The sequence below is a fragment of the Arthrobacter hankyongi genome, from assembly GCF_022012395.1.
Taxonomy (GTDB): domain Bacteria; phylum Actinomycetota; class Actinomycetes; order Actinomycetales; family Micrococcaceae; genus Crystallibacter; species Crystallibacter hankyongi.
In genome coordinates this window covers 1-55,401 of sequence record NZ_JAKLTQ010000020.1, presented here as the reverse complement: position 1 = coordinate 55,401, position 55,401 = coordinate 1, and the positions used below count along the sequence as shown (strand labels likewise).

At 68.4% G+C, this 55,401-nt stretch carries 55 protein-coding genes, 8 tRNA genes and 2 riboswitches (1 of these 65 only partly in view); of the genes, 28 read left to right on the top strand and 35 right to left on the bottom strand.

The window, feature by feature from the left end; genetic code table 11:
- The 5 genes from LVY72_RS19620 to LVY72_RS19600 form a co-directional block, all read left to right on the top strand.
- Window positions 1–1,268: the 3' portion of a GMC family oxidoreductase gene (locus LVY72_RS19620; protein WP_237825524.1), read on the top strand. The gene continues 364 nt to the left of window position 1, outside the view; 1,268 of the gene's 1,632 nt are visible here — the last part of the coding sequence; the start codon falls outside the window, past its left edge; its stop codon occupies window positions 1,266–1,268.
- Window positions 1,269–1,361: 93 nt separating this feature from the next.
- Entirely contained in the window at window positions 1,362–2,657 is a 1,296-nt protein-coding gene (locus LVY72_RS19615; RefSeq protein ID WP_237825515.1) for a cytochrome P450, read from the top strand.
- 76 nt (window positions 2,658–2,733) lie between these two features.
- Window positions 2,734–3,132, top strand: coding sequence for an EthD domain-containing protein (locus LVY72_RS19610; protein WP_237825507.1), 399 nt, complete (start codon window positions 2,734–2,736; stop codon window positions 3,130–3,132).
- A 361-nt stretch (window positions 3,133–3,493) separates the two neighbouring features.
- Window positions 3,494–3,658 (top strand): hypothetical protein, encoded by a 165-nt coding sequence (locus LVY72_RS19605; RefSeq protein ID WP_237825504.1) that lies wholly within the window; start codon window positions 3,494–3,496, stop codon window positions 3,656–3,658.
- 294 nt (window positions 3,659–3,952) lie between these two features.
- A complete protein-coding gene (locus LVY72_RS19600; RefSeq protein WP_237825502.1) occupies window positions 3,953–4,912 on the top strand; it encodes an SDR family NAD(P)-dependent oxidoreductase in 960 nt (319 codons plus the stop codon).
- Window positions 4,913–5,425: 513 nt separating this feature from the next.
- Here the strand turns inward: LVY72_RS19600 and LVY72_RS19595 are convergent.
- On the bottom strand, window positions 5,426–5,656 hold the full coding sequence (locus LVY72_RS19595; RefSeq protein WP_237825494.1) for a zinc ribbon domain-containing protein: 231 nt from the start codon (window positions 5,654–5,656) through the stop codon (window positions 5,426–5,428).
- Between the two features lie 28 nt (window positions 5,657–5,684).
- Entirely contained in the window at window positions 5,685–6,398 is a 714-nt protein-coding gene (locus tag LVY72_RS19590) for a TetR/AcrR family transcriptional regulator C-terminal domain-containing protein (protein WP_237825492.1), read from the bottom strand.
- Window positions 6,399–6,576: 178 nt separating this feature from the next.
- Here LVY72_RS19590 and LVY72_RS19585 point away from each other — a divergent pair, with 178 nt between their 5' ends.
- Entirely contained in the window at window positions 6,577–6,852 is a 276-nt protein-coding gene (locus tag LVY72_RS19585) for a hypothetical protein (protein ID WP_237825485.1), read from the top strand.
- Between the two features lie 131 nt (window positions 6,853–6,983).
- Entirely contained in the window at window positions 6,984–7,298 is a 315-nt protein-coding gene (locus LVY72_RS19580; RefSeq protein ID WP_237825483.1) for a hypothetical protein, read from the top strand.
- A 508-nt stretch (window positions 7,299–7,806) separates the two neighbouring features.
- Here LVY72_RS19580 and LVY72_RS19575 read toward each other — a convergent pair.
- Window positions 7,807–8,352, bottom strand: coding sequence for an AI-2E family transporter (locus LVY72_RS19575; protein WP_237825480.1), 546 nt, complete (start codon window positions 8,350–8,352; stop codon window positions 7,807–7,809).
- A 457-nt stretch (window positions 8,353–8,809) separates the two neighbouring features.
- On the opposite strand from LVY72_RS19575, the gene LVY72_RS19570 reads away from it, so the two are divergent.
- Window positions 8,810–9,808, top strand: coding sequence for a fatty acid desaturase family protein (locus LVY72_RS19570; protein ID WP_237825472.1), 999 nt, complete (start codon window positions 8,810–8,812; stop codon window positions 9,806–9,808).
- Between the two features lie 499 nt (window positions 9,809–10,307).
- On the opposite strand, the gene LVY72_RS19565 is transcribed toward LVY72_RS19570, so the two are convergent.
- Window positions 10,308–11,207 carry a diacylglycerol/lipid kinase family protein gene (locus LVY72_RS19565; RefSeq protein ID WP_237825464.1) on the bottom strand — a complete coding sequence of 300 codons (900 nt, stop codon included), beginning with the start codon at window positions 11,205–11,207 and terminating at the stop codon, window positions 10,308–10,310.
- A 777-nt stretch (window positions 11,208–11,984) separates the two neighbouring features.
- Here LVY72_RS19565 and LVY72_RS19560 point away from each other — a divergent pair.
- Window positions 11,985–12,728, top strand: coding sequence for a TetR/AcrR family transcriptional regulator C-terminal domain-containing protein (locus LVY72_RS19560; protein ID WP_237825462.1), 744 nt, complete (start codon window positions 11,985–11,987; stop codon window positions 12,726–12,728).
- A 477-nt stretch (window positions 12,729–13,205) separates the two neighbouring features.
- Here LVY72_RS19560 and LVY72_RS19555 read toward each other — a convergent pair.
- A tRNA-Leu gene (locus LVY72_RS19555) sits at window positions 13,206–13,287 on the bottom strand.
- A 127-nt stretch (window positions 13,288–13,414) separates the two neighbouring features.
- Here LVY72_RS19555 and LVY72_RS19550 point away from each other — a divergent pair.
- A complete protein-coding gene (locus tag LVY72_RS19550; protein ID WP_237825454.1) occupies window positions 13,415–14,008 on the top strand; it encodes an ANTAR domain-containing response regulator in 594 nt (197 codons plus the stop codon).
- 60 nt (window positions 14,009–14,068) lie between these two features.
- On the opposite strand, the gene pyk is transcribed toward LVY72_RS19550, so the two are convergent.
- The 11 genes from pyk to hisI form a co-directional block, all read right to left on the bottom strand.
- The gene (pyk, locus tag LVY72_RS19545; RefSeq protein WP_237825447.1) at window positions 14,069–15,562 is read right to left on the bottom strand and encodes a pyruvate kinase; all 1,494 of its coding nucleotides are present in this window, start codon (window positions 15,560–15,562) and stop codon (window positions 14,069–14,071) included.
- Window positions 15,563–15,637: 75 nt separating this feature from the next.
- The gene (locus tag LVY72_RS19540; RefSeq protein ID WP_237825439.1) at window positions 15,638–17,101 is read right to left on the bottom strand and encodes a glutamate synthase subunit beta; all 1,464 of its coding nucleotides are present in this window, start codon (window positions 17,099–17,101) and stop codon (window positions 15,638–15,640) included.
- On the bottom strand, window positions 17,094–21,725 hold the full coding sequence (gene gltB, locus LVY72_RS19535) for a glutamate synthase large subunit (protein ID WP_237825437.1): 4,632 nt from the start codon (window positions 21,723–21,725) through the stop codon (window positions 17,094–17,096). Before gltB ends, LVY72_RS19540 begins: the two co-directional genes overlap by 8 nt.
- A 260-nt stretch (window positions 21,726–21,985) precedes the next feature.
- The gene (gene lgt, locus LVY72_RS19530) at window positions 21,986–23,167 is read right to left on the bottom strand and encodes a prolipoprotein diacylglyceryl transferase (protein WP_237825430.1); all 1,182 of its coding nucleotides are present in this window, start codon (window positions 23,165–23,167) and stop codon (window positions 21,986–21,988) included.
- Window positions 23,168–23,205: 38 nt separating this feature from the next.
- Entirely contained in the window at window positions 23,206–24,030 is an 825-nt protein-coding gene (gene trpA, locus LVY72_RS19525) for a tryptophan synthase subunit alpha (protein WP_237825422.1), read from the bottom strand.
- Window positions 24,027–25,352 carry a tryptophan synthase subunit beta gene (gene trpB, locus LVY72_RS19520; RefSeq protein WP_237825414.1) on the bottom strand — a complete coding sequence of 442 codons (1,326 nt, stop codon included), beginning with the start codon at window positions 25,350–25,352 and terminating at the stop codon, window positions 24,027–24,029. The genes trpA and trpB overlap by 4 nt, the downstream gene beginning before the upstream one ends.
- A gap of 119 nt (window positions 25,353–25,471) precedes the next feature.
- Window positions 25,472–26,290: an indole-3-glycerol phosphate synthase TrpC gene (trpC, locus tag LVY72_RS19515; protein ID WP_237825412.1), complete on the bottom strand. Its 819-nt coding sequence runs from the start codon at window positions 26,288–26,290 to the stop codon at window positions 25,472–25,474.
- A gap of 2 nt (window positions 26,291–26,292) precedes the next feature.
- A complete protein-coding gene (locus tag LVY72_RS19510; protein WP_237825410.1) occupies window positions 26,293–26,568 on the bottom strand; it encodes an HGxxPAAW family protein in 276 nt (91 codons plus the stop codon).
- A gap of 117 nt (window positions 26,569–26,685) precedes the next feature.
- Window positions 26,686–27,309 carry a Trp biosynthesis-associated membrane protein gene (locus LVY72_RS19505; protein WP_237825408.1) on the bottom strand — a complete coding sequence of 208 codons (624 nt, stop codon included), beginning with the start codon at window positions 27,307–27,309 and terminating at the stop codon, window positions 26,686–26,688.
- On the bottom strand, window positions 27,306–28,880 hold the full coding sequence (locus LVY72_RS19500) for an anthranilate synthase component I (RefSeq protein ID WP_237825667.1): 1,575 nt from the start codon (window positions 28,878–28,880) through the stop codon (window positions 27,306–27,308). Before LVY72_RS19500 ends, LVY72_RS19505 begins: the two co-directional genes overlap by 4 nt.
- A complete protein-coding gene (hisI, locus tag LVY72_RS19495) occupies window positions 28,880–29,290 on the bottom strand; it encodes a phosphoribosyl-AMP cyclohydrolase (protein WP_237825406.1) in 411 nt (136 codons plus the stop codon). The genes LVY72_RS19500 and hisI overlap by 1 nt, the downstream gene beginning before the upstream one ends.
- A 72-nt stretch (window positions 29,291–29,362) precedes the next feature.
- Here hisI and LVY72_RS19490 point away from each other — a divergent pair, with 72 nt between their 5' ends.
- The 3 genes from LVY72_RS19490 to LVY72_RS19480 all read left to right on the top strand — a co-directional run bounded on the left by LVY72_RS19490 (window position 29,363) and on the right by LVY72_RS19480 (window position 31,967).
- On the top strand, window positions 29,363–30,007 hold the full coding sequence (locus LVY72_RS19490) for a TIGR03085 family metal-binding protein (protein ID WP_237825399.1): 645 nt from the start codon (window positions 29,363–29,365) through the stop codon (window positions 30,005–30,007).
- A gap of 88 nt (window positions 30,008–30,095) precedes the next feature.
- Window positions 30,096–31,253 carry an AI-2E family transporter gene (locus LVY72_RS19485; protein ID WP_237825397.1) on the top strand — a complete coding sequence of 386 codons (1,158 nt, stop codon included), beginning with the start codon at window positions 30,096–30,098 and terminating at the stop codon, window positions 31,251–31,253.
- A 45-nt stretch (window positions 31,254–31,298) separates the two neighbouring features.
- Window positions 31,299–31,967 (top strand): GAP family protein, encoded by a 669-nt coding sequence (locus tag LVY72_RS19480; protein WP_237825395.1) that lies wholly within the window; start codon window positions 31,299–31,301, stop codon window positions 31,965–31,967.
- Here LVY72_RS19480 and LVY72_RS19475 read toward each other — a convergent pair.
- Window positions 31,964–34,168 carry an MMPL family transporter gene (locus tag LVY72_RS19475; RefSeq protein WP_237825388.1) on the bottom strand — a complete coding sequence of 735 codons (2,205 nt, stop codon included), beginning with the start codon at window positions 34,166–34,168 and terminating at the stop codon, window positions 31,964–31,966. The two genes, LVY72_RS19480 and LVY72_RS19475, sit on opposite strands and share 4 nt — an antisense overlap.
- A gap of 91 nt (window positions 34,169–34,259) precedes the next feature.
- On the opposite strand from LVY72_RS19475, the gene LVY72_RS19470 reads away from it, so the two are divergent.
- Window positions 34,260–34,817, top strand: coding sequence for a MarR family winged helix-turn-helix transcriptional regulator (locus LVY72_RS19470; RefSeq protein WP_237825380.1), 558 nt, complete (start codon window positions 34,260–34,262; stop codon window positions 34,815–34,817).
- Here LVY72_RS19470 and LVY72_RS19465 read toward each other — a convergent pair.
- The 16 genes from LVY72_RS19465 to LVY72_RS19390 all read right to left on the bottom strand — a co-directional run bounded on the left by LVY72_RS19465 (window position 34,814) and on the right by LVY72_RS19390 (window position 46,964).
- Entirely contained in the window at window positions 34,814–35,251 is a 438-nt protein-coding gene (locus tag LVY72_RS19465; protein ID WP_237825372.1) for a pyrimidine dimer DNA glycosylase/endonuclease V, read from the bottom strand. The genes LVY72_RS19470 and LVY72_RS19465 overlap by 4 nt on opposite strands.
- 20 nt (window positions 35,252–35,271) lie before the next feature.
- Entirely contained in the window at window positions 35,272–36,042 is a 771-nt protein-coding gene (gene hisF / locus LVY72_RS19460; RefSeq protein ID WP_237825371.1) for an imidazole glycerol phosphate synthase subunit HisF, read from the bottom strand.
- Window positions 36,043–36,055: 13 nt separating this feature from the next.
- Entirely contained in the window at window positions 36,056–36,898 is an 843-nt protein-coding gene (hisG, locus tag LVY72_RS19455) for an ATP phosphoribosyltransferase (RefSeq protein ID WP_237825356.1), read from the bottom strand.
- Window positions 36,899–37,013: 115 nt separating this feature from the next.
- Complete coding sequence (locus LVY72_RS19450) at window positions 37,014–37,277, bottom strand: phosphoribosyl-ATP diphosphatase (RefSeq protein ID WP_237825349.1); 264 nt, start codon at window positions 37,275–37,277, stop codon at window positions 37,014–37,016.
- A 142-nt stretch (window positions 37,278–37,419) separates the two neighbouring features.
- A complete protein-coding gene (gene ribH / locus LVY72_RS19445; RefSeq protein ID WP_237825347.1) occupies window positions 37,420–37,905 on the bottom strand; it encodes a 6,7-dimethyl-8-ribityllumazine synthase in 486 nt (161 codons plus the stop codon).
- A 48-nt stretch (window positions 37,906–37,953) separates the two neighbouring features.
- Entirely contained in the window at window positions 37,954–38,604 is a 651-nt protein-coding gene (gene ribA, locus LVY72_RS19440; protein WP_237825664.1) for a GTP cyclohydrolase II, read from the bottom strand.
- A 29-nt stretch (window positions 38,605–38,633) separates the two neighbouring features.
- Window positions 38,634–39,278 carry a 3,4-dihydroxy-2-butanone-4-phosphate synthase gene (ribB, locus tag LVY72_RS19435; RefSeq protein WP_237825339.1) on the bottom strand — a complete coding sequence of 215 codons (645 nt, stop codon included), beginning with the start codon at window positions 39,276–39,278 and terminating at the stop codon, window positions 38,634–38,636.
- On the bottom strand, window positions 39,275–39,919 hold the full coding sequence (locus LVY72_RS19430; protein WP_237825332.1) for a riboflavin synthase: 645 nt from the start codon (window positions 39,917–39,919) through the stop codon (window positions 39,275–39,277). The genes ribB and LVY72_RS19430 overlap by 4 nt, the downstream gene beginning before the upstream one ends.
- 2 nt (window positions 39,920–39,921) lie before the next feature.
- On the bottom strand, window positions 39,922–41,016 hold the full coding sequence (ribD, locus tag LVY72_RS19425) for a bifunctional diaminohydroxyphosphoribosylaminopyrimidine deaminase/5-amino-6-(5-phosphoribosylamino)uracil reductase RibD (RefSeq protein WP_237825330.1): 1,095 nt from the start codon (window positions 41,014–41,016) through the stop codon (window positions 39,922–39,924).
- Complete coding sequence (pnuC, locus tag LVY72_RS19420) at window positions 41,013–41,702, bottom strand: nicotinamide riboside transporter PnuC (protein ID WP_237825328.1); 690 nt, start codon at window positions 41,700–41,702, stop codon at window positions 41,013–41,015. Before pnuC ends, ribD begins: the two co-directional genes overlap by 4 nt.
- A gap of 108 nt (window positions 41,703–41,810) precedes the next feature.
- Window positions 41,811–41,959: riboswitch (FMN riboswitch) on the bottom strand.
- Window positions 41,960–42,106: 147 nt separating this feature from the next.
- On the bottom strand, window positions 42,107–42,763 hold the full coding sequence (rpe, locus tag LVY72_RS19415) for a ribulose-phosphate 3-epimerase (protein WP_237825321.1): 657 nt from the start codon (window positions 42,761–42,763) through the stop codon (window positions 42,107–42,109).
- Window positions 42,764–42,774: 11 nt separating this feature from the next.
- Entirely contained in the window at window positions 42,775–44,316 is a 1,542-nt protein-coding gene (locus LVY72_RS19410) for an RsmB/NOP family class I SAM-dependent RNA methyltransferase (RefSeq protein ID WP_237825304.1), read from the bottom strand.
- Window positions 44,313–45,233 carry a methionyl-tRNA formyltransferase gene (gene fmt, locus LVY72_RS19405; RefSeq protein ID WP_237825662.1) on the bottom strand — a complete coding sequence of 307 codons (921 nt, stop codon included), beginning with the start codon at window positions 45,231–45,233 and terminating at the stop codon, window positions 44,313–44,315. Before fmt ends, LVY72_RS19410 begins: the two co-directional genes overlap by 4 nt.
- Window positions 45,234–45,247: 14 nt before the next feature.
- Window positions 45,248–45,823: a peptide deformylase gene (def, locus tag LVY72_RS19400; protein ID WP_237825302.1), complete on the bottom strand. Its 576-nt coding sequence runs from the start codon at window positions 45,821–45,823 to the stop codon at window positions 45,248–45,250.
- Between the two features lie 36 nt (window positions 45,824–45,859).
- Window positions 45,860–46,735, bottom strand: coding sequence for a cytochrome (locus tag LVY72_RS19395; RefSeq protein WP_237825294.1), 876 nt, complete (start codon window positions 46,733–46,735; stop codon window positions 45,860–45,862).
- A 157-nt stretch (window positions 46,736–46,892) separates the two neighbouring features.
- A tRNA-Val gene (locus LVY72_RS19390) sits at window positions 46,893–46,964 on the bottom strand.
- 273 nt (window positions 46,965–47,237) lie between these two features.
- Here LVY72_RS19390 and LVY72_RS19385 point away from each other — a divergent pair.
- From LVY72_RS19385 to LVY72_RS19350, 8 genes are all read left to right on the top strand, one after another.
- Window positions 47,238–47,311: transfer RNA gene (locus LVY72_RS19385), tRNA-Gly, on the top strand.
- A 55-nt stretch (window positions 47,312–47,366) separates the two neighbouring features.
- Window positions 47,367–47,437: transfer RNA gene (locus LVY72_RS19380), tRNA-Cys, on the top strand.
- 72 nt (window positions 47,438–47,509) lie between these two features.
- Window positions 47,510–47,581, top strand: a tRNA-Val gene (locus LVY72_RS19375).
- 25 nt (window positions 47,582–47,606) lie between these two features.
- Window positions 47,607–47,683 (top strand) — tRNA-Gly (locus tag LVY72_RS19370).
- Window positions 47,684–47,745: 62 nt separating this feature from the next.
- Window positions 47,746–47,817, top strand: a tRNA-Val gene (locus LVY72_RS19365).
- Window positions 47,818–47,842: 25 nt separating this feature from the next.
- Window positions 47,843–47,919 (top strand) — tRNA-Gly (locus LVY72_RS19360).
- Between the two features lie 119 nt (window positions 47,920–48,038).
- Window positions 48,039–48,620 carry a DinB family protein gene (locus LVY72_RS19355; protein WP_237825291.1) on the top strand — a complete coding sequence of 194 codons (582 nt, stop codon included), beginning with the start codon at window positions 48,039–48,041 and terminating at the stop codon, window positions 48,618–48,620.
- An 88-nt stretch (window positions 48,621–48,708) separates the two neighbouring features.
- Complete coding sequence (locus LVY72_RS19350) at window positions 48,709–48,960, top strand: antitoxin (protein ID WP_237825290.1); 252 nt, start codon at window positions 48,709–48,711, stop codon at window positions 48,958–48,960.
- Between the two features lie 95 nt (window positions 48,961–49,055).
- Here LVY72_RS19350 and zapE read toward each other — a convergent pair whose 3' ends face one another.
- Window positions 49,056–50,099, bottom strand: a complete 1,044-nt coding sequence (gene zapE / locus LVY72_RS19345; RefSeq protein WP_237825660.1) for a cell division protein ZapE — start codon at window positions 50,097–50,099, stop codon at window positions 49,056–49,058.
- A gap of 203 nt (window positions 50,100–50,302) precedes the next feature.
- On the opposite strand from zapE, the gene LVY72_RS19340 reads away from it, so the two are divergent.
- Genes LVY72_RS19340 through ybaK form a run of 3 tightly spaced genes read left to right on the top strand, consistent with a single transcriptional unit; the run spans window position 50,303 to window position 52,186 of the window.
- The gene (locus tag LVY72_RS19340) at window positions 50,303–51,223 is read left to right on the top strand and encodes a sulfurtransferase (RefSeq protein ID WP_237825288.1); all 921 of its coding nucleotides are present in this window, start codon (window positions 50,303–50,305) and stop codon (window positions 51,221–51,223) included.
- Window positions 51,224–51,249: 26 nt separating this feature from the next.
- Window positions 51,250–51,681 carry a SufE family protein gene (locus LVY72_RS19335; RefSeq protein WP_269092712.1) on the top strand — a complete coding sequence of 144 codons (432 nt, stop codon included), beginning with the start codon at window positions 51,250–51,252 and terminating at the stop codon, window positions 51,679–51,681.
- Between the two features lie 10 nt (window positions 51,682–51,691).
- Complete coding sequence (gene ybaK / locus LVY72_RS19330; RefSeq protein ID WP_237825283.1) at window positions 51,692–52,186, top strand: Cys-tRNA(Pro) deacylase; 495 nt, start codon at window positions 51,692–51,694, stop codon at window positions 52,184–52,186.
- 27 nt (window positions 52,187–52,213) lie between these two features.
- Here ybaK and thiE read toward each other — a convergent pair whose 3' ends face one another.
- On the bottom strand, window positions 52,214–52,855 hold the full coding sequence (thiE, locus tag LVY72_RS19325) for a thiamine phosphate synthase (RefSeq protein ID WP_237825275.1): 642 nt from the start codon (window positions 52,853–52,855) through the stop codon (window positions 52,214–52,216).
- A 112-nt stretch (window positions 52,856–52,967) separates the two neighbouring features.
- Window positions 52,968–53,070, top strand: a riboswitch (TPP riboswitch).
- Here thiE and thiO point away from each other — a divergent pair.
- The 3 genes from thiO to LVY72_RS19310 all read left to right on the top strand — a co-directional run bounded on the left by thiO (window position 53,066) and on the right by LVY72_RS19310 (window position 55,296).
- Entirely contained in the window at window positions 53,066–54,283 is a 1,218-nt protein-coding gene (thiO, locus tag LVY72_RS19320; protein ID WP_237825267.1) for a glycine oxidase ThiO, read from the top strand. (Overlaps the previous riboswitch by 5 nt.)
- Entirely contained in the window at window positions 54,280–54,519 is a 240-nt protein-coding gene (gene thiS / locus LVY72_RS19315) for a sulfur carrier protein ThiS (protein ID WP_237825259.1), read from the top strand. Before thiO ends, thiS begins: the two co-directional genes overlap by 4 nt.
- A gap of 3 nt (window positions 54,520–54,522) precedes the next feature.
- Window positions 54,523–55,296 (top strand): thiazole synthase, encoded by a 774-nt coding sequence (locus LVY72_RS19310; RefSeq protein WP_237825252.1) that lies wholly within the window; start codon window positions 54,523–54,525, stop codon window positions 55,294–55,296.
- The last annotated feature ends 105 nt before the right edge of the window (window positions 55,297–55,401 follow it).

The window sequence follows — 55,401 nt, the reverse complement described above, 5'->3', positions numbered from 1 at the left end:
TCAAGCGGTCCGAGGCGAACACGGACATTACCGACGAGTTCCACGGCACGGACGGGCCGATGGGCGTCACGACCCAGCGCTGGTTCTCGGGCTACGAACAGAACTACATCGAAGCCGCGACCCAGCTCGGCATCGAGCGGAATGACGACATCAACGGGGCCCGGCAGGCCGGTGTAGGTCTGCTGCAGGTCACCGGCCGCGACGGACGGCGCTGCTCGTCAGCGGATGCGTTCCTGCGTCCCGCGCTTGCCCGGCAGAATTTCGAACTCGTGACGAACGCCTACGTCCAGCGGATCGTCATTGAGTCCGGGCGCGCGGTCGGCGTCGAGTTCGAGCACGGGGGCGAGCTCGTCACAGCGCGTGCCGGACGCGAGATCGTACTCTCGGCAGGCGCCTACAACACCCCGAAGCTCCTCATGCTCTCCGGCATCGGCCCCGCAGACGAGCTGAGTGCCCTCGGACTGGACGTCGTGCTCGACTCGCCCCAGGTAGGCCGCAACCTCCAGGACCACCCCTTCACCCTCACCCACTACGCGACGGATGCCGACAATACCCTCGCCGTAGCCGGCGATCCCACCGCGGCCGAACAGTGGCGCACATCGGGAACCGGCGTGCTCACCTCCAACGCCGGCGAGGCCGCGATCATGTGGCGCTCTGACCCCTCCCTCGCGAGCCCGGACTTCCAGATGATCTTCGTCCCGGGATGGTTCTGGGACCACGGATTCCGCTCCCCGAACACGCTCGGCATGTCCATCGGCCTGTCCTACAACGGTCCCAGCTCCCGCGGAACCGTCAAACTCCACTCGCCCGACCCGTCCGCTCCCCCTCGCATCGTCAGCAATCTGCTGAGCCAGCAGCACGAGGTACACGCCGTCCTCCGCGCACTGGACTTCGTCACCGAACTCACCCGGCAGGCACCACTCCGTTCGATCCTGCAGGAGCAGGTGAACCCCGGTGCCACCGTCACCGGAGCCCTGCGGGAGCAATGGGTACGCGCCGATACGCAGCACATGTATCACGCCGCCGGTACCTGTCGAATCGGCACCCCGGAAACGGGCGTCGTGGATGCAGAGCTACGAGTCCACGGCATCGCCGGCCTGCGCATCGCCGACGCGTCGATCATGCCGCAGATCACCAGCGGCAACACCAACGCGCCGTCGATCATGATCGGCGAGAAGGCCGCGGACCTGCTGCGCGGCATCACCTCGCCGCGCGAAGAGGCCTCGGCCCTGGGCTGCCCGTTCCTCTCGGCCGCCGCGAACGGCTAACGGCAAACCTTCTCCTGCGCGGTGCGGGCAGACAGCCCGCCCGCACCGCGCGGCCCGGTACACCTACGAATCCGATTACCGGAAGGCCAAACCATGACCGAGACCACAACCGACACTGCAAAAATCCCAAAGGACATCGCGGAAGCGGTGATGCTGCCCGCTTCCTACTCCGAGGAACAGAAGCGCACGTACCCCGCACTCGCGTGGCTGCGGGCCAACAACCCCTTCGGCCTCGCCGAGATCGAAGGCTACGACCCTACCTGGCTTGCAACGAAACACGCCGACATCCTCGAAATCGAACGCAACCCTAAGATCTTCTCCAGCGGCAACGCCGATCCGTTCCTCGTAGACAAGGCCGGGCGCGAATACCTCAAGACCGCGAACAACGGCGCACGCACGCAGGACACGCTCGCCTACATGGACGCGCCGGAGCACACGAAGATCAAGAACGTAACAAGCGGTTGGTTCATGCCGGCCAACGTCCGCAAGCGCGAGGAAGCGATCCGCCAGCTCGCCCGCACGTCCGTCGACAAACTCCTGGCCGGGGAGCGAGAGGTCGACATCGTCAAGGACTTCTCGCTGTACTACCCGCTGCGCGTCATCATGACGCTCTTCGGCGTTCCACCGGAAGACGAGCCGATGATGCTCAACCTCACCCAGACGCTCTTCGGCACCACCGACGAGGACTCCAAACGCGACGACGTCGAGGACGGCGAGGGCGCAAGCATGAAGGCGTGGAAGGCAACCCTGCAGGACTTCTTCCGCTACTTCAACGAACTCTCGGCCGACCGCCGCAAGAACCCCACCGACGATCTCGCCTCGATCATCGCGAACGCGAAAGTCGACGGTGAGCACCTCCCGGAATCCTTCGTCAACGGGTACTACGTCGCCATCGCCACGGCAGGACACGACACGACCTCGTCGACGATTTCCGGTGCCATCGAGCAGTTTGCCCGGCATCCGGAGCAGCTCGACGCGGTGCGCGCCGATCCAAGCCTCATCCCCGGAGTCGTCGACGAGGCCCTCCGCTGGGTCTCGCCCGTCAAGCACTTCTTCCGAATCGTGACAGAAGATACCGAGTTCCGCGGACGCAAGCTGTCGGCCGGCGACGGGGTGATGCTGCTGTACCCCTCCGCTAACCGCGACGAGGAGGTCTTCGAGCGCCCGAACGAGTTCGACATCACGCGCAAGCCGAACAAGCACCTCGCCTTCGGCTTCGGCCCCCACCAATGCATCGGCCAGCACGTGGCCAAGCTCGAAATGCGGATCCTGCTCGAGGAGCTCCTGCCGCGCCTGGCCAAGGTCGAGCTCCTCGGGGAACCGCAGTTCGTGGCCGCCAACTTCCTCTCCGGGCCCAAGTCCCTGCCGGTCCGGATCATGCCAGTCTAGGCCGGCCCGGCCAGCGAGCAGGACACCGCAACAGTACAGTCGACCCCTGCAACATGAGGAACCAACGAAAGGAACCATGACCATGGCAAACAACGGACCCGTCCTCGCCTTCGAGGTATACCGCTGGGCTGGCACCAGCGCGGAAGAGTTCCGCACCCATTACAGCGACGTACACGCGAAAATCGGCATGCGCATCCCCGGCCTGGTTTGGTACGAATCGTTTATGAACAAGGACGCACAGGAGGGCTGGCCGGTAATCGGAGGAGCCGCGAAGCCGGACGCGATCGTCGTGATGATGTTCGACTCCGAGGAGTCGAAGGCCAAGATCGCCGAGTCGGAAGCATGGACGGAAGCAGCCGCGGACGACATCGGATTCTGCAGCCACTTCGAAATCTTCGAAATGGACCGCTTCACCTGGATCCCCGAATCCACGCTGCGCGAGCCCTACCACTCCCAGACCGTGGCGTCTTCCTAGCCGGCGGAGCCACGCAAAGCCGGGCCGGGACCGCACCGATGGGTGCGGCCCCGGCCCAGCGCCGTCCAGCGATCCGCCGTGGATGGCAGGGGTGCCACGTTGGGTCTTCGGCTGGTGGGAATCGACCCGTTCTCGACGGGATCCGACTCAAGAAGGGACGGTTCATGCCTGATCGCCTCCATGGGACTGTTTGCCTCATCACGGGTGCATCAAAGCGGGATCGGTCTGGCCACTGCCTGGAAACTGGCTGGGAAGGTGCAGCCGTTACCCTCGCCGCCCGCCGCGAGGACCGACACGACGCGCTCACTTCGGAGATCCGTGGCGCTGGGACCAGATGGTCGGCCCGGGCCACAAGACGCTGATGTACGTAACCAAGGCCGCCCTGCCGCATCTGGTAGACGCCGCCGCAACGAGCCCCCGCCAGGTGGCTGGCGTGGTCAACCTCAGTTCGTTTTCCAACGCCCGCGTCGTGATCTACAACGCCACGACGTTCGGCGTCGCCGCGGCGACCGAGTCATGGCGCTAGGAAATCGTCTGCAAGGACGTGCGGTTCCCAATGATCGAACCCGGCGTCGTGGACACAGAACTCTTCAGCCACCCAGCGGGAGTCGATGCAAGAGCGCTGCAAACAGCTTTTGGGCGGCATCGAAAAACTTCACCGCGAAGACGCAGCCGACACGATTGCCTATATCGTGGCCAAGACCCGGCGCGTCGCTGACGTGGAGCTCCACGCTGTCCAACATCCGGCAACTTCGTGCCGTCCTATGTGAGCTGAGGAACCCGGTTTCGTCTTATCGGAATCACAGGAATATGCTTAAGCATGAGCCCTCGGGCTTATGACAAGGAGATGATTGATTTGTTGAACTTTGAAAGCCGCGTCGCGATTGTTACCGGTGCCGGCCAGGGAATGGGTAAGGCCCACGCAACCACCCTCGCATCCCGCGGGGCCCGTGTCGTGGTGAACGACGTCTCCCGTGAGCATGCCGAACAGGTCGTCAAGGAGATCACTGACGCCGGCGGAACCGCCGTCGCCGACCTGCACGATGTTGCCAACGAGGCCCCCGCCATCGTGCAGACCGCCCTCGACGCGTTCGGCCGGCTCGACATCGTTGTCAACAACGCCGGCATCATCCGCGTCGGCCTGTTCGGCGAGCAGTCGTCGGAGGAATTCTGGAAGGTCTTCGACGTGTCCTTCAAGGGCACAGCGGAACTCTCCCGCGCCGCCTGGCCGCACCTGATGCAGTCCGGCTCGGGCCGCCTGATCCTGGTCTCCTCCAGCGGCGTCCTGGCCAACCCCGGCGCCTCCGCCTACGGCGCCGCCAAGGGTGCGATCTGGGCGCTGGGCAACACCCTGGCCATGGAAGGCGATCGGGTCGGCGTGCAGGTCTCCACGCTCATGCCCACCGCGTGGACCCCGATGACCGAGAGCGCCTACAGCGATCCGAACATCATCAGCACCCTCCGCGACGGCCTCGGACCCGAGCACGTCGCAAACTTCGTCGCCTACCTCTCACACCAAGACACCGCCGTGCACGGCGACATGTTCCAGGTCAGCGGCGGCCGCGCCGGCCGCATGGTCCTCGCCGGCCTGCCCCGCCTCCAGTCCACCGAGAACACCCCCGAGGGATGGACCGGCGTCGCCGACCAGCTCAAGGCAGACTCCGACCAACTGACCCAGTACCGGGTGACCGGCGAACAGTTCGCCGACGAAATGATCGCAGCGAACCCCTCGGTTGCGGAGGCCTTCAAAAACATGAACCCCGCTGACCTCGGCACCTAAACGTCCACCGGAACCGTCGACGGACCGCCGATGCTGCTTTGCAGGGTGATCGGCCGAGGAGCGGCGGCAGCCGGTGGCGCCGGTCATGTCCTAGAACCCCGCCGGGCGCATGGATAGGTGTCGGCAGGAAAACCGCCGGCACCGGCAAAACAGAAAGGGAACCACACCGCCAACGGCCCCGCCGCAACCGGTGCCGTCACGGGGCAGGCCAGCAACTCCCCGGCCCAACAACTCCATAGCCCGCCGGGACCCCGCATCTCCCGGAACCGAAGCCAGAGGGATCCGTGCACAAAATGCACGGCTCAAAAGAGGAAAAACCCCTCTGACTAGGGGAAACTCTGTGCCCGAGGTGGGACTCGAACCGGCTTCCCGCCCCTGCAAACACAGGGTACCCGCGGAAACCTGCCGGATCCGCCCCGGTCCGGCCGATGTACGGCCCGGTACGGCGGCAAAAGTGTGCACATTGTGCACACCCCAATTCTGGACCCTGGGGCTGACCGTCAAGAATCCTTCTTAGCTGAGCAGGGCATTCTTCTGCCGGGATTTGATGGTTGAGCCCTGGCCGCAGTTGGTGCAGGTGATGTTGAAGGCCTTGGAGGTGGTAAAGACCGGGATGAAGAACAGGGTGAGCTTGGTGGCCCGTTCCTGTAGATGGTGCTGGACGAATTGGCCGCAGTACTGGAACGTCGCCATCCGTCCGGGCAGATCCCGAAGGGTGGTCTTAAGACCGAAGAGAAGAAACAAGGTGTGTGCCTTTCAAGGTTGTTCCCGGTCAGTCCCGGGTTTGGGCGTCCGGTGGGGACAGGCGGGCCGCGAGGCCTGAGAGCAGGATGCTGATTCCCTGGTCGAGTTCGGCTGCGCCGTCGTAGTTGGCGAGGACCGGGGCGAGGGAGCGCAGGCGGGGGAAGTCCTTTGGCGGCAGACGGTGCAGGCCCAGACGGAGAAGGGCTTCGTTTTCATCCGGGTCTACGATGAGCTCCTGCAGCTCGTTGAGGATGTGTCCGTACAGGTACCCGTAGTAGGCGCGGTAGACATGGAGTGCGTCTGCGGGGGCGAATCCGGCGTCGATCAGCAGGGACAAAATTTGTTCCAGTGGCCGCAGCGTCCCCAGCGGCCGGAGGCCCAGGGGCGTGGACAGGGGGCGGGTCACGAGGAGGGGAACGACGTTGGGGTGCCGGAGCGCCAGGAGGCGCAGATCGTGGGCGATGTGGCGGAGCTGTGCCTGCCAGTCCGGGTCATCGGGGAAAATGGCAAGTTCGTTCAGGACGAGTTCGGAGACGCCGTCCAGCAGCGCTGCGCGGTTTGCGGCGTAGCGGTAGAGGCCCATGGGATCCCGCCCGAGTTCCTGTCCGAGCCGGCGCATGGTGAGCGCATCGAGTCCCTCTGCGTCAACGAGCGCCAGGGCAGCGGACAGAACAATCTCCCGGCTGAGCCGTTTCTTCCTGCCTGGGGCCGCGCGGGGCACCGGTTTATCTTCGGGCGACATGGTCTTCTGTTCTCCTGGCTGCGGGCAAGCCGTTCCTTTAACGAAAGTAAGCAGGCTTGCTTATTATGTAGTCTACGTTTAGAGTCTACATTGTAGAGAAGTTGTTATCACCGGTTTCGGAAGCGGGACCCTGGTTGCACGGCCATTCTGGCCCCTCACATCAACCCAGGAGATACCCATGACTGTGAACAACACCCAAAACACCCGCACTGACACGGCCCGGAACGCGAACGACCTCAAGATCTCCACGAGGACGCTTGAGTTCGCCGTATACGTCGCCGCCGTGCTCGCAACAATCATCACCTCCGCCGTCGTCGGGGACAACGCCAGCGAAAACGGTGTGGATGTCTTCAATGCCCATGACGCCATGCAGCTCATCACCTGGCTGACCGTCGGTCTTATGGTGGCCCGCGGCCTGGCCAAGGCCGGCAACCGGAACCACAACCAGGGATAACGGTTGCAGAGCGTTCGGCTGCGAGTGCTGCCGAACAACGGTGGATCCTGGTGCGGCCCCCGGAAAGGGCGGCGGCACCAGGATTTGCAGCCCAAAACTTTTTATCCCCGGATCCGCTGCTGCACCCATCCGTGAGCCTGCTTCAGCGGCCAGGTACACGGTTTCGGCCGCGTTTTCCCGGCCGTGTCCTTCCAGCCGAAGCGAGGCTGATTAAGGGACCGGCGACCCATGAGCGGCTCAGTGAGCAGGGCTACGGGCACATCAGCCTGGTCATCGACGAGGCGCGGCTGGAGATCGTGAACACCAGCCTGGAAGAGCTTAAAGCCGGCCTGGCCTCCGTCATTGGTTCCGTGATCCGGGAAATCAGCGATCAGACCCGCCGGGAGCAGGAACAGCGGGACGAAGAGGCGCTGTCAAAGCACAGGGCGGACGAAGTCCGCCGGTAGGAAATCGAGGCCCTGGCCCACGACATTTCCTTCGACTAGCCTTTCCGTGCGGGAGCCTCCGGGCTTTCATCGTGGCTGCAGAACGTGGTTTCATTGGGTTCCGTCAGGTCCCGGGCTCCGGCCAGGAGACCCGCCGCCCGGCCTTGAGGCTGTTGTCACCGAGACCGGGGGGTGCCTCTATGGTTTTCGTCAAGCGGCCGATGGGATGGGCGCGGGCTGGGGATCTTCATAGAGGGTACCGTCCCGGAGCATCGCGAACAGGACCTCGGAGCGGCGCCGATGATTCCGGCGAGGATGACGCCGGCGGCCAGGGCCAGGAGGATTACCAGGCCGTGCAGGCGCAGCGACCTCCCCCCTCACAATCGGCTCCAGGACATGGTCGTCGAGCTGGTTGATTCCGATGACGATGGCCACGACATTCAGCGCCACAACGGGCCCGTTGGCAACCATCGCGATAAGGGCGGCAGGTATCCCGGCCGCCATCGCCCCGGTCGCCGTCCTTCAGGAACTAGAAGGGCACGACGGCGCCCAGCAGGACACCCGTGATGACCTCGGCCGCCGTTGAAATCCCGACCGGCGCAGCGGCCCCGAACTGGCTGCTGGTGGCACACTCGGTCACCGCATCGATGGCCCTGTCGATCGTCGCCTGGTCGATGGGAAGTGGTCCGGAAACGACGAACTTCCGGAGCCCCTCGAAGCCGTCGGCGGCGGCTGTCACCAGCTTGTCCCATTCACTGCGAACGGCGAAGACAATGCCCGTGACAATGCCTCCCAGCACCACGACGGCGGCCAGGAACGTGATCCAGGTCGCCAACGCACCGCGGAAACCCTTGCCGCGCAGGAAGGCGGCCACCGGGTTGAGCGCCGCGGCCAGGATGAGTGCCACCATGAGCGGGATCACGATGAGCTTGGGCTGTATCAGCCCGTACACGGCAATGGAGACGGCGATCAGGAGCAAGATGAACTGCGCGGCACGGGTTCCAGCCCGGCCGAACCCGTCGGCCCATAATCCCCGAGCCTGCAGGACATCAACGGTGGACGCGGTTGTTGTCATGGAAACCACCCCCTTATCTCCAGCTCTTTGCCGCTCCCAGAATGCTCCTCCCAGCGTGGCTGGCCAAGGATGCAGCGCCCACCGTGTTTGCCTAGGGACACGGCGCTTTTAGCGGCCAAACTGATCCGGCGCCTCAGGGATCAAGGAGCCGGACCGGTTCGGGCGGTGAATAGCCGGCCCGGCGACAAGCCTCTGCCGTCATCCGTCGGCAACCTTCGGGCGGCCCTGGTCTTGACCTCGGGTCCCGATATTGCTGGCTCCGGGCCAGGCGGCAGGCGTATTCTCGAAACAGGCCGGCGGTTCGAGCAAAGGACCGCACAGCAGCCTTAGCAGTTCCGAGGTACCCATGGACTCTCACCGTTCCGCATCCCGTCCGGAAGCTGCCCATGCAGGGCCTGCCCCAACCTCCAAAGAGCCAAACGGCATAGCCGCCGGGTACCTGGCGCTGGCTTCCCGGATGCGCGCCGCGGGCCTGCTGCGGCGCCGGCGCGGTTACTACATCACCCTGTTCGCCCTGCTGATGACCGCCCTGGCAGCAGCGTGGACCGGCTTCGCGCTGCTGGGGGCCAGTTGGTTCCAACTTCTTATCGCGGCGGTGCTGGGCATCCTGTTCACCCAGTTCAGCTTCCTGGCCCATGAAGCGGCCCACCGGCAGGTTTTTGCCTCCAAACGGGTCAACGAGTGGGCCGCGCGGCTGGTCGGCACCGGCCTGGTCGGCATCAGCTACGCCATGTGGGTGCGCAAGCACACCCGGCACCACGGCTTCCCGAACCAGGTGGACAAGGACCCGGACATCCACACCGGGGCCGTCGCCTTCCATCCCGACGCGGCCGCGACCAGGCGCGGGATCATGGTGCCGGTCACCCGGTGCCAGGGCTGGCTGCTGTTTCCGCTGCTGCTGTTCCTGGGTTTCAGCCTGTACGTGGATTCGGTCAGGTACCTTATCCGCAACCGGGCCGCAGACCGCCGCTGGGTTGAGATCCCGCTCCTGGTTACCCGTTTCGCGCTGCTGCTCGGCGTCGTCTTCCTGTTCCTGCCCGTGGGCCTGGCCCTGGCCTTCATCGGCGTCCAGATCGCCGTGTTCGGGTTCTACATGGGCGCCTCCTTCGCGCCCAACCACAAGGGCATGCCCATCTACCCCAAGTCGGCCCGGCCGGACTTCGTCACCCGCCAGGTCACCGCGTCCCGCAACATCCGCGGCGGCATCATCATGGACCTGCTCATGGGCGGGCTGAACCGCCAGACCGAACACCACCTGTTCCCGGACATGCCCCGACCCAGCCTGCGCAAAGCCGCCGCCATGGTGCGCCGGTACTGCCGGACGCACGACATCACCTACACCGAAACCGGCCTGATCTCCTCCTACGCCACGATCGTGCGCTACCTCAACGGCGTCGGCATCGCCGCCACGGACCCCTTCCACTGCCCCGTCGCCGACATCTACCGCCCCGACTAGAGCATGCCCCGGGGAAGCTTCGCTCCCCACTCCAGGTATCAGCACACAGAGACCTTGTCTAGAAGTTCCAATCCCGAGTTCGGTGGCGCGCTTCTGTCAATGCGTGCGCCTGACGGGGAGCCTCTGCTGCCGGTGGTGTAAGAGGGGCGAGTGGGATCATCGCAGCGAACGATGGCGGCTACGCGGGGCGATGGAATTTGTTCAGGGCCCACATGTCTTCGGCTCCAAGCGCCGATAGCAGCGCTGACGACGGCGGCTGACGCAGTGGGTCCACCCGATGTCCCGCTGGTGAAGTTGTTCCAATAGCCGGCTTCAGCGCTTGACCCTGTTGCCCTCTGGCGCAGGTGGCCTGCCCGGTATCTTGGGACAGCGGCCGTGCGCGGCGATGACGGCCGGTCTTTGTCATCAGGACCGGGGGGCTACCGGGTCCCGCGAACGCCCAGCCAGCAGAATAGGCCGATGGCATGCCGCGGTGGCCGGGTCAGCCTGTGCCGGGCGGTTAGCCGAGAATGGGCAGGGCGGCCGGTGCGCTCTCGACCTTGACGAAGGTCCCGGCGTCAACGGACTTCACCTCGCCGTCGATCTGATACGGCAGGGGCTTGAGCGTGGTGAACTCGTAGCTGCCCACGCTGGGCTGGTCGCCCAGTCCCCTGGTAGCGGCGTGCAGGGCCTTCAGCAGGACCCGCCACTTGGGCATGTGCGGGAAGATGACCACTTCAAATTTTCCGTCCGAGAGCTTGTCGTCGGCGTCGCTGAGCGTGGCGTACTTCGCCATCTCGGCGATGTTGGCGAAGACGATGCTGTCGAACTTCCGGCGCCTGCCGTCGCTCTGGCGTATTGCGAAGGGCTGGAACTTTGAAAACGTCCGCACCACGGAGAACATCTCCCTGAACGCGCCCTTGCTCCCCTTTTCCAGATCGATCGCCATCACCGGCGTCAGGCCGAATCCGACATAGGAGTGTGCGTATTCGCCCGGGGCGTCCGGTCCCTGGCCGGTATGGATGCGAAGCAGGTCGATATGCCGCACCCGGCCCTGGGCGATGGCTTCTGCCAGCGGCATCGTGCCCGTGGTCCGCCGGTGGTCGTTCGCGTTTCCTGCCGCCATGACAGCGCACACGGCATCGGGGTTGCCGCCCTGCATGACACCGTTGACCACTTCGTTGTACCCGCCGTCGCCGCTGACGGACACGATCAGAACTTCACCGCCTCCGGCAGCCGCTTCACGGGCCAACGCCACGGCGTGGCCGGCATGCCCGGTCGGCTGCAGCCTGATGTCCGGCGTGTAGGACAGCAGTTCCCTCAGCCCGTCGCGCAGTTTCTCCGCCAGCTTCGGCGCGTCACCGCTGCTGTTGGGATTGAAGATGATGACCACCGATTCAAAAGTCCGTGCAATATCCATAACCCGCTCCAAGTACTCGATCCGGGAACCATTCCGGCACCCTGCTCCATCAAAAATCGTCGGCCCGAAGGTTCTGCCGGCTCCGGGCGCGGACAGCCGTTAAGGAATAAGCGGTCTGCCGGCGAACCTGCGCAGTCGTGCCCCGGCCGGTGGCTCTGGACGCCGACCAGGCAGCCATCCGGCTGCGGTGATCAGGTGAACTGAACCAACCCAGTATTTCGAGTGACCGATTCGGCCTACCCCGGGAGCGCCCGCCGGGTCAGGCCGCATCCCCGGGCTCAGGTCAGTCTCGGATAACTGGCCAGGATGTAGTCTGCGGCGGCCGGACCTTTCATGCGCAGGCCGTTGGGCCCGGCTCCCACGCGGCTTTTCACGGCAGCCCGGAAAGAGCCTTCCGACCGGCGCGGGGTCCGCGTGACCTGGCACCAGCTAACGTAAAGACCATAGAGGGGATCCGGAGCGAGCGTGGCGCCCGGCTCAAGGTCATGGGCAGTGGCTTCTTGAAGGAATCGGTCGAAGTGAGAACGTGCCATGATGGCTCTTTTCCGTGCGCGGTGCCTGGTGCCGCCGTTCTGCTACAGCGGCAATTTACCTCGGCGCCGTGCACCAGGCACCGAAGCGGGTCCGCCGGCCCTGACTGCGGTGCCGACGGGAAAGACGACGCCCCCGGCGACAGTCCCTACACTGTAGACTTTAGGCGTAGACTACAGGTAATGCAAGTGGGGCGGCCAAAAAACAGGCGGGCGTCCGCTACCCGCTCCCATCCGGTTGGAAAAGATGTCCCCCTCAAAGGCTCCCCGGAAGGACCCCGGGCCCGGCGGCAGGCCGCGGCTGACCCGGGAAGCGGTGCTTTCCGCCGCGCTGAAACTCGTCGGTTCCGAAGGCCTGGAAGCCCTGACGATGCGGCGGCTCGGGCAGGAACTGGGCGTGGATCCGATGAGCCTGTACCGCTATGCCGCCAACCGTGCCGCCCTGCTGGACGGCGTGACGGAACTCGTCCTGAACGAGCTCGCCATCTCCCCCGAAGACCGGGACTGGCAGGCGCAGCTGCGCCGGATCGCCCATGACCTGCGGTTGCTGGCGCTCCGGCATCCCAACGTCGTGCCTTTGCTCGTGACGCGCCCCCTTTCCACGCCGCTGGGACTACGCCCCCTGGGCACCCTGCGCCCGCTGGAGAAGATCCTGTCGTTGCTGACCGGGGCCGGCTTCGGTGCGGTAAATGCCCTGCACGTCTACCGGGCCTACTACGGCTTCCTGTACGGCCATATCCTCAACGAACTGCAGGAATTCGTTGTGGATACCGAAGAACACGAAGCCCTGCTCCGCCTGGGCCTGCACCGCCTGCCGGCAAGGGAGTTCCCGCGCCTGCGTGCCCTGGCACCGGCCCTGGCCGACTACGATGGTGGCGCCGAACTCGACCAGGGACTCAGCATCCTGCTCTCAGGCCTCGCATCCCGGCTCCCGTCCGCACCGGAACAGGACAGCCACCCTCCAAACACCGCTGACAGCCCTTCGGCCTAACAGCAGCAGCACTTGGCCGCCTGACACGCCCTGTTCCAGTAGAAGCATGTACGCCGACAACGGCGCATACCAGATTGGCAGGGCTTGGAGGTCCGCCACGCACGGTGCCGGGACCAGGACGCGGCGAGCAGCGGGACTGCGGACCGTCGCGATGAAGCCCGGCAGCGGCCGTGCCCGGGAGGTTCCGCGATGCGGCCGGCACCTGTTCATGCCCAGGTCATGTCACCCGGGGGGTCCGGACACTTGGAGAGGTGTCGGCAGGAAAACCGCCGGCGCCCGCAGGACAGAAAGGGAACCACAGTGATAACGGCCCCGCCGCATCCGGGGCCGCCACGGGGCAGGCCACAGACTCCCCTCCCCGGACAACTCCATAGCCTTCCGGGACCCCGCACACCTCCCGGAACCGAAAGCCAGAGGGAACCGTGCACAAAGTGCACGGATTCAAAGAGGAAAACCCCCTGGCTTGGGGAAACTCTGTGCCCGAGGTGGGACTCGAACCCACACACCTTTCGGCGCCGCATTTTGAGTGCGGTGCGTCTGCCAATTCCGCCACTCGGGCCAGCCGGACGACTGTGACTGTGAACACCGTCATGTTCCGTCCGTGCGAAAATCTACTCTACATGCCGATAGGCTAATTCTGTGAACCCGCAACACGGGGTTCACCCGATCGCCTTCAAGGAGCCACTGTGTCCGAGCAGAACGAGACCACCCCAGCACGCCGCGTCGTCGTGGCCGAAGACGAAACCCTGATCCGCCTGGATATTGTCGAGATCCTGCGGGGCGAGGGATTCGACGTTGTCGCCGAGGCGGACAACGGGGAAAAGGCAGTCCAGCTGGCGCAGGAACTGAAGCCGGATCTGGTCCTGATGGATGTGAAGATGCCGGTAATGGACGGCATCACCGCCGCGGAACAGATCGTCAAGGCCCGGATCGCCCCGGTGGTGCTGCTGACCGCGTTCAGCCAGAAGGAGCTCGTGGAGCGCGCGCGCGACGCCGGTGCCATGGCTTATGTGGTGAAGCCCTTCAGCCCGGCGGATCTGGTGCCTGCCATCGAGATCGCGCTCTCCCGCCATCAGGAGATCCAGGCGCTGGAGGCCGAGGTGTCGGACCTGCAGGAGCAGTTCACCACCCGCAAGCTGGTGGACCGGGCCAAGAGCCTGCTGATCACCAAGATGGGCCTGACCGAGCCGGAGGCCTTCCGCTGGATCCAGAAGACCTCGATGGACCGCAGGCTGAGCATGCGCGAAGTCGCCGACACCATCATCAACCAGGTCAACTGACCTCAGACAGTGAAGGAGGCCGCGGAAGCATTCCGCGGCCTCCTTCACTGTGCCGGTGGGTCAGGGCTTGGTGGCTTCGGGCCAGGGCCCGACCTTCTCACGGCGGGTCCGGGCCGTGCCGGGCAGCTGGCCGCCGGCGTCGGCGAGGTCCCCGACCCGGTGGACCTTCACGGTATTGGTGGTCCCGGCGGTACCCGGGGGCGAGCCGGCGGCGATGACCACCAGGTCGTCAATCTCGGCCAGGCCCTCTTCGAACAGCACCCGGTCCACTTGGGCGGTCATCTGGTCGGTGTGTGCCACGAACTCGACCAGCATCGGGGTGATGCCCCAGATCAGGGACATGAAGTTGCGGGTCGACTCCAGCGGCGTGAACGCGAACAGCGGTTTTACCGGGCGCAGGCGGCTCAGCCGGCGGGCGGAGTCCCCGGACTGGGTGAAGGTGCAGATGTACTTCGCGTCCAGCTGCTCGGCGATCTCGACCGCGGCCCGGGTGATCGCCCCGCCGCGGGTGTGCGGCCGCGAGCCCAGCGGCGGGATCCGCTCCAGCCCGTGCTGCTCGGTCGAATCGATGATCCGCGCCATCGTCTCCACCGTCTCCAGCGGGTATTTACCCACACTGGTCTCGCCCGAGAGCATCACCGCGTCCGCCCCGTCCAGCACCGCGTTGGCGCAGTCGCTGGCCTCGGCCCGCGTGGGCCGCGGGTTCTCGATCATCGACTCGAGCACCTGGGTGGCCACGATCACCGGCTTGGCCCAGCGGCGGGCCAGCTCGATCGCCCGCTTCTGCACCACCGGCACCTCCTCCAGCGGCAGCTCCACACCCAGATCCCCGCGGGCGACCATGATCGCGTCGAACGAATCGATGATCTCGCCCAGCGCCGCCACCGCCTGCGGCTTCTCGATCTTGGCGATCACCGGCACCCGCCGGCCCTCCTCGTCCATGATCGCGTGCACCCGCTCGGCATCGGCGGCATCGCGCACAAACGAGAGCGCGACCATGTCCACCCCGGTGCGCAGCGCCCAGCGCAGGTCCGCCTCGTCCTTCTCGCTCAGCGCCGGCACGTTCACCGCCACCCCGGGCAGGTTGATCCCCTTGTTATCCGACACCACCCCCGGCACCAGCACCTCGGTGACCACCCGGGTGGCATCCACCGCCACCGCGCGCAGCACCACCTTGCCGTCGTCGATCAGCAGCCGGTCCCCCACCGACACGTCCCCGGGCAGCCCCTTATACGTCGTCGAGCAGAGCTCCCGCGTGCCCTCCACGTCCTCGGTGGTGATCGTGAACCGGTCCCCCGCCCCCAGCGCCTGCGGGCCGGCGGCGAACCGGCCCAGCCGGATCTTGGGCCCCTGCAGGTCCGCGAAGATCCCCACCGGCCTCCCCAGCTCCGCCGCGGCCTTGCGCACGTTCGCATAGGTCTGCAGATGCACCGCGTAGTCCCCGTGGCTCATGTTCATCCGCGCCACATCCACCCCCGCCTGCAACACCGCCAGCGTCTTCTCATAACTGGCAATGGCCGGACCAAAAGTCGCCACAATCTTTGCACGTCTCATGAAGCTAACCCTACTTCCATCGGCGGCCGAAAAAGCCGGGGCCGGCTGCTGCCGGCCCCGGCGGGGTATCCATTGTTACTGCGGTAGAACCGAAATGGGACGGTCCGTCGGGGCCACCGGTGCCGGCAGCCGGGTCGAACCGGTCAGCCACTCATCCACGGCCGCGGCGCAGGCCCGGCCCTCGGCGATGGCCCACACGATCAGGGACTGTCCGCGGCCGGCGTCGCCCGCCACGAAGATCCCCTCGGTGTTGGTCATGTAGGATCCGTCGCGAGCCACGTTTCCGCGGGCGTCGAACTCGGCCGTGACCTGCTCGGCGATGCCGGCCGGCTCCGGGCCGGTGAAGCCCAGGGACAGCAGCACCAGGTCCGCGGGGATTTCCCACTCGGTGCCGGCCTTGGGCAGCCGCTTGCCGTCCACGTACTCGGTTTCGGCCACCTTCAGGGCCTTGAGCACGCCGTTCTCGCCGATGTATTCGACGGTGGAGGCCAGGTAGGTCCGTTCCCCGCCTTCCTCGTGCGCGCTGGCCACCTCGAACAGGTGCGGGAAGGTGGGCCACGGCTGGTTCGCGGTGCGTTCCGCCGGCGGCTGCTTGCCAATGGCCAGCGTGGTCACCGAGGCCGCCTGCTGGCGGTGCGCGGTGCCGATGCAGTCCGCACCGGTGTCGCCGCCGCCCAGGATCACCACGTGCTTGCCGCGGGCATCGATCTGCTCCGGCACGCTCTCCCCCGCCACCACGCGGTTGGCCTGGACCAGGTACTCCATGGCGAAATGCACGCCCTGCAGTTCGCGGCCCGGGATCGGCAGGTCGCGCGGCACGGTGGCTCCGGTGGCGATGATCACGGCGTCGTAGCGGCGGCGCAGCTGGTCCCAGCTGACGTCCTTGCCCACCTCGATGCCGGTGCGGAACCGCGTGCCTTCGGCGCGCATCTGCTCGAGCCGGCGCTCCAGATGGTCTTTTTCCATCTTGAAGTCCGGGATGCCGTAGCGCAGCAGGCCGCCCACCTTGTCATCCCGTTCGTAGACGGCCACGGTGTGGCCGGCGCGGGTCAGCTGCTGGGCAGCGGCCAGGCCGGCGGGACCGGAGCCGACGACGGCGATCGTCTGGCCGGTGAGCCGTTCCGGGGCGTGCGGGGCCACCCAGCCGTTCTCGAACGCCTCGTCGATGACGGAGACCTCGATCTGCTTGATGGTCACCGCGGGCTGGTTGATGCCCAGCACGCAGGATGCCTCGCACGGGGCCGGGCAGAGCCGGCCGGTGAACTCCGGGAAGTTGTTGGTGGCATGCAGGCGCTCGATCGCTTCCTGCGGCTTGCCGCGCCAAGTGAGGTCATTCCATTCCGGAATGAGGTTGCCCAGCGGGCAGCCTTGATGGCAGAACGGGATGCCGCAGTCCATGCAGCGGCCCGCCTGGCGCTTCAGGACGCCCTTCTCCTGCGCCTCGTAGACTTCCTTCCAGTCCATGATGCGTACCGGGACCGGCCGCCGCGGCTGTGTTTCGCGCTGGCGTGCCTTCAAAAAACCGCGTGGATCAGCCACCGGTAACCTCCAAAATTCGCTTCCAGACGACGTCGCCGTCGGGGTCCAGGCCCTCGGTCTCGGCTTCGGACCGGGCCTGCAGCACCGCCGCGTAGTCCCGCGGCAGCACCTTGGTCATGCGCGACAGGGTGCTGCTGATGTCCTGCAGCAGCTCCGCTGCCAGCTGCGAGCCGGTCTCCTCGGCGTGCTTCTTCAGCAGCGAGGCAATCAGCTCGTTGTCGGCGGCAGCCGGAACCTGCAGCAGCAGCTCCCCGGTGTCCAGGCTCTGCTTGTTCACCCGGGTGCGGTCCAGGTCCAGGACATAGGCGATGCCCCCGGACATGCCGGCACCGAAGTTGCGTCCGGTGTGTCCCAGCACCAGGGCCACGCCGCCGGTCATGTACTCGCAGCCGTGGTCGCCGATGCCTTCGACGACGGCGGTCGCGCCGGAGTTGCGGACCAGGAACCGTTCGCCCACCTGGCCGCGCAGGAACATTTCCCCGCTGGTGGCGCCGTAGCCGATCACGTTGCCGGCAATGACGTTGCGCTCGGCGGCGAAGGCGTTGGCCCGGTCCTGGCGGACGATGATCCGGCCGCCGGAAAGGCCCTTGCCAACGTAGTCGTTGGAGTCCCCATACAGCCGCAGGGTGACGCCCGCCGGCAGGAAGGCGCCGAGGGACTGCCCGGCCTGGCCGTTGAGCATGACGTCGATGGTGTCATCGGCCAACGTGTCGATGCCGAAGCGCTTGGTGACCTCGTGGCCGAGCATGGTGCCCACCGAGCGGTCGGTGTTCACCACGTCCAGGCTGATCCGCACCGGTTGCCGGGACGTCAGCGCCTCGGCGCTCATCGCGATCAGCTGGTTGTCGAAGTGCTTGTCCAGCTCGTGGTTCTGGGTGGTCATGTTCCGCAGCGGCGAATCGCCGTTGAACTCGTACCCGGTCAGGATCGGGTCCAGGTCCAGCCCGGAGGCCTTCCAGTGGTCGACCGCCTCGCGGCTGTCCAGCAGTTCGGAGTGGCCGATCGCCTCCTCCAGGCTGCGGAAGCCCAGCTCGGCGAGGAGTTCACGGACCTCTTCTGCGATGAACTCGAAGAAGTTGATCACAAACTCGGGCTTGCCGGTGAACCGGGAGCGAAGCTCCGGATTCTGCGTCGCCACGCCCACCGGGCAGGTGTCCAGGTGGCACACGCGCATCATGATGCAGCCGGAGACCACCAGCGGAGCGGTGGCGAAGCCGAATTCCTCGCCGCCGAGCAGCGCCGCGATCACGACGTCGCGCCCGGTCTTCAGCTGGCCGTCCACCTGCACCACCACGCGGTCGCGCAGGCCGTTGAGCATCAGCGTCTGCTGGGTCTCGGCCAGGCCAAGCTCCCACGGGGCGCCGGCGTGCTTGAGCGAGTTCAGCGGGGACGCGCCGGTGCCGCCGTCGTGGCCGGAGACCAGCACGACGTCGGCCTTGGCCTTGGTCACGCCGGCCGCCACGGTGCCGATGCCGACTTCCGACACCAGCTTCACGTGCACCCGGGCCTCGGGGTTGGCGCGCTTGAGGTCGTAGATCAGCTGCGCCAGGTCCTCGATCGAGTAGATGTCGTGATGCGGCGGCGGGGAGATCAACCCCACGCCGGGGGTGGAGTGCCGGGTCCGGGCCACCCACGGGTAGACCTTCTGGCTCATCAGCTGGCCGCCCTCGCCGGGCTTGGCCCCCTGCGCCATCTTGATCTGGATGTCGTCGGCGTTGGTCAGGTAGAGGCTGGTCACGCCGAACCGGCCCGAGGCCACCTGCTTGATCGCCGAACGGCGCTCCGGATCGAGCAGCCGCTCCGGGTCTTCGCCGCCCTCGCCGGTGTTGGACTTGGCGCCGAGGCGGTTCATCGCGATGGCGAGCGTCTCGTGGGCCTCCTTGGAGATCGAGCCGTAGCTCATCGCTCCGGTGGAGAACCGCTTGACGATGCTGGAGACCGGCTCCACTTCTTCCAGCGGTACCGCGGGGCGGTCTCCGGTTTTGAACTTGAGCAGCCCGCGCAGGGTCATCAAGTCCTTGGACTGGTCATCCACGCCCTGGGTGTAGGCCTTGAACACGTCGTAGCGGCGTTCCCGGGTGGAGTGCTGCAGCCGGAACACCGTCTCGGGGTTGAACAGGTGCGGTGGTCCTTCGCGGCGCCACTGATACTCGCCGCCGGTCTCCAGGGTGCGGTGCGGATCGTCGATGCCGTCGCCCGGGTAGGCCTGGGCGTGGCGGGCGGCGGCTTCCGCGGCGATCACGTCCAGCCCGACGCCGCCGAGCTGGGACTGGGTGCCGGCGAAGTACTGGTCCACCAGGCCCTGGGACAGGCCCAGGGCCTCGAAGGTCTGGGCGCCGCAGTAGGAGGCCACAGTGGAGATGCCCATCTTGGACATGATCTTCAGCAGGCCCTTGCCCAGGCCCTTGATCAGGTTGTAGACGGCCTCTTCGGCGGTGACGCCGGAGATGTCACCGTTGCGGACCAGTTCCTCGCAGCTTTCCATGGCGAGGTAGGGGTTCACCGCGGAGGCGCCGTAGCCGATCAGCACGGCGATGTGGTGCACTTCGCGCACGTCGCCGGCTTCGACCAGCAGCGAGATCTTGGTGCGGTTGGCGCTCTTGAGCAGGTGGTGGTGCACCGCGCTGGTCAGCAGCAGGGACGGGATGGGCGCCCACTGGGCGTTGGAGTCCCGGTCCGAGAGGATGATGAACTTCACGCCGCGGTTGACGGCCGCGGACACCTTCTCGCAGATCTCCTGCAGCCGCGCCCGCAGCTCGGTCTCGCCGCCCTCGGGCCGGTACAGGCCGCGGACCTTCAAGGTGGCGCGGGTACCTTCCTCGGTTTCGAGGGCGGCAATCTTGGCCAGCTCGTCATTGTTGATCACCGGGAACTTCAGCGCCACCTGCGTGGTGCGGACCTGGCCGGTGGAGAGCAGGTTGCCGTCCGGGCCGATCGAACTGCGCAGCGAGGTGACCAGTTCCTCGCGGATGGCGTCCAGCGGCGGGTTGGTGACCTGCGCAAAGGACTGCACGAAGTAGTCGAAGAGCAGGCGCGGCCGCTTGGACAGCACGGCGATCGGCGTGTCGGTGCCCATGGCGCCCAGCGGTTCGGCGCCGGTGCGGGCCATCGGCCCGAGCAGGATGCGCAGTTCCTCCTGGGTGTAGCCGAACGTGCGCTGGCGGCGGCTGACCGAGGCGGCGGTGTGCACCACGTGTTCGCGTTCGGGCAGGTCCTCCAGCCGGATCATGCTGTCCTTGAGCCAATCGGCCCACGGGTTGGCGGTGGCGATTTCGGCCTTGATCTCCTGGTCCTCGACCAGGCGGCCGGCCTCGGTGTCCACCAGGAACATCTTGCCCGGCGATACCCGGCCCTTGCGGACCACCCGTTCGGGTTCGATGTTGATGACGCCGACCTCGGAAGCCAGCACGACCAGGCCGTCCTCGGTGACCCAGTAGCGGGCCGGACGCAGGCCGTTGCGGTCCAGCACGGCGCCGACCAGCTTACCGTCGGTGAAGGAGACTGCCGCGGGGCCGTCCCACGGCTCCATCAGCATCGAGTGGTACTGGTAGAACGCCCGGCGCTCCGGATCCATCGTGGCGTGGTTCTCCCAGGCCTCCGGGATCATCATCATGATGGCGTGCGTGATCGGGCGGCCGGACAGCATCAGCAGTTCGGCGACCTCGTCGAACGAAGCCGAGTCCGAGGCTCCCGGGGTGCAGATCGGGTACAGCTCTTCGGGGACTTCCCCCAGCAGCGCACTGTTCAGCTGCGACTGCCGGGCCCGCATCCAGTTGCGGTTGCCCTTGACGGTGTTGATCTCGCCGTTGTGCGCGATGGCGCGGAACGGCTGGGCCAGCGGCCAGGACGGGAAGGTGTTGGTGGAGAAGCGCGAGTGGACGATGCCGAGCTTGGTCTTGTACCGGCTGTCCGACAGGTCGGGGTAGAACGGCTCCAGCTGGGCCGTGGTGAGCATGCCCTTGTAGACGATCGTCTGGGAGGACAGCGACGGGAAGTAGACACCGTGCTTGTTCTGGGCGCGCTTGCGCACGCGGAAGACGCGGGCATCCAGGTCCTGCAGCGGACCGCCGGCGGCGGCGTCCGCGCCGAGGAAGACTTGGACGAAGTGCGGCATGCAGGCCCGGGCCATGGCGCCGACCAGTTCGGCAACCACCGGCACCTCGCGCCAACCCAGGACCTTCAGGCCCTCGGAGACGGCCAGGGATTCGATGCCTTCCCTGGCCACCGCCGCCTCGGACTCCTCGGTAGGCAGGAAGGCCGTGCCGACGGCGTACTCGCCGGCCGGGGGCAGCTTGAAGCCGACCACCGCGCGGAAGAATTCGTCGGGAATCTGCGTGAGCAGGCCGGCGCCGTCACCGGTGCCCTCGTCCGCACCGACGGCGCCCCGGTGCTCAAGGTTGCGCAGGGCGGTCAGGGCGGCGTCGACGATGTCATGGCCGGGTTCGCCCCGCAGTGTCGCGATGACGGCCAGGCCGCACGCGTCCTTTTCATTGGCCGGATCATACAGACCGGCCTGCTGCGGGTAGGCAGCGAAACGGCTGAACGGCGAAACCGGCTGTGCGGTCCGCGTGCCGTCGCTGCCTTGCGTGCGTGGGGTGCTTGATCCGTTGAACGGAGGAGTCATTTGGATTTGTCCTTCTCCCGTAATTGAACTCGAGAAGGGGACGACACTGGCCCCGAGACACACGGCCGGCGTGGGGGCAGGCCTGCCATGTACTAGTAGTGGAATTTTAAGGCATAGCACACGTTGTGCAGCATGTTCGATGCACAACGATTATTCCGCTACGCCATATCCTTCCCTCGGCTCCGGCAGGGCCCTCACATTGTGCGTGGATCCCCTTGCCGGGACGACCACGTCAATGTGGCAGATAGTCCTGAGTCGGACTATTTCTTCTTGGCATCCTTATGGCGTCCACGCTCGCGCTGGTCGCCCTTGGCACCCGGGGCATGGTCAGCCTCCGTTGAAGTACCAGCGAGATTACCACGGACGGTTTCCGTTGATGTAGTCGCCGCCGGATTTTTCCCGGAGATTTCCGGATTGTTAACTGTCGCCCCGGTGCCCGGACCCGCCGCCTGCGCGGCGCCGTTGCCGGCCGGGACGGCGGCGGGGGCCGGTGCCTCCGCCGCGGCAGGACCCGCGTTGCCTGCTGCGGCACCGGACGGGGCGGCCTCGAGCGGTTCGGGCAGCCGGCCGTCGAGGTAGAGCGAATCATCGGCGGGGGTCCGCCGGTGCCGGGCCAGCAGCACAAATATGACAAGCGAGGCGATGAACAGCAGGGCGCTGGTCCAGACGTTCAGCCGGGCGGTGATGCCGAGCAGGGAAATCATTTCGGCGTCGTCGATCCGCAGCATTTCGATCCAGATCCGGCCCAGCGTGTAGACGGCCACGTACAGCCAGAACAGCATGCCGCGGCGGAAATTGAAGCGCTTATCCAGCGCCAGCAGCAGGGCCACGCCCGCGAGGTTCCAGAGGCACTCGTACAGGAACGTGGGGTGGAACAGCGTGCCCGGTGCCATCCCGGCCGGGAAGTTCGGGCTGCTGGGATCGATCTGCAGCCCCCAGGGCAGCGTCGTGGGGGCCCCGAAGAGTTCCTGGTTGAACCAGTTCCCCCAGCGTCCGATCGCCTGGGCCAGCAGCACGCCGGGAGCGGCCACATCCATGAACCCGCTCAGCTTCACACCAGCGCGCCGGCAGCCGATCCAGGCCCCGACCAGGCCCAGCGCCACCGCGCCCCAGATGCCCAGGCCGCCGCGCCAGATCTGCGGGATCAGGCCCAGGTCGCCCGTACCATCGAAGCCCGGCCCAAAATAGGCATCCGGAGACGAGAACACGTGGTACAGCCGGCCGCCGATGATGCCGAACGGGATGGCCCAGATGGCGATATCCCAGACCGCCCCGGCCGGACCGGACCGGGCCTTCCAGCGCCGGTCCGTCAGCCACAGCCCCGCCACGATCCCCAGCAGGATGCACAAGGCATAGGCGTGGACGGTCAGCGGCCCCAGCTGGAAGCCGGACCAGCCGGGACTGGGAATCGCGGCGGGGATCGCGACGGCAATGCTGGTCATGGCGTGGTCCTTTGGTCGGTCCGGACGAGGGCGTACGGTCAGGCGCCGGCGGCGGGTCGGGAAGGTTTGGCCGTCCCGGTGCTCAGATCGGCAGCCAGCCGGACGACGGCGCCGACACCGTCCGCGCCGAGCGCCGCGACGAGGGCCGTGCCCACGATCGCTCCCTCGGCGTATTCGCCGATTTCGCGGACGTGCTCGGCTTTGGAGACGCCCAGTCCGACGCAGACGCGTTCGGCACCGGCGGCATGGGCCGATTCGACCACCCGCCGCGCGGCATCGCTGACGTTCTCGCGCGCCCCGGTGACACCCATGATGGATACCGCGTAGACAAAACCGCGGCTGGCCTTGACCGTCATCGCCATGCGTTCGGGCGAGGTGGACGGGGCCACCAGGAACACCCGGTCCAGCCCGTACTTGTCGGAGGCCTCGAACCATTCGGCAGCTTCGTCCGGGATCAGGTCCGGGGTGATCAGCCCGGCCCCCCCGGCCTCGGCGAGCCTGCGGGAGAATTCGTCCACGCCCACCCGCATGACCGGGTTCCAGTAGGTCATCACCAGCACCGCGGCATCGCAGCGGGCGGTGATCTCGGCGACGATGTCGAAGATCTCGCGGACGTGGAACCCGTTGTGCAGCGCCTGCACGGTGGCGGCCTGGATCACCTGGCCGTCCATCACCGGATCCGAGTACGGGATGCCGATCTCGATCACGTCGGCGCCGTTCTCGGCCAGGGCGACGGCGGCCTCGATGGTGGTCCGGGTGTCCGGGAAACCGGCCGGCAGGTAGCCGACCAGGGCGGTGCGCCCGGCCTCGCGGGCACGGTCGATGGCGGCGGCGGTCTTGCTCTTGATGGCGGTGGTGCTCACAGCTGTTCCCCTTCGGCGCCGATCTTCTCTTCCGGACTGTCCTTCTGCAGCAGATCGAACCACTCGGCGGCAGTGGCCACATCCTTATCCCCGCGCCCGGAGAGGCTCACCACGATGATGACCTCCTCCGGGTGCTCCCGGCCCTCGGTCAGCCGCTGGCCGATCCGCAATGCGCCTGCCAGCGCGTGCGCGGACTCGATGGCCGGGATGATGCCCTCGGTCCGGCACAGCAGCCGGAAGGCCTCCATCGCCTCTCCGTCGGTGACCGGCTCGTAGCTGGCGCGTCCGATGTCGGCCAGGTAGGCATGTTCGGGGCCCACGCCCGGATAGTCCAGGCCGGCGGAGATCGAATGGGATTCGATCGTCTGGCCGTCTTCGTCCTGCATCAGGTAGGAGCGGGCGCCGTGCAGCACCCCGGGGCGGCCAAGCGTGATCGTGGCCGCGTGCCGGCCGGTGTCCACGCCGTCGCCGCCGGCCTCGAAGCCGAACAGCTTCACCGAACGGTCATCCAGGAAGCCGTGGAAGATACCGATCGCGTTGGAGCCACCGCCGATGCAGGCGCAGACCGCGTCCGGCAGCCGGCCGGTCTGGGCCAGGATCTGCTCGCGGGCCTCTTCGCCGATGACCTCATGGAAGTAGCGGACCATGGCCGGGAACGGGTGGGCGCCGGCGGCGGTACCCAGCAGGTAGTGGGTGGTGTCCACGTTGGCCACCCAGTCGCGCAGCGCCTCGTTGATGGCGTCCTTGAGCGTCTGCGATCCGGCTGTCACGGCGACCACGGTGGCACCGAGCAGTTCCATCCGGGCTACGTTCAGCGCCTGCCGGCGGCAGTCTTCGGCGCCCATGTAGACCACGCATTCCATCCCCAGCAGCGCTGCGGCGGTGGCGCTGGCCACGCCGTGCTGGCCGGCGCCCGTTTCTGCGATCAGCCGGGTCTTGCCCATCCGCTGCGCCAGCAGGGCCTGGCCGAGGACGTTGTTGATCTTGTGCGAGCCGGTATGGTTCAGGTCCTCGCGCTTGAGGAAAATCCTGGCCCCGCCCGCGTGCTGGGAAAAGCGCTGGGCCTCGGTCAGCAGCGAAGGCCGGCCGGAATAGTTTTTGTTCAGCTTCGCCACCCGGGCGGTGAACTCCGGATCGGCCTTGGCCTTTTCGAAGGTGTCCTCGAGTTCGTCGAGGGCGGCGATCAGGGATTCGGGCATCCAGCGCCCGCCGTAGCTGCCGAAGTACGGCCCGGGCGCATGGCGCAGGCTCCCCCCGGCTGCGAGGAAGGCATCGGCTGCGTCCGGCAGTGCGCTGGACGGCTTTTCGGGGCTCTGGGTCATGGCCGTTCCTGTCTTTCCGATCCGGGTCCGGCGCACCCGCCCTGGCCCGGGCAGGTCCGCCGTCCCCTGTAGTTCAATTGCTTCACTGCCTGAGGTGCGCTGCCAGGCGCGGCGGCAGTTTAGGCGCGGGCGGCGATGGCGGCGGCACCGGCCGCGCCGAATTCGGCGATGGCCTGTTCCGGCGCGTTATCCCTGACCAGCGCCTCGCCCACCAGCACCGCGTTGGCCCCGTGGGCCGCGTAGTGCTCCACGTCGGCGGCGTCGCGCACCCCGGATTCGGCCACGACGACGGCGCCGGCCGGGATCCTGCCGGCCAGTCCGGCAAAGAGGGAGAGGTCGACGTCCAGCGTCTTGAGGTTGCGCACGTTGACCCCGATGATCCGGGCGCCGGCTGCGGCGGCCCGGTCGATTTCCTCCGCGGTATGCGTCTCCACCAGGGCATTCATGCCCAACTCGTGGGTCAGGGCCAGGAAGCTGCGCAGCTGCTCGTCGTCCAGTGCTGCCACGATCAGCAGCACCAGATCGGCGCCATGGGCGCGGGCTTCCCAGATCTGGTATTCATCGACGTTGAAGTCCTTGCGCAGCAGCGGGAGCTGCACCGCAGCTCGCACGGCGTCGAAATCCTCCAGCGAACCGTTGAACCGCCGCTGCTCGGTCAGGACGCTGATCACCGCGGCACCGCCGCGCTCGTAGCGTGCGGCCAGCCCGGCCGGGTCGCTGATCTCAGCCAGCGCTCCCTTGGATGGGCTCTTGCGCTTGACCTCCGCGATGACCTTCAGCTGCAGCCGGGGATCGTCGGCACCGCCGAGCGCCGCGTAGGCATCCCGGGGTGCCGGCGCCTGGGCGGCGAGCCGCTTCAGCTCCTCGAAAGGCACCTGCGCGCGGCGCGCCTCAAGGTCCTCGCGTACCCCCGCAATGATGTCGTCGAGAACCGTCACCCTCAGTGACCGCTCTTCTTCAGCTTGCTGCCGCCGACGCCGTAGCCCGCCTTCTTCATGACCCAGCCGACGACCAGGCCGATCAGCATGACCACGACCGAGCCCCAGAAGACCGGGTTGCTGGCGATGATGAACCCCACGGCTGCCGCAATGGAACCGACCAGCATGATCAGCACGCAGGTCCAGGCCGCCGGGCTGTTACCGTGGCCGACCGGCTCGGCATGGATGTCAGCGGTGACCTCGTCCTGCTGTGCACGGTTGGTGGCGGTGTTGGCCATGGTGAATCTCCTCGAGTACGTTGCTTGGCTTGTCTTTATTCTGCCATTGATTGGGCCGGACCCCGGCCATGTATTACCGTGGCGCACGGACCCGGGCCTGCACCGGCGGATCGTGGCTCAGTCGGTCGGGTCATTCCCCCGGCTGAGCTGGTCCCAGCTGTCGATCTCGTCCACCGGACCGGAGCGGTCCGCCGGACTGCCGTCCGCTTGGCGGCCCTGGGCCCGGGCCTTGGCGGCGGCGCCGTACTTGCGGGTCGCCGGCCAGCGCCGTCCCGCGGCCACGATCCATACCGCGCAGAGCACCATCAGCACCCCGGCTACCGCCGCCAGGGCCGGCCAGGGCGTCAGCGTGATGGACGCTGCCCCGCCGATCATGCCGGTGGCTTTGCCGATCGCACCCGACGCCGCGGCGGCCGGTTCGGCCAGGATCCGCAGGCAGGTCCAGGCGATGCCGGCGCCGGCCAGGCCCAGCAGCAGCGCGGTGACCACGCGGGCCACCCGGCCGGCGATCGAGGCAGCCAGGGCGGCGGCCACGCCCACCAGGGCCAGGGCGGTCACCGCCGTCGCCGCGTCACTGCCCGCGACGCTCAAGTCCGGGGTCTGCACGCCGCCCTGCGGCAACTGGACATGGAGCCAGGTCTGTGTCGTGGTGGCGAAGGCGCCCAGCGAGACCAGGGCGGAGGCCAGCACCACGGTGGCCTTGCGCTGCCAGGCCGGCGCCAGCGCGCGGGTGGTGTTCACGACGCCGGCTCCTCGACCACCAGGGCGGCCGGATCGGCAGGGTGCAGCCGGGCGGCCAGGGCCACCGCGCGCAGCGGCGCCGCCGCCTTGTTCACCGTCTCCAGGGCCTCGGCGTCGAGTTGGGAGTCCGCCACGATGCCGCCGCCGGACTGCACATAGGCCTTGCCGTTGCGCAGCAGGGCCGAGCGGATGGCGATGGCCATGTCCATGTCCCCGGCAAAGTCCAGATAGCCGACGACGCCGCCGTAGATCCCGCGCCGGTGCGGCTCCAGCTCATCCAGCAGCCGCAGCGCCCGGGGCTTGGGAGCACCGGAGAGCGTGCCGGCGGGGAAGGTCGCCGCCAGTACGTCGTAGGCCGTCTTGTCCGGGGAGAGCCGTCCCACCACGGTGGAGACCAGATGCATGATGTGGCTGAACTTCTCCACCTCCATGAACTGGGTGACATCCACCGTGCCCGGCTCGCAGACCTTGGAAATGTCGTTGCGGGCCAGATCCACCAGCATCAGGTGCTCGGCGCGCTCCTTCTGGTCCGCGAGCAGTTCTTCGGCCAGTTCGCGGTCCTGCTCCACGGTGCGCCCGCGCGGCCGGGAACCGGCGATGGGGTGGGTGACCACCTCGTTTCCGGTCACGGTGACCAGGGCTTCCGGCGAGGACCCGACGATCGAGTAGCCCTTGCCATCGGCGTCCTCGAAGCTGAACAGGTACATATACGGGCTCGGGTTGAGGTTCCGGAGCACCCGGTAGACATCCAGTGCCGGCGCGGCGCACTCCATTTCGAAACGCCGGGAGATGACGACCTGGAAAACCTCGCCGTCGACGATGGCTTCCTTGCCGCGCTCGACGGCCGCCTTGTAACGGTCCTCGGCCCAGCGGTGGGTGACCTCGGCCATCACGCCGGCGGCGTCAGGCGCCCCGCCGTCGAGCACGGAAACCTGCTGGGCGAGCGGAACCGTCAACTCCCCGAGCATCCGCTGGATCCGCTGCACGGCGTCCTGCCAGGCCTGGTCCACCCGCTCATCGCTGCCGTCGAAGTTGATCGCGTTGGCGATCAGGGTCACGGTGCCCTCGGCATTGTCATGTACGGCCAGATCCGTCACCAGGCACATCGCCAGTTCGGGCAGGTCCAGGTCGTCCTCGGGCGGACTGGTCAGCCGCTCCCAGTGGCGCACGGCTTCCCAGCCGACAAAGCCGACCAGGCCGGAGGTCAGCGGCGGCAGTCCGTCGAACCGCTCCGTCTGCAGCGCGGCCACCGTGGCCCGCAGGGCCTCCACCGGGTTGCCGTCGACGGGCACCCCGGCCGGCGGCTCGCCCTGCCAGTACGCCTGGCCGTCCCGGGTGGTCAGCACCGCCCGCGAGTGCGTGCCAATAAACGAATACCGGGACCAGACCCCGCCCACCGCCGCGGATTCGAGCAGGAAGGTGCCGGCCTGGCCGCCGCCAAGCTTGCGGTAGAGCGTAATCGGAGTCAGGTCATCGGCCAGGACCTTGACCGTCACCGGGACGACGCGGTGGCCGGCGGCCAGGGCGCGGAATTCCTCCAGCGTGGGGCTGACGACGCCGAATTCCTGCATCACTGCACCCCCGTACCGGCGGTTGCGTCCAGCATCCGCCCATCGAAGCAGGTGCGCGTGCCGGTATGGCAGGCGGCGCCGACCTGGTCGACCTTGACCAGCAGGGCATCGCCGTCGCAGTCCAGCGCGACCGACTTGACCCACTGGACATGCCCGGAAGTATCCCCCTTGCGCCAGTATTCCCGGCGTGAGCGGGAGTAAAAGGTGACGCGGCCGCTGGTCAGCGTGCGGTGCAGGGCCTCGTCGTCCATCCAGCCGAGCATCAGGACCTCGCCCGAATCGTGCTGCTGGATGATCGCGGCCACCAGCCCGGTGCCGTCGCGCTTGAGCCGCGCGGCGACCTCGGCGGGCAGCGCCGTGGTACCGGCGGCGGCGGGCGCAATTGTCTGGGGTTCAGTTTGGGAGGACATCAGTACAAGTCTAACGTTGCGCCGCTGCCGGTTCCGTCCGCAATTCGGCGCTTCATGCTAGGTTCGGGATTGATGCATTTTGTAGACCCGTCCCGCGAAGTCCTGGCCGAGACCCTGCTGGCAGCCGGCCCGGGCTCCCCCACGCTGTGCGCCGGCTGGCAGACCGAACAGCTGGCGGCGCATCTGTACCTGCGCGAGCACCGTCCGACGGTGGCTCTGGGCATCGCCATCAAGCCGCTGTCCAAGGTCTCCGACCGGGCCATCCGGAAGCTGGCAGCCAAGTCCGCTGCTCCGGAGCCGTACTCCGCCCTGGTCAGGGCCTTTCGGGCCGGCCCGCCCAGGCTCAGCCCGATGCAGCTGAAGCAAGTGGACCGCGCGGCGAACCTGATCGAGTACTTCGTGCACACCGAGGACGTGCGCCGGGCTTCGTCCCGCTGGGCGCCGCGGGCCCTGGACGGGCAGTACTCGGACGCCCTCTGGGACGAGCTCGTCAAGCGGGCCGCCTTCCTCTACCGCGGGGTGGACCTGGGCATCATCCTGGTCCGGCCGGACGGTCCGCGGCATGTGGCCAGGCGGGCGCCGGTGTCCGTGGCGGTGGTCGGCGAGCCGGGCGAACTGCTGATGCACGCCCACGGCCGCACCCGGCACGCGCTGGTCACCTACGAGGGCCAGCCGGACGCCGTCGCGCTGTTGGAAAGCGCCGAGATCGGCCTCTGAGCGCGCACGCGCGCCCTTCTATGAATCCCTCCGCGGCTCTAGACTTCGTCTAGGACGGTCACCCCCAGACCGCTCAAAGGAGGGTCCGATGGAACCGGAGCCACTGGCCCCAACGCCGCGTCCGCTCTTTCCCCGCGGGACCACTGTCCTGCTGGCCCTGGCCGGCGGTACCGTAGCCGCCTTCGGCATCGCCTCCATCCGCGGCATCTTCAATCCCATGTTCCTGGCCCTGGTGCTCACCATCTGCGTCAGTCCGGTCCGGCACTGGATGCACCGACGCGGAATCCCCCGGGGCCTGGCTACCGGCTCTACCATCGTGGTGGTCTTCGGCCTGCTGGCAGGGTTCGTGGCGGTCCTGCTCGGTGCCCTCGCCCAGTTCGGTTCGCTGCTGCCGCAATTCGCCCCCCAGATCCAGCAACTGGGTGCCAACATCAGCAGCGGGCTGGAGCGGCTGGGCTTCGGCTCCCAGCAGGTGGAAGCCGTGCTGTCCGGGTTCGATCCGGGCCGGATCGTCAATTTCCTCGGCGGCCTGCTGGGCAACATCACCGACATCGTGGCCGCGCTGGTCATCATCCTGACCTTGCTGATCCTGATGGGAATGGAAGGCTCGCAGACATCGGCTCTGCTGAAACTCCTGAACCACCATCATCCGCACATGGTCGCTGCGTTCAACATCTACGGCGCCTCGGTGCGCCGCTACATGGTGGCCACCACCGTCCTGGGCATCGTCCAAGGGCTGTTCAACTGGATCACCCTGCTCATCCTGCAGGTTCCGGGCGCACTGCTCTGGGGCCTGCTCTCCTTCATCTGCAGCTTCATCCCCAACATCGGCTACTTCATCGCCATCATCCCGCCGCTGTTCTTCGGTTTCCTCACCGGCGGCTGGCCGACGGTGATCGCCGTCATCGTCATCTACGGCGTGGTCAACAGCGTCATCCAGTCCGTGATCCAGCCCAAGTATGTTGGCAACGCGGTAGCCCTCAGCGAGACGCTGACCTTCGTCTCGGTGCTCTTCTGGGCCGTTGTCCTGGGCCCGATGGGGGCCATCCTCGCCGTGCCGCTGACCCTGCTGGTGCGCACCATCATCCTCGACTCGGACCCGTCCATGGCCTGGTGGCGGCCCATCACGGGCGACCGGACCGAACTCGTACCCATCCTCAAGGAAGAAGACGAGCAGATCCGGGCCCGCCGCCGACGGGCACGGCGTGCATCTCCCCCGTTACCCGGCAGTGTCCCGGGAGTGTAGCGCGCCGCCGGCCCATTGCTGCGGCCCGGGCCGGATGACCGCCGCATGCTGAGCACCGTCTTCAGCCTGGTCCCCGTCGCCGCTGCGGCGGCGATGAGCACGGTGCCGATCAGCGTCATGCTGCTGATCCTGCTCTCCCCGGAGCCGCGGCGCGGTGCCCTGCCGTTTTTGTTCGGCAGCGTGGCCGGATCGGTCGTGGTCGTGGGCCTGGCCACTATCGGCCTGCGCTCCCTGCCGGTCGCACGGCCCTGGAAACAGGACCAGGCAGTGGCGGTGATGGCGCTCCTGCTTGGCTTGTTCCTGATTGGCTACGCCGTTTTCCTGTTCGCACGCGGCCGCCGGGCGAACGGCGCAGGGCTTGAAAAAATTACGCAGCGGTTCCGTACCGCCCGCTCCTGGGAGTTCACCGCCCTGGGCCTGGGCTTGAATTTGCGCCCCAAGGCACTCCTGCTGGCCGTAACGGCCGGGGCACTGATCAGCGTCCAGAATCCCTCTGCCGTCCAGCAGACCTTCCTCGTCGTCGTATATGCGGCCGCCGCCCAGTCCACGATCATCTTTCCGATCACGGCCTGGTTGAAATCCCCCGAGCGGGCCCGGGTGCGCCTGGCCGCTGCCTACAGCTGGCTGCAGCGCAACGGCCGCGGAGTCACGGCCGCCGTGATGCTGGCCTTGGGGATTCTGCTGGCAGGCTATGGCCTCGTCCAGTTCCTCTAGCGTGCGCCGCCTTCCAGGCCGCGGCGGGCCAGCCGCGAGGGCCACCAAATGCGGCGGCCGACGTCGTAGGCCAGCGCCGGGACCAGCAGCGAGCGGACCACGAAGGTGTCCAGCAGCACCCCGAAGGCCACGATGAAGGCCAGCTGCGCCAGGAAGAGGATCGGCAGCACGCCCAGGGCCGCGAAGGTGGCGGCGAGCACCAGCCCGGCCGAGGTGATCACCCCGCCGGTCACCGACAAACCACGGAGTATGCCGGTGCGGGTACCGTGCACCAGGGACTCCTCGCGGACCCGGGTCATCAGGAAGATGTTGTAGTCGATGCCCAGCGCCACCAGGAACACGAAGCCATAGAGCGGCACCGCCGGATCCGCGCCGGGGAACCCGAGTATGTGGTTGAACACCAGTGCCGAAACGCCCATCGCCGCTCCGAACGAAAGCACCACCGTCAGGATCAGCAGCACCGGAGCCAGCACCGAGCGCAGCAGCAGCATCAGGATCGCCAGGATGACCATCAGGATCACCGGAATGATGACGTTGCGGTCATGGATCGACGCGTCGTTCGAGTCGATGGCCGTGGCCGTCACGCCGCCGACCAGCACCTCGCTGCCGAGGTCCGCGCGCAGGCCGCGCACCGTCTGCTCGGCGGCGGCCGAGTCCGCGGCGTCGGCCAGCGTGGCCTGCAGCATCACCCGCGAGTCCACCACGGTCGGCGCCGGAGCGGGCGTGCCGGGCGGACCGAAGCCCTGCACGCCGTCGGCGGTCACCCGGGCGGTTCCGCCCGGCGAATCCGCGGCCACCACCGCGACGCTTTCGACGCCGTCAGCCGCCAGCAGTGCCGAGGCCACCTCATCGAAGCGGTCCTCGGGCACTGCCAGGTAGGCGGGACTACCCGAGCCGCCCGGGAAATGCACGCCGAGGGCGGCCTGGCCGTCGCGGGCCTCGGACTGCCCCAGCACCAGGTCGCTGGACGGTACGCCGTCGGCCTTCAGCTGGAGCACACCGGCACAGGCGGCCAGCAGTACGAGGCTGGTGACCGCCCAGACCATCCGCGGCCGCCGGGCCACCAGCCCGGTCAGCCGGGTCCATGCTCCGCTGCGCGGCACTTCGGCGCCCTCCGCCCTCCGGCCACCGGCCGGGTCGAAGCGCGGGCGGCGGGGCCAGAAGGCGGCACGGCCGGCCCAGAGCAGCAACGCCGGCAGCAGCGTCAGCGCCGCCGCCATCGCGAAGACGATGCCGATCGCGGCCACCGGGCCCAGCGCCTTGTTCGAGTTCAGGTCGCTGAGCAGCAGGCAGAGCAGGCCGGCGATCACCGTGCCGCCCGAGGCCAGGATGGGTTCGAACGACCCCCGCAGCGCAGCCCATGTGGCGTCCCACCGCGTGCGGCAGGACATCAGGGCCTCGCGGTAGCGGGCAACGTACAGCAGCGAGTAGTCGGTCGCGGCACCGATCACCAGGATGAACAGGATGCCCTGGGTCTGTCCGCTCAGCAGCAGCACTCCTGCCTTGGCCAGCCACCAGACGGTCAACAGGGCTACGCACAGCGCAAAGACGCTGGTTCCCAGCACGATGAAGGGCAGCAGCGGCGATCGGTAGACGACCATCAGGATAACCAGGACTGCCCCGAGGGCCACGGCCAGCAGCAGCCCGTCGATGCCGGTGAACGCTGCCGCGAGGTCCGCGGTAAAGCCGGCCGGACCAGTCACGTAGACGGCCACGCCGGCCGGGGCGCCTGCCCGGACCGCTTCGCGCAGTTCGGCGACGGCCTCGCCCACGTTCAGGTCGCTGCGGACCGGCACGAACACCTGCGCGGCGCGGCCATCGTCCGAGGTGATCACCGGGGAGGCCTCGCCGTCCACCGCGCCGAGGCCGGCGAACTGCTTGGCAGCGGCAGTAATTTCCGCCAGCTGCCCCTGGTCGAGCTTGCGCTCAGCGGTGAAGAGCACGATGGCCGGAACCGCATCGCTGCCACTGAATTCGGGCAGCAGCGCCTGCACCTGGGTGGCATCTGCGCTGGCCGGCAGGTAGCTCGTAGCATCGTTCGAGGAAACCTCGTCCACCCGGCCGAAGTACGGCCCGCCGACGGAACCGGCAGCCAGCCAGGCCACGATCAGCAGTGCGGGCAGCAGCCAGCGCAGCCAGCGCGGCGGTCCGGTGTGCTGTGCGTCCCGCGCGCTGACGGCCGGTTCGGTCTTCGTGGGCATCGTGACATCCATTCCGCCGGGGCTGCTCGATTTAGCTAACCAATCTAGTAAATAACTTAGCATGCATCATGCTGAGGCTAGACTTGGAGCCGTGGAGAATGATCAGCGCCGGGACGACGGCCTGGCCGGTTCGATCCTCGATCCGCGCCTCATCGATCCGCACCAGCAACTCGTCACGCGTACAGGACTCGGCGACGGCGACGTGGACCAGATCGTGCGCGTGCTGGAGGCACTGCAGGGCTGGCGGGAAGCCGAGCAGCGGGCCAGCGAGGCTTCCCGCAAGTACATGCAGCTCAATGAGACGGATATGAAGGCGCTGCGCTTCCTGATGGCCGCGCAGAACCAGAACCTGGTCGCCACACCCGGAGCGCTCGCGGCACATCTGGAGATTTCCACCGCAGCCACCACCAAGGTCCTGGACCGGCTGGCCCACGCCGGGCATATCACCCGGTCCCCGCATCCGACGGACCGCCGCGCCCTGGCCATCGCCATCACGCCGGAGACCTACACGCTCGCGCGGGAAACCGTGGGCCGCCAGCACGTCCGCCGGTTCGACGCCGCGGCCCGGCTGACCCCGGCCGAGCGCGAGACGGTCATCCGGTTCCTCGAGGACCTTGGCGGCAAGGATCCGGAACCACCGCCGGCCTAACGGCCGGGACGCTCCCAGCCGGCCACCGGGCCCTCCACCAGCGCGAACAGCGGGTGCGGCTCCGGCCGCACGACCTGTGCCCAGCGGGCCGCCGTCTCCGGGCTGCGCAGCTCGAGCTTGCGCATCAGGTGTCCCCACTCGTAGTCCAGCTGCCCGGTTTCCAGCGACAGCGCCAGCGGTCCGTCAGGCAGCTGGCAGATCCTGGTGCGGTCGAAGCGGTAGCCGCGGGCCGCGGCCTCGTCGGCAACGCCCAGCAGGTAGGCGCCTACGGCCTGCAGCGGGGCCGGCTGGGCCCGGAACCGTTCCAGCTGCGGATGCTGGGTGTAGCCGCGGGTGGCCCCGCGCAGCACGGCCTGCGCCAGCAGCCCCTCGCGCCAGCAGGCGGTCAGCGCCTGCCGGTCCAGGTAGCGGGGATGGACGGACCACAACCTCACGATGGAGCCTCTTAACCGACTTAGCGGACCGGGTAGCCGGCTTCCCGGATGGCCTGCTTCACCTGGGCGATGGCGTCGTCCGGGCCGAAGTGGAAGACGGAGGCGGCCAGCACGGCGTCCGCGCCCGCGGCCACGGCCGGCGGGAAGTGCTCGGGCTTGCCGGCCCCGCCGGAAGCGATCAGCGGCACCTTCACCGCGGCACGCACCGCCCGGATCATTTCCAGGTCGAAGCCGTCCTTGGTGCCATCGGCGTCGATCGAGTTGAGCAGGATCTCGCCCACGCCGCGGTCCGCGGCCTCCTTCGCCCAGGCCACGGCGTCGATCCCGGTGCCCTTGCGGCCGCCGTGGGTGGTGACCTCGAACCCGGAGGGCACGTTGGCATCCGGCGCACGGCGGGCATCCAGCGACAGCACCAGCACCTGCGAGCCGAAATGCCGGGTGATCTCATCAATCACGTCCGGGCGGGCCACCGCGGCGGTGTTGATCGCCGCCTTGTCCGCACCGTAGCGCAGCAGCTTGTCCACGTCCGCCACTTCGCGCACCCCGCCGCCGACGGTGAGCGGAATGAAGACTTCTTCCGCCGTCCGGGCAACGACGTCGAAGGTGGTCTCGCGGTTGCCCGAGGACGCGGTGACGTCCAGGAAGGTCAGCTCGTCCGCGCCGGCCCGGTCGTAGCGGTGGGCCAGCTCCACCGGATCCCCGGCGTCGCGCAGGCCCTCGAAGTTGACGCCCTTGACCACCCGGCCGGCATCCACGTCCAGGCAGGGAATAACACGGATTGCAACGCTCATGATTGGCTCCCGATCAGATCCGGCAGGCGTGGATGGAACTGACCAGGATGGCGCGGGCGCCGATCTCATAGAGTTCGTCCATGATCCGGTTGGTCTGGTTCCGCTTGACCATCGACCGGACCGCCACCCAGTCCGAATCCCGCAGCGGGGAGACCGTCGGGGATTCCAGGCCGGGGGTCAGCGCGGCCGCCTCTTCCACCAGTTCCTTGCGGACGTCGTAGTCCATCATCACGTACTCACGGGCCACGATCACCCCGCGCAGCCGGCGGATCAGCACGTCCAGGCCCTGCGGAGCCTCGCCCGGGCGCCCGATCAGCACGGCCTCGGACTTCAGGATCGGTTCGCCAAAGACCTCCATGCCGGCGGCCTTGAGCGTATTGCCGGTCTCCACCACGTCGGCGATGGCGTCCGCCACGCCCAGGCGCACGGAGGACTCCACCGCGCCGTCGAGCCGGACCACCTTGGCCTCCACGCCCCGGCCGGAGAGGTAGGAGCGCAGCAGCCCGTCGTAGCTGGTGGCCAGCCGCCGGCCGTGCAGCTGCTTGACATCGGAGAACTCGCCGACCGGCCCGGCAAAGCGGAAGGTCGACCCGCCAAAGCCAAGGGTCAGCAGCTCATCGGCGTCGACCTGCGCGTCCAGGAACAGGTCGCGTCCGGTGATGCCCACGTCCAGGGTCCCGGTGCCGACATAGACGGCGATATCGCGCGGGCGCAGGTAGAAGAACTCGATCTCGTTGTCCGGATCCACCATGACCAGCTCGCGGCTGTCGCGGCGCTGGCGGTAGCCGGCTTCGGCGAGCATGCCGGAAGCGGCCTCGGAAAGGGATCCTTTGTTGGGAACTGCAACGCGGAGCATGGGAAAACTTTCTGCAGAAGGAACGGCCGCATCGCGGCCGTCAGGCCAAGGCTGGGCTGAGGCGGAACGCCTGCGCAGCAGCCGTCCGCACAGGCGGACGGCCGGCGGCGTCCCGCTAGAGATGCTTGTAGACGTCTTCCAGGCTCAGGCCCTTGGCCAGCATCAGTACCTGCAGGTGGTACAGCAGCTGGGAAATTTCCTCGGCGGCAGCCTCGTCCGACTCGTACTCCGCCGCCATCCAGACCTCGGCGGCCTCTTCGACAACCTTTTTCCCGATGCCGTGGACACCGGAGTCCAGCTCGGCGACGGTACGGGAGCCTGCGGGGCGCTGCTGCGCCTTCTCGCTCAGCTCGGCAAAGAGGGTATCGAAGGATTTCACGGTTTCAAGGGTACGACAGCTGGAGTCCGCCGCCCCAAACGCCTCCCGGCTATGTGACGGACATCTCGGGACGGATGGGGCCGCAGCTGTCCGCCGGACAGCTGCGGCCCCATTCGTCCCGGTGGGGACGGGTCAGCGTGGTTTAGACGCCGAGGCCCCGCAGGGTTGCGGCGGTGGCCAGCGCGGCGGTGACGGCCTCGTGCCCCTTGTCCTCGGAGGAGCCTTCCAGGCCCGCCCGGTCCAGGCCCTGCTCCTCGGTGTCGCAGGTCAGCACGCCGAAGCCCACCGGTTTGCCGCTGGTGACGCTGACGCTGGTCAGGCCGCTGGTGGCGGCGTCGCAGACATAGTCGAAGTGCGGCGTGCCGCCGCGGATAACGACGCCGAGCGCCACCACGGCGTCGTAGTGCGGGGCCAGCCGGGCCGCGGCCACCGGCAGCTCGAATGCTCCGGGAACCCGGACCAGCGCCGGTTCGGCGATACCGGCCTCGGCGGCGGCGCGCAGTGCGCCGGCCACCAGGCCGTCCATGATGGTGGTGTGCCAGCTGGCAGCGACAATGGCCAGCTTCAGGTCCGCGCCGCCGGTGTTCAGGGCGGTGATGTCAATGGCAGGTGCGCCGTGGCCGCTCATAGGTGGGTTCCTTCTTTCGTGATGGTCTTTCGGGGATGGCTTGCGCGCTCAGCTCTGGCGGACCGGGTTGTCCTCGAGCAGGGCGAGCCGGTGGTCCATGCGGTCGCGCTTGGTCTGCAGGTAGCGGCGGTTGTGCTCGCGTGAAGGGACCTCGGTGGAGACCATTTCCGTAACCGTGATCCCCAGCACCGTCAGCTTGTCGCGCTTGGCCGGGTTGTTGCTCAACAGCCGGATGGAGCTCAGGCCCATCGCCTGCAGGATGGCCGCGGCGGCACTGTAGTCCCGTGCGTCCACCGGCAGGCCGAGCTGTTCGTTGGCCTCCACGGTATCCGCGCCGGCCTCCTGCAGCGCGTAGGCACGGATCTTGTTGGCCAGGCCGATTCCCCGGCCCTCCTGGCCGCGCAGGTACAGCACGGTCCCGCCCTGCTCGGCGATCACGGACAGGGCCTGGTCCAGCTGCTCGCCGCAGTCACAGCGGTAGGAACCGAACACGTCCCCGGTCAGGCACTCCGAGTGCAGCCGCACCAGCGGAGCGGCTGCCGCGGGGACCGGGGAGGTGATGCTCAGGTGCTCCACGCCGGTGGCCGCGTCCGTCCAGGCCCGCGCGGTGAACACGCCGAACGGCGTCGGCAGCTGGACCGCAGGCCCGCCGCTGACGAGCCCGCCGCTGACGGTCCCGTCGGCGGCGTCCGGGCGCAGCCCTTCCCCGCTGCCGGTGGCGACGCGGCTCACGCCGTCACCTCCCCGCCGGCCAGATGGGCCGCCAGGTCCTCGATCGAGACCAGCGGGCAGCCGTACTCGTCGGCAAAGGCGCGCAGGGCCGGCAGACGCATCATGTCGCCGTCGTCATGCACGAGTTCGGCGATCACGCCCACCGGGGCGCGCCCGGCCAGCCGGCACAGGTCCACCGCGGCCTCGGTGTGGCCGCGGCGCTGGCGCACGCCGCCATCGACGGCGCGCAGCGGAAACAGGTGCCCGGGGCGGGTGAAGTCCGCGGCGGTGCTCTTCGGGGACGCCAGCAGCGAGGCGGTCCGGGCGCGGTCCGCGGCGCTGATACCCGTGGTGATGCCCGTCGCGGCGTCGCAGGAGACGGTGTAGGCCGTGCCCTTGGAGTCCTGGTTGACCTCCACCATCGGCGGCAGGCCCAGCTCGTCCGCCCGGCTGCCGGCCATCGGGATGCACACCACGCCGGAGGTGTGCCGCACGGTCCAGCCCATCAGGGCAGGAGTAGAGGCGTCGGCGGCGAAAATAATGTCGCCCTCGTTCTCGCGGTCCTCGTCGTCGACCACCACCACCGGCCGGCCGGCGGCGATGGCGGAGATGGCCAGTTCGATCGCGTCCAGCCGGATGTCCGGTTCCACGGCGGCGCTCATCGCCGGCCTCCTTCGGCTGCGGCGGCCGTGTTCGCGAACGAGAGCAGGCGCTCGGCGTACTTGGCCAGCACATCCACCTCCAGGTTGACGTTCTCCCCGGGCTCCTTCAGGCCGAGGCCCGTTTCGGCCAGCGTGGTGGGGATCAGTCCCACCTCGAACCAGTGCTGCTGGGCGTCCGCCGGGCTGACCGCCGTCACCGTCAGCGACACGCCGTCGACGGCGATGGAACCCTTTTCGGCGATGTAGCGGGCCAGGGCCGGCGGCACCGCGAAGCGCAGCCGCTCCCAGTCGCCCTTGTCCTCGCGCTCGAGCAGGCTGCCGACGCCGTCGACATGACCCTGCACCACGTGGCCGTCCAGCCGTCCGCCGGCGGGCACGCAGCGCTCGAGGTTCACCCCCATCCCGGCGCTCAGCGCGCCGGTGGTGGTCCGCACCAGGGTCTCGCCCATGACGTCCACACTGACCAGGCCGCCCTCGACGGCGACGGCGGTCAGGCACACGCCGTTGACGGCGATGGAGCCGCCCAGCTCGAGGTCCTTGCCGGTGGCCGGGGCGCTGAAGGTCAGCACCGCCGAGTCGGTTTCGGGGTGCGGCACGAGCGAATCCACCGTGCCGCGTTCAGTGATAATTCCGGTAAACATGCCTATGGCCTTTCGTTGTGCCGCGCAAGCGGAAGAGGTTCAAGAGTCAGGCGCAGGTCCGCGCCGAGGGGCCGGGCCGGGCCGGCGGGGTCCCAGCGCCAGCGCGAGGCGTCCGCCAGGCTGGCAATGCCCAGGTCCCCGGTGGACCGCGTGCCGGTTCCGAGCATGAGCGGCGCCAGGTAGAGCACAAGTTCGTCGACGAGGTCGGCCGCGAGGAAGGCGCCGGCCACGGTGGCCCCGCCCTCGATCATCACGTGGCCGGCGCCGCGCGCTGCCAGCTCGCCGAGCACCGCGGCCGGGTCGCGGCCGTCCAGCTGAAGGAACCGGCCGTCGGTGCCGCGCACCGCGGCATCTTCCGGCACCCCGCGCCGGCCGAGCACCACGCGCAGCGGCTGGCGCTCCAGCTCGCGGCCGCCGGCATCCCGGGCCGTCAGCCGCGGATTGTCCGCCAGCACGGTGCCGGTGCCGGCCACGATGGCGTCCACCCGGGCGCGGATGCCGTGGCTGTCCAGCCGCGCCGCCTCGCCGGTGATCCACTGGCTGGTGCCGTCGGCGGCGGCGATCAGCCCGTCCAGCGTCTGGGCGATATGCAAGGTGGTGAAGGGCCGGCCCTCGGCCCTGGCCCGGAACCAGCGCTGGTTCAGCTCCAGGGCCTGCTCCGCGGACAGCCCGCCGCGCACCGCCACCCCGGCGTCGGCCAGGTAGGCGGCGCCGCCGGCCGCCTCGGCGGTCGGATCCGCGGCGGCATACACCACCGCGCCGATGCCGGCGTCGGCAATGGCGGCGGCACAGGGCCCGGTACGGCCGTGATGGTTGCACGGTTCCAGCGTGACCACCATGGTGCAGGCGGACAACTCCGGCAGCGGGCCGTGGGCCCGCAGGCCGGCCAAGGCATCCACCTCGGCATGCGGGGTGCCGGCGCCGCGGTGGTGGCCCACGCTGAGGATCTCCCCGGACGGGTCCAGCACCACGGCGCCCACCAGCGGGTTCGCTCCGCGGGGACCCTGCCGGGCCGCGTCCAGGGCCACCTGCATGGCGTGCGTCTCGGCCGGGGAAAACGCCGTCGGGAACGCCGCGGAGGCAGCCGGCGCGCTCATCGGGCCGCCCCGATGGGGACAGCGTCAGCCGCCGGCCGGGCCTGGACGGCACGGGCCTGCGCCCGGGCCCAGACGAAGAAGCCGGCCACCGTGAAGGCACCGTAGAACAGGTACATGAAGGCGGTGGCGTAATAGCCGGCGCTGAAGAGCAGCGGCACACCCACCACGTCCACGGCGACCCAGATCAGCCAGAACTCCACCCAGCCGCGGGCCATGCCGTAGGTGGCCAGCAGCGAACCGACGAACGTCCAGGCATCGGCCCAGACCGGATCGTAGGAACCGAGCGCGGCGAACAGCGGCGTCAGCGCCACCGTGCCGAGCACCAACGCTGCGGCCAGGCCCAGCCGGGTACGGCCGGAGGCCCAGGCCGGCGTGACGGCGTAGCCGCTGCCGTCGCGGCCCTGGCGCCAGCGGACCCAGCCATAGACGGAGACGGCGATGAACATCACCTGCCGGCCAGCCTGGCCGAGCAGGTTCGCCGTGGAGGCCTCGCCGAAGATCGACCCCAGGAAAACGGTCAGCAGCAGCGCGTTGCCGATGATGCCCAGCGGCCAGGCCCAGATCTTGCGGCGCATGCCGCCGAGGGCGCTGAGGAGTCCGAAAATATTGCCCAGCACCTCGCGCAGCAGCAGTGCGCTGCCGGCCACCGGTATCTGAGCATCAAAGAGCCACCGCAGAAGATCCATGTCGTCCCCTTCCTAAGCCGCGGCGGCTCCGGGGTTACGACAGTGCGGGGCAGGAAGGGATCCGGGCCGCGGTTCAAACCGCAGCCGGTCCGCCTTCGCAAACCGCCTGTACGTGCTTCTCCCATCCAGACTGTAACTGTCGGTACCGGAATTCCACCGGCTCAGCCGCTGCTTCGGACCGCCAGGAGGAGGCCTTCGGCAACGGGTCGCGGACTATAACCGCCGGTTCGGACTTACACCGACCCCGGAGCACGTTTGTACGTTGCCATTGTTCCACACCCGCGGCAGCGCCGTTCACGCGGCGGTAATCCTGTGTAACAGAACACACTCCCCCACCTGATCGACTGGGCGGGTAACGGCCTTTTCAGCGGTGAAAAGGCCGTTACCCGCCCAGTCGATGTAAGTCAGCGCGCGGCGGCTGCCCGCAGCCGGCCGATCGCCTCGTTCGGATCCTCCGCGCCGTAGACCGCGGAGCCGGCCACGAAGACCGTGGCCCCTGCCTCGGCGGCCCGCAGGATTGTTTCCTCGGTGACGCCGCCGTCCACCTGGATGGCTACCGGAAGCCCGGACCCGGCCACGGCCGCAGCCGCCCGGCGGATCTTGGGCAGCGTCACGTCCAGGAACGCCTGGCCGCCGAATCCGGGCTCCACCGTCATGATCAGCAGCAGGTCCATCTCCGGCAGCAGGTCCAGGAACGGTTCGACGGCGGTGGCCGGCCGCAGCGCCATGCCCGCCTTGGCACCCCGGGCCCGCAGCTCGCGGGCCAGCCGGACCGGGGCCGCGGCGGCCTCGACATGGAAGGTCACCGAGGAGACACCGGCGTCGGCATAGGCGGGGGCCCAGCGGTCAGGGTCCGCGATCATCAGGTGCGCATCCAGCGGCACCGGGCTGACCTTCTGGATCCGGGATACCACGGGCAGGCCGATGGTCAGGTTCGGGACAAAATGGTTGTCCATCACGTCCACATGCACGGCATCCGCCGTGTCGATCCGCCGGAGTTCGGCCTCGAGATTGACGAAGTCCGCGGAGAGGATGCTGGGATGGATGCAGCACTGGTTCATTGAAGAAGGGCCTACTTTCGCCTCAGAAGTGCCATGAACATTGCGTCGGTGCCGTGCAGGTGGGGCCACAGCTGCACGGTGGTGCCATCGGTTCCCGGCTCCGCCTGGCCTGCCTGCAGCCTGCCCGGCAGGCTCGCCGCGTCGAGGATGGCCGCGGAGTCGAGCAGCTCCAGGTCCCGGCGCCGGCGCAGCAGGTCCGCGACGACGGCGGTGGTCTCGGCCGGATGCGGCGAGCAGGTGACGTAGGCGACGATGCCGCCGGGGCGGGTGGCTTCGGCCGCCGAATCGAGCAGCTCCCGCTGCAGCGGGCCGAGCTGGGCCAGGTCCGAGGGCTGGCGCCGCCAGCGCGCTTCGGGACGGCGCCGCAAGGCACCGAGCCCGGTGCAGGGCACATCCACGAGGACCCGGTCGAAGCCTGCGGGCTCCAGCCGGCCCAGCTCCCGGCCGTCCCCGGTGCGTACCTCCCACACCGCCGGATCCACCGCCGCCAGCGCCTTGCGGACCAGCTCCGCCCGGTGCCCGGCCGGTTCGTTCGCCAGCAGCGTGGCGCCCGAGCGGGCCGCCAGGGCGCCCAGCAGGGCCGCCTTGCCCCCCGGTCCGGCGCACAAATCAAGCCAGCGCTCGGCCGTAGAACCATCCAGCGGCACCGCGGCGACGGCCCGGGCGATCAGCTGGGAGCCGGCGTCCTGGACCCGCACGGTCCCGGCGCGGACGCTGGCCAGCCGGCCCACGTCACCGCCTGCGTACAGCGCGGAATCCTCCACCAGCTCCCCCGGTTCGGCCCCGGCGTCGATGGCCTCATCGAGGCTGCCCAGCCCGGGCAGCGCCACCAGGTTCACGACCGGGGCGGCATTGTCCGCCTCCAGCAGGGCTTCCAGTTCGTCCACGCTGCGGCCGTGTCCGACCAGGGACTGGCGCAGGGCACGGACTATCCACTCCGGATGGCTGTGCACCAGGGCGGCCCGTTTGACCGGGTCGGTTTCGGTTTCGGTCAGTTCCGCGGTCCAGGTGGCCAGGTCCTTGGCGCTGACCCGGCGCAGCACGGCATTGACCAGCGAACCCGGTCCGGCACCGATCACCGCGCGGGCCAGCCCCACGGTCTGGTCCAGCGCCGCATGCGCCGGCACCCGCATGGCCAGCAGCTGATGGGCGCCGAGCCGCAGCGCGTCCAGGATGGCCGGATCCAGCCGCTCCAGCGGACGGTCCACGCAGCGGGCCAGGATGGCGTCATAGGTTCCCTGCCCGCGCAGCGCCCCATAGGCCAGTTCGGTGGCGAAACCCGCGTCCCGGCGGTCCAGGCGGTGCTGACGGATCCTGGCCGGCAGCACCAGATTGGCGTAGGCGTCGTCGCGTTCGACTGCCCGCAGCACCTCGAAGGCCGCCAGCCGGGCCGGGTCCGCGGCCCGGGTACGCTGCGACGGAGCAGTCTGCGAATACTGCCGGACGCCGCCGCGGTTGCGCTCGCGTCCGGCCTCATTGCGCCGGCGGTGCGACTGCCCGCCGCGGCCACCGCGGCCGTCGCCGCGTCCGTGTGGTGTGTCCTGGCCGTTCACTCGAAGTGCACATCCTCGCGTTGTCCCAAGCCGCGCGCCCAATCCGCGGCGGCCATCATCTTCTTCCCGGCCGGCTGGACCTGGCCGAGCTCTACCGCGCAGGACCCTGTCCCCACCAGCACCCCGGCCTTGCCCGGCAGCACCTGTCCCGGCGCCAGCCCGTCGTCGTCCTGCCGCAGCCGGACGGGACCGAGTTTGAACCGCTGGCCCTCCAGTATGGTCCAGGCCCCGGGTTCGGGAGTGACGCCGTTGATCCGGCGGCGGATGGCCAGGGCCGGCTGCCGCCAGTCGACCCGACCGTCCGCCAGCGACAGCTTCGGTGCCAGCGAAACCTCCCCGGCCTGCGGCACTGCCACCGCCTTGCCTGCCGCCACGGCCGAGAGCGTCTGTGCCAGCAGCACGGCGCCGGACTGCGCCAGCCGCTGCAGCAAGTCCCCGCTGGTGTCCTCAGGCCGCAGGACTTCGGTCAGGGTGCCGTAGACCGGACCGGTGTCCAGCCCCTGCTCGAGCAGGAAGGTGGATGCCCCGGTCAACTCATCCCCGTTGATCACGCTGTGCTGTACGGGCGCGGCGCCCCGCCAGGCCGGCAGCAGGGAGAAGTGCAGGTTGATCCAGCCATGCGGCGGGATGGCCAGCGCGGCCGGCGGGACCAGCCCGCCGTAGGCGACAATCGCCGCAGCATCGGGCCGGCAGGCGGCGATGGCTTCAGCGGCAGCGGCATCGATCCGGTTGGCCCGGATCACCGGCAGGTCCAGTTCCGCAGCACGCGCGGCCACCGGGGACGGGGTCAGGATGCGCTTACGGCCCACCGGGGCATCTTCGCGGGTCAGCACGGCGACGACGTCAAAGCCGGCGTCCAGCAGCCGGTCCAGGGACGGCACTGCCACCGCCGGCGTGCCGGCGAACAGGACCCGCATCGGGCTCTCCGCCGTCACGCCCGGGACTGCCCGAAAGTACCGGCGCCGAAGCCCGAGCCCACGCTGGCCGCACGCTTGGCCGCGGTATCCTCGGCCACCGTGTTGTAGGACGCGTTGCGGATGGCACGCAGCGCCTTCCTGCGGTCTTCGCCGTCGAGCCGGTCCGTATACAGGATGCCGTCCAGGTGGTCCGTCTCGTGCTGCAGGCAGCGCGCCAGCATGCCTTCGCCCTCGACCACCACTCTGTTGCCGTGGATATCCACGCCCGTGGCCCGCGCCCAGCGCCGCCGCCGTACCGGGAAGCCGAGTCCGGGAATGGACAGACAGCCTTCCACGGCGTCGGGCTGGAAGTCCTCGCTGGTTTCCAGCACCGGGTTGATGATGTGGCCGCGGCGGCCGTCGATTCTATACGTAAACACGCGCAGGCTGGCACCCACCTGCGGCGCGGCCAGTCCGGCGCCGTCCACGTCTTCCATGGTCTGGTCCATGTCTTCGACCAGCTTGGCCAGTTCCGGACCAAAATCCGTCACAGGCTCCGCCGTAGTCCGCAGGACCGGATCGCCGATGATCCGGATGCTCAGGATCGTCATTGCTAATGCTTCCTCACTCTTGCTTCAGGCTCCCCCTTAGTCTAGGGCCGCGGCGCCGGCGGCCTCGGGGTGCACAGCCGGCGGGCCGATCGGCAACAGCGCCCGCCCGGCCTCGGCTGCCTGCAGCTGCGTCTCCCAGACGCGGCGCAGCGCACAGAACTTGTACCAGTGGTAGCGCAGCACGGCGGGATTGGCCTGCATCGGCCGCACTTCGGTTTCGCCGACCGCCACGCCCAGCAGGATCGGGTCCGAGCCGTACGCCCAGGGTTCCCAGCTGCCGGCCCCGGCGTCGAGCAGGGACTCCTGTGCCTTCATGCCGGCCACCAGCTGCATCACGACCTTCTCGTCCATCGCCTTGACCTGGCCGCTGCGGTCGGTGCCCTTGGTCTTGAAGTCGATCAGGCACAGCCGGCCGCCGATCCTTGCCACCAGGTCCAGGGTTCCGGCATAACCGACCTCCTGGTTCCAGACGGTGATTTCGGGAACGAGCGGCTCCACACCGTAGAGCTGCCACCATTCGTCGAGCCGGGCCGCGAAGGCGTCCTCCCCGCGGGACCGGAGTTCCTCCCGGGCCTCAGCCAGCTGATGCGGCCGGCCGAGGGCGCGCAGGGCCACCTGCTCGGCATAGAAATGCACCCGGTCCCCTCGCTCGGCGGCCGCGTTCCGGAAACGGTCCGCCGCTGCGGACGCCTCCTTCGCCAGGCTCTTCAACCTGGCCGGGTTCCCGGCCGCCGCGGCCAGCCCAGGGTCGCGGGCGAGGGTGGTCGCTGCCATGTGCCCGGCCCAGCCGCTCATGTCCGAGGGCGCCTGGGAGATCACCGTGGTAATCGACGGCACCGTCGGCGATTCGTTGAGCGAGCGCGAGTACATGCGCCCGTTGGCGGTCTGATGGGCTAGAGCCGGAGAAGTCATACCAAAATCATGTCAGACGGCTGCGACAGCAGATCCAGATACGGTTGACGGTTCCCACCAGGGAACAGGACAAGGTTGGTTATCGGGCAGCGCCCCGCGGCACCAAACGGCACGAAAAGGCCCCCTTCCATGATTGGAAGGGGGCCTTTTCCGTAGGTGGGCGATACTGGGTTCGAACCAGTGACCTCTTCGGTGTGAACGAAGCGCGCTACCACTGCGCCAATCGCCCGGACTCTGCCGCCCCCGTCGGGAACGACCTAGAAAACATTAGCAAACAGATCCCCGGATGCAAAAACGGCCCGCAGCTCCCGCTGGCGTACGCGGGTGGACCCACCGGTCGGCAGGCACCACAAGCCCCTTCGCCGGGCCGGAAATTACACGGCTGTAATCCCCGACGGCCGCGCCAACACGCGGAAGCAAGACCCGATTGGACGAAAGGGCATGCGGTCGGATAGAGTTTTTACTCGTTGGAAACGCGGCAGCCTGCCGTGGATAACCGCATGCGGACGTAGCTCAGCTGGCTAGAGCACCACCTTGCCAAGGTGGATGTCGCGGGTTCGAATCCCGTCGTCCGCTCGCAGATCACTGTAAGTGCCGGCACAGCCGGCGGGTCCTGGAATTCTCAGGCCACGGTGGGGTGGCCGAGAGGCGAGGCAGCGGCCTGCAAAGCCGTATACGCGGGTTCGAATCCCGTCCCCACCTCGTTTGCAGTACCGGAAGTCCCGACGGGGACAGGTCTGCAACCGAAGTACCGTAAGACATTGTGATGGCAATGGGCGATTGGCGCAGCGGTAGCGCGCTTCCCTGACACGGAAGAGGTCACTGGTTCGATCCCAGTATCGCCCACTGGAACGGTTCCGCACCGTTCCGCGCGGACGTAGCTCAGCTGGCTAGAGCACCACCTTGCCAAGGTGGATGTCGCGGGTTCGAATCCCGTCGTCCGCTCCAATTCCGGGGCAACCTTGGAATGCCGCACCGGCGGCCGGGCCTTTCGGATCCGATGCCGGCGCGGGCGATTGGCGCAGCGGTAGCGCGCTTCCCTGACACGGAAGAGGTCACTGGTTCGATCCCAGTATCGCCCACTGGAACGGTTCCGCACCGTTCCGCGCGGACGTAGCTCAGCTGGCTAGAGCACCACCTTGCCAAGGTGGATGTCGCGGGTTCGAATCCCGTCGTCCGCTCCATCCACGAAACAACGGCCCCAGCGGCCGTTTTTTCGTTTAAAGCCGGCCTTGCCCGGGTTCCTTCGCAACGTCCGGGCCAGCATAATGGCGTGGACCGGAATCCATCCGCAGGAGGATCCATGCCCGGCTTTGCCGACCCCCATGACAGCGAGCTCGAGACGCTGCTGGCCTTCCTGGCCCAGCAGCGCTACGTCCTCAAGCTCACGGCGTACGGACTGACCGAGGACCAGCTCAGGCTCTCCCCCACGGCCAGCGCCCTGTCGATCGGCGGACTGGTCAAACACGTCTGCCGCACCGAAGCCCACTGGCTGGAGATCGCACAACAGCAGCCTGCCGCCCTGCAGGCCCGGGACTACGCTGACTACGCGGCTGACTTCCAGCTGGCCTACGGCGAGACGATGGCCGGCATGCTCCAGGAGTATGACGCCGTGGCGCGGCGCACGGAGGCAGCCGCCCGCGCCGCGGATTCACTGGATGCTCCGGTCACCCTGCCGGACGATCCGTGGTTTGCCGGCCGGCGCGAAGGATACTCGCTGCGCTGGGTGCTGACGCATCTGGTCGCCGAAACGGCCCGGCATGCCGGACACGCGGACATCATCCGCGAATCCATCGACGGTGGTACGGCCTTCGAGCTGATGGCCGCCGCCGAGCAATGGCCGGCCACGGACTGGCTCCAGCCCTGGACGCCGGGCAGACAATAGCCCGCTGCCCTGTTCAGCCGCTCTGCCATCTGCCTACCATGGGGCAGGCGGGAGCCCCCGACTCCCCCATGGCAGAAGGGAGGTGGCTGTGTCTGTATTTGACGAGCTCAAGGGCAAGGCCGGACAGCTCAAAGGCAGGGCGGAAAACCTCGTCGGCGGCAACGCCGGAAAATTCAAGGGAGCCGTCGGCAGCGTCGGCGACTTCATCGACAAGAAAACCGGCGGCAAGTACGCCGGCAAGGTTGACAACCTGCAGGCGAAAGCCAACCAGCTGATCAACAAGGCCGAGCGCAACCGCGGCAGTGAGCCCCCGGCTCCCGGCGGGAACCCTTCGGCCTGACCTCGCTCTTCGAGCACGGCAACGGAGGCGCCGGTCCCGCCGGGAGGCGGCACCGGCGCCTTTGCCATGTCCGAGCCTGGAGCGCGCCCCGGTCTTTAGGCGGCGGCCTCGCCCTTCTGCCCCTCGCGCGCCAGCGCGGTGAGCCGGGAAACCGCCCGGAAGTACTTCTTCATGTAGCCGCCGGCCATCATTTCAGGTGTGAAAATCTGGTCGAACGGCACCCCGCTGGCGATGATCGGCACGTCCTTGTCGTACAGCCGGTCCGCCAGCACCACGAAGCGCAGCGCCACGGCCTGCTCGGTAATCGTGGACACGTTATGCCAGGCCACCACGTCGATGCCGTCGATGAACTGCCGGTAGCGGCTCGGATGCACACCCTCCAGGTGCTTGACCAGATCGGTGAATTCGTCCGCCGCCACCACCCTGCCGGAAAAATCGTTGTGGATCTTGCGCTTGAGGTCCAGGTCCGTCATCGGCTCCGGCGCGGCCGGCAGGCCGCGGTGGCGGAAATCCTCGCCGTCGATCCGTACGACGTCGAACTGGTCCGAGAGCACCTGGATCTCGCGCTGGAAGTCCACGGCCGCGAAGCGGCCCTCGCCGAGGGAACCAGGCAGGGTATTGGACGTCGCCGCCAGCTTCACTCCGGCGTCGGCCAATTCGCGCATCAGCCGGGACATCAGCACGGTGTCCCCCGGATCGTCCAGCTCGAATTCATCGATGCAGACCAGTTCGTAGCTGCTCAGGGCGTCCACGGTCTTGCGGAAGGACAGCGCGCCCACCAGGTTCGTGTATTCGACGAAGGTGCCAAACGCCTTGGGCCCGTCCACGGCATGCCAAAGCGAAGCCAGCAGGTGGGTCTTGCCCACGCCGAAGCCGCCGTCGAGGTAGATTCCGGCGCGGCTGTCTGCCTGCTTGCGGCCACCGAACAAGCGCCGCAGACCGGTGGGCTGCTTGTGGTCGACGGCGGCAGCGAAGTCCTTCAGCGAGGCGACGGCGCCGGCCTGCGAGGGCTGCTTCGGATCCGGCCGGTAGCTGGCGAAGGAAACCTCGCCGAAGCGCGGCGACGGGTGGAAACCCTGGAGGAGTTCGTCCACCGACACCTTGGGCGTACGGCGTGAAAGCTGTTCTATCTGGGGCACGCTGGGCTGACCGTTGCCTTCCGTATTCTTGCGCTGCAGGATCATGCTGCGGTGATTTGCCGCCACGAAAACGATACGCTACGGCGGCGCAATTGCGGATTCGCGGCGCAGGCCGGACGGACGCGGGACCGGAAGCAAATGGCGGCCGCGCTGGTTAGGCTAAACAGTAACCAGCCTTCCGCGCACCCTCGAAAGGGACACTAATGCCTGCACCCGCAGAACAGAACGAGAAGTTTTCCGCCTACGCCCAGCCCGCGCGGCTGGTCTCCACCGACTGGCTCGCGGCCAACCTGGGCAGCGGCTCCGTGGTGGTGCTCGAATCCGACGAAGACATCCTGCTGTATGAGACCGGCCACATTCCCGGCGCGCGGAAGATCGACTGGCACACGGACCTGAACGACCCGGTTTCCCGCGACTATATCGACGGCGAACAGTTCGCCGCGGTCGCCGGGTCCCGCGGCATCGGCCGCGATACCACGGTGGTGATCTACGGGGACAAGAGCAACTGGTGGGCCGCCTATGCATTGTGGGTGTTCACCCTGTTCGGGCACGACGACGTACGCCTGCTCGACGGCGGCCGCGACAAGTGGATCGCCGAGGGCCGGGAACTGACCACCGACAAGCCGGAGGTCACCGCGGTGGACTATCCGGTGGTGGAGCGCGACGACGCGCCCATCCGCGCCTACATCGGCGACGTGCTCAACCACTTCGGCAATCCCCTGATCGATGTCCGCTCCCCGGAGGAATACTCCGGGGAGCGCACCACCATGCCTGCCTACCCCGAGGAGGGCACGCTGCGCGGCGGCCACATCCCCAGCGCCGTCTCGGTGCCCTGGGGCCGCGCCGCCGCCGAGGACGGCACCTTCCGCACCCGGGAGGAGCTGGAGAAGATCTACCGCGACGAAGCCGGCCTCGCCGAGGGCGACAACGTGGTGGCCTACTGCCGCATCGGCGAGCGTTCCAGCCACACCTGGTTCGTGCTGAAGTACCTGCTCGGCTTCGAGAACGTGCGCAACTATGACGGTTCCTGGACCGAGTGGGGCAACGCCGTGCGGGTGCCGATCGTCAAGGGCAGCGAGCCCGGCGCGGCCCCCCAGCCGCGGCGCGGGCGGCACGGCGCGTAGAATTATTCCTCGTGACAGTGCAGAACATGCCGGCACAGCTGGCCGAGATCGTCAATGACTTCCAGTCCATGGAGGAATCCGAGCGGCTGGAACTGCTGCTGGACTTCTCCCGGTCGCTGCCGCCGCTGCCAGAGCGCCTGGCGGGCCATCCGGAACTGTTGGAGCAGGTGGTTGAGTGCCAGTCCCCGCTGTTCCTGACCATCGAGGTTGGGCAGGCCCCGGAACGGGCGGTCCAGCTGTACTTCTCGGCACCGCCGGAGGCTCCGACCACCCGCGGCTTCGCTTCCGTGCTGCACGAGGGGTTGAACGGGCTGCCGGCCGAGCAGATCCTGGCCGTGCCCGACGACGTCACCGACCAGCTGGGCCTGACCCGGGCCATTTCGCCGCTGCGGATGCGCGGCATGGCGGCGATGCTCGGGCGGGTCAAGCGCAAAATCCGCGAAGCCACGGCGGCCTAGCGGGCGCGCCATGGCCAAGGCAGCAAAGCACGCGGCGGGAACCCCGGCCACCAAGGTCCTTGTGGCGGCCGGGGTTCCCCATACGCTGCACAGCTACGAGCACGATCCGGCCGTCACGAACTACGGGCTGGAGGCGGCCACCGCGCTGGGCATCGACCCGGCGCGGGTCTTCAAGACCCTGCTGGTTTCGGTGGAGGGTTCCCTGGCCGTCGCCGTCGTGCCGGTCAGCGGCTCGCTGGACTTGAAGAAGTGCGCCGCCGCGCTGGGCGGGAAGCGGGCCGCGATGGCGGACCCGAAGGACGCCGAGCGGCGCACCGGCTACGTGCTTGGCGGCATCTCGCCACTGGGCCAGCGCCACCCCTCCCCCACGGTGATCGATGAAACCGCGCTGGGATTCGCCACCGTTTTGGTGTCCGGCGGGCGCCGGGGCCTGGACCTTGAGCTCGCCCCGGCAGACCTGGTCAGCCTGACCTCGGCTCGTACCGCCGCCATCGCGGCGGGCTGAGCCTTCCCGGCTGGCGGCCGGCCAGGTTCAGAGCGGCGGCAGGGCAGCCAGCAGCCTGCCGGCGGCTTCGGCCGGATCATCGGCCTCGGTGATGGCGCGCACGACGACGACGCGGCCGGCCCCGGCCTCGACCACCTGCTCCACATTGGACAGGTCGATGCCGCCGATGGCGAACCAGGGCCGCCCGCTGCCGGCGGCCTGCACCTGTGCCGCGGCTTCCTTGACCAGCTCCAGGCCCACGGCGGCGCGGCCCGGCTTGGTGGGCGTGGCCCAGACCGGGCCGGCGCAGAAATAGTCGAGGTCCGGCCGGGCCACGGCCGCGGCCACCTGCTCCGGGCTGTGGGTGGACAGACCGATGCCCACCTGCGGACCCACCAGCGAGCGTGCCGACGCCGGCGGCAGGTCCTGCTGCCCGATGTGGAAGACCGGGGCGCCCGAAAGCATCGCGATGTCCGCCCGGTCGTTGACCGCCCAGAGCCTGCCGTGCCGCCGGGCTGCGGTGGCGAGCACGGCCAGCAGCTCCAGTTCCTCGGCGGCTTCAATGGCCTTGTCCCGCAGCTGGATGATGTCCACGCCGCCGGCGAACGCGGCGTCGATGAACGCGGCGAAGTCGCCTTGGCGGGTACGGGCGTCGGTGCACAGGTACAGTCGGGCGGATTCAAGTGGCATGCTCCCCAGCCTAACTGCAGCTTCACCGCAGCGTAGTCGCGAGGGTCCCGTCGCTTCCAGCGGGCGACGGCGCGGCGGCTGCGCCATGGGAGTCGATGCAACTGCTATGGTGAACTTCGACTGCGGGAGCCCGGACGGGCTGAGAGGGCGCACGGCGCCGACCGCTTGACCTGATCCGGTTAGTACCGGCGTAGGGAAGGACAAGGAACTTTGCTCGCACATGCCGGAACCCACGCTCCCGAGGTGGATGTCGCCGTCGTCGGTGCCGGGATCGTCGGCCTCGGGATTGCCTGGGAGGCGGCGAGCGCGGGCCGCAGCGTCCGGGTGATCGACCCGGCCCCGGCAACCGGCGCCACCTTCGCCGCCGCGGGCATGCTGGCGCCGGTCAGCGAATTGCACTTCCAGGAAGAGGACCTACTCGAGCTGACCCTGGCTTCAGCCGCACTGTATCCGGAATTCATTGCACCCTTGGGGGACGGCCCCACCGGCTACCGGTCCACCCGGACGCTGGTGGTCGGTGCGGACGCCGCGGACCGGCAGGCCCTGGCCGATCTGCGCCAGCTACAGCTGAAGCACGGACTGGCGGTGGAACCGCTCGGTGTGCGCCAGGTCCGCAGCCAGGAACCGATGCTCGGACCGCAGCTGTCCTGTGCCTTCGGCATCGAGCAGGATCATCAGGTGGATCCGCGGGTGCTGGCCGATGCCCTGCAGTCGGCGCTGGCCGGCCACGCTCGCCGCCAAGGCTGGCCCGGCTGGCTGGTGCGGGAATCCGCAGCCGGGCTGCTGCACGAAGATCCGACGGACACAACCTCTGCGGTGATCGGCGTCGAACTGGCCGGCGGCAGCACGCTGCGCGCCACGGACGTCATCCTGGCCAACGGATTGGGCACCGCCGACGTCGCAGGACTACCCGCGGGACTGCGGCTGCCGCTGCGGCCCGTTTACGGCGATATCCTGCGGCTGCGCGTGCCCGCCACCCTGCGGCCGCTGCTGACGGCCACGGTTCGGGGCCTGGTCCGCGGCCAGCCGGTCTACCTAGTGCCCCGCGAGGACGGAACGGTGGTGCTGGGCGCCACCCAGCGCGAGGATGGCTCGGCGGCCGTCTCGGCCGGCGGCGCCTACCAGCTGCTGCGGGATGCGCAGGTTCTGGTGCCTGCCGTCGCAGAGCTGGAGCTGATCGAAACGACGGCGCGGGCCCGGCCGGGCACGCCCGACAATGCCCCGCTGCTCGGCCGGGTGGCCGGGCCCGGCGGCGCAGACATCCCCGGACTGATTATCGCCACCGGCTTCTTCCGCCACGGTGTGCTGCTGACCCCCATCGCCGCGCGGATCTGCCGCCTGCTGCTGGATTCGGCCCCGGACCCGGGCTGGGACAGATTCCGGCCCGACCGATTCTCCCGCACCCTAACCGGAAGGAACCCCGCATGACAGCCATCAACCTCAACGGCAGCCCCCGGACCATCACCGCCGGACGGACGCTGGCCGACCTCGTCGGCGAAATCACCGGCAGGGCGCTGGCTGCGGACGGACAGCCCGTGGACGGGGCCCGGCTGGGCGTAGCCGTGGCGCGCAACGCCGAAGTGGTCCCGCGCCGCAGCTGGTCGGCCACCACGCTGGCCGCCGGCGACGACATCGAAATCATCAACGCGGTCCAGGGAGGCTGACAGATGGAAAACGATCCGCTGCTCATCGACGGTGTGGCGCTGGCGTCCCGGCTCATCATGGGTACCGGCGGCGCCCCCAGCCTTGACGGCCTCGACGCCGCGCTGGCGGCCTCCGGGACGCAGCTGACCACGGTGGCGATGCGCCGCTACAGTCCTGGCGCCGGGGACTCGCTCTTCGCGCTGCTGCTGGAGCGCGGCATCCGGGTGCTGCCGAACACGGCCGGTTGCTTCACCGCGCGCGAGGCGGTGCTGACGGCCGAGCTGGCCCGGGAGGCGCTGGAAACCGATTGGGTGAAGCTGGAGGTGATCGCCGACGAGCACACCCTGCTGCCCGACGCCGTCGAACTGGTGGACGCCACCGAGCAGCTGGTGGGGCGGGGGTTCAAGGTCTTCGCCTACACCAATGATGATCCAGTGCTGGCGCTGCGGCTGGAACAGCTCGGCGCCGCGGCCGTGATGCCGTTGGGCGCACCGATCGGTACCGGGCTGGGCATCCTGAACCCGCACAACATCGAGCTGATCGTCAGCCGCGCCGGGGTGCCGGTGGTGCTCGACGCCGGCATCGGCACCGCGTCGGACGCTGCCCTTGCCATGGAGCTTGGGTGCGACGCCGTGCTGCTGGCCACTGCGGTGACCCGGGCACAGGACCCGGTGCGGATGGCCGCCGCATTCCGGCATGCCGTCATCGCCGGCCGGCTGGCCGCGGGAGCCGGCCGGATCCCGCGGCGCGAGCACGCCCAGGCCTCTTCCGCGATGGCCGGACGCCCGGACCTGTAGGTCCGTCTGGGGCGCCCGGCGCCGCTGACCGGCTCGCACCCGGCCCCGCTTCCCCGGTCCGGCGCGGAACTTCCCTGCTTTAGCCTTCAAGCAGTGCCCTCACCT

Excerpts from the sequence above, each read along its gene's own strand:
- LVY72_RS19340 (WP_237825288.1), top strand. The coding sequence starts at position 50,303 with ATGCCTGCACCCGCAGAACAGAACGAGAAGTTTTCCGCCTACGCCCAG.
- LVY72_RS19430 (WP_237825332.1), bottom strand. The coding sequence starts at position 39,919 with ATGTTTACCGGAATTATCACTGAACGCGGCACGGTGGATTCGCTCGTG.
- LVY72_RS19355 (WP_237825291.1), top strand. The coding sequence starts at position 48,039 with ATGCCCGGCTTTGCCGACCCCCATGACAGCGAGCTCGAGACGCTGCTG.
- LVY72_RS19480 (WP_237825395.1), top strand. The coding sequence starts at position 31,299 with ATGCTGAGCACCGTCTTCAGCCTGGTCCCCGTCGCCGCTGCGGCGGCG.
- lgt (WP_237825430.1), bottom strand. The coding sequence starts at position 23,167 with ATGACCAGCATTGCCGTCGCGATCCCCGCCGCGATTCCCAGTCCCGGC.
- LVY72_RS19590 (WP_237825492.1), bottom strand. The coding sequence starts at position 6,398 with ATGTCGCCCGAAGATAAACCGGTGCCCCGCGCGGCCCCAGGCAGGAAG.
- LVY72_RS19600 (WP_237825502.1), top strand. The coding sequence starts at position 3,953 with ATGAGCCCTCGGGCTTATGACAAGGAGATGATTGATTTGTTGAACTTT.
- fmt (WP_237825662.1), bottom strand. The coding sequence starts at position 45,233 with ATGCGGGTCCTGTTCGCCGGCACGCCGGCGGTGGCAGTGCCGTCCCTG.
- rpe (WP_237825321.1), bottom strand. The coding sequence starts at position 42,763 with ATGAACCAGTGCTGCATCCATCCCAGCATCCTCTCCGCGGACTTCGTC.
- LVY72_RS19565 (WP_237825464.1), bottom strand. The coding sequence starts at position 11,207 with ATGGATATTGCACGGACTTTTGAATCGGTGGTCATCATCTTCAATCCC.
- LVY72_RS19560 (WP_237825462.1), top strand. The coding sequence starts at position 11,985 with ATGTCCCCCTCAAAGGCTCCCCGGAAGGACCCCGGGCCCGGCGGCAGG.
- LVY72_RS19395 (WP_237825294.1), bottom strand. The coding sequence starts at position 46,735 with ATGACTTCTCCGGCTCTAGCCCATCAGACCGCCAACGGGCGCATGTAC.
- ribD (WP_237825330.1), bottom strand. The coding sequence starts at position 41,016 with ATGAGCGCGCCGGCTGCCTCCGCGGCGTTCCCGACGGCGTTTTCCCCG.
- gltB (WP_237825437.1), bottom strand. The coding sequence starts at position 21,725 with ATGACTCCTCCGTTCAACGGATCAAGCACCCCACGCACGCAAGGCAGC.
- ribH (WP_237825347.1), bottom strand. The coding sequence starts at position 37,905 with ATGAGCGGCCACGGCGCACCTGCCATTGACATCACCGCCCTGAACACC.
- pnuC (WP_237825328.1), bottom strand. The coding sequence starts at position 41,702 with ATGGATCTTCTGCGGTGGCTCTTTGATGCTCAGATACCGGTGGCCGGC.
- LVY72_RS19485 (WP_237825397.1), top strand. The coding sequence starts at position 30,096 with ATGGAACCGGAGCCACTGGCCCCAACGCCGCGTCCGCTCTTTCCCCGC.
- thiS (WP_237825259.1), top strand. The coding sequence starts at position 54,280 with ATGACAGCCATCAACCTCAACGGCAGCCCCCGGACCATCACCGCCGGA.
- hisF (WP_237825371.1), bottom strand. The coding sequence starts at position 36,042 with ATGAGCGTTGCAATCCGTGTTATTCCCTGCCTGGACGTGGATGCCGGC.
- LVY72_RS19510 (WP_237825410.1), bottom strand. The coding sequence starts at position 26,568 with ATGGCCAACACCGCCACCAACCGTGCACAGCAGGACGAGGTCACCGCT.
- LVY72_RS19500 (WP_237825667.1), bottom strand. The coding sequence starts at position 28,880 with ATGCAGGAATTCGGCGTCGTCAGCCCCACGCTGGAGGAATTCCGCGCC.
- hisG (WP_237825356.1), bottom strand. The coding sequence starts at position 36,898 with ATGCTCCGCGTTGCAGTTCCCAACAAAGGATCCCTTTCCGAGGCCGCT.
- LVY72_RS19610 (WP_237825507.1), top strand. The coding sequence starts at position 2,734 with ATGACCATGGCAAACAACGGACCCGTCCTCGCCTTCGAGGTATACCGC.
- LVY72_RS19575 (WP_237825480.1), bottom strand. The coding sequence starts at position 8,352 with ATGACAACAACCGCGTCCACCGTTGATGTCCTGCAGGCTCGGGGATTA.
- thiE (WP_237825275.1), bottom strand. The coding sequence starts at position 52,855 with ATGCCACTTGAATCCGCCCGACTGTACCTGTGCACCGACGCCCGTACC.
- def (WP_237825302.1), bottom strand. The coding sequence starts at position 45,823 with ATGACGATCCTGAGCATCCGGATCATCGGCGATCCGGTCCTGCGGACT.
- LVY72_RS19335 (WP_269092712.1), top strand. The coding sequence starts at position 51,250 with ATGCCGGCACAGCTGGCCGAGATCGTCAATGACTTCCAGTCCATGGAG.
- LVY72_RS19570 (WP_237825472.1), top strand. The coding sequence starts at position 8,810 with ATGCGCGCCGCGGGCCTGCTGCGGCGCCGGCGCGGTTACTACATCACC.
- LVY72_RS19615 (WP_237825515.1), top strand. The coding sequence starts at position 1,362 with ATGACCGAGACCACAACCGACACTGCAAAAATCCCAAAGGACATCGCG.
- LVY72_RS19310 (WP_237825252.1), top strand. The coding sequence starts at position 54,523 with ATGGAAAACGATCCGCTGCTCATCGACGGTGTGGCGCTGGCGTCCCGG.
- ribB (WP_237825339.1), bottom strand. The coding sequence starts at position 39,278 with ATGAGCGCCGCCGTGGAACCGGACATCCGGCTGGACGCGATCGAACTG.
- pyk (WP_237825447.1), bottom strand. The coding sequence starts at position 15,562 with ATGAGACGTGCAAAGATTGTGGCGACTTTTGGTCCGGCCATTGCCAGT.
- hisI (WP_237825406.1), bottom strand. The coding sequence starts at position 29,290 with ATGTCCTCCCAAACTGAACCCCAGACAATTGCGCCCGCCGCCGCCGGT.
- trpB (WP_237825414.1), bottom strand. The coding sequence starts at position 25,352 with ATGACCCAGAGCCCCGAAAAGCCGTCCAGCGCACTGCCGGACGCAGCC.
- LVY72_RS19475 (WP_237825388.1), bottom strand. The coding sequence starts at position 34,168 with ATGCCCACGAAGACCGAACCGGCCGTCAGCGCGCGGGACGCACAGCAC.
- ybaK (WP_237825283.1), top strand. The coding sequence starts at position 51,692 with ATGGCCAAGGCAGCAAAGCACGCGGCGGGAACCCCGGCCACCAAGGTC.
- LVY72_RS19585 (WP_237825485.1), top strand. The coding sequence starts at position 6,577 with ATGACTGTGAACAACACCCAAAACACCCGCACTGACACGGCCCGGAAC.
- LVY72_RS19605 (WP_237825504.1), top strand. The coding sequence starts at position 3,494 with ATGTACGTAACCAAGGCCGCCCTGCCGCATCTGGTAGACGCCGCCGCA.
- LVY72_RS19490 (WP_237825399.1), top strand. The coding sequence starts at position 29,363 with ATGCATTTTGTAGACCCGTCCCGCGAAGTCCTGGCCGAGACCCTGCTG.